This is a genomic window from Janthinobacterium agaricidamnosum NBRC 102515 = DSM 9628, from assembly GCF_000723165.1.
Taxonomy (GTDB): Bacteria; Pseudomonadota; Gammaproteobacteria; order Burkholderiales; family Burkholderiaceae_D; genus Janthinobacterium; species Janthinobacterium agaricidamnosum.
In genome coordinates, this window is the sequence record NZ_HG322949.1 from 5,637,000 (window position 1) to 5,694,670 (window position 57,671).

The following is a 57,671-nucleotide window of genomic DNA, read 5'->3' on the forward strand; positions in this document are numbered from 1 at the left end:
GCAGCACGGCGACCCGCAAGCCTTGCGGCGGCTGCCGCCCGGCCAGCAGGATCGCGGCGCCGCTGTCATCGAGCATGAATTGCAGGCGCTCGACCGGATAAGTCGGCTCCAGCGGCAGATAGGCGCTGCCGGACTTGAGCACGGCCAGCAAGCCGACCACCGTGTCCATGCTACGCTCGGCCAGCAGCGCCACCGGCCGGTCCGGAGCGGCGCCGAGTTCGCGCAGGCGGTGCGCCAGCCGGTTGGTCCGCGTTTCCAGCTCGAGATAACTGAGGCGCTGATCACCTTGCGCCAAGGCCACCGCGTGCGGCGTGCGGGCGACCTGCTGTTCGAACAATTGGTGTACGCACAAGTGGCGCGGATAGTCCTGGTGCGTGGCGTTCCAGTCGTACAGCAGACGCTGCCGCTCGGCCGCATCGAGCAGCGCCAGGCTCGCCACCGGCCGGTCGGCGGCGTCGGCCGCCGTCATCGCTTCCAGCAAGCGCCGCAGGTAGCCCGCGTAGCGCTGCACGGTTGGCCGGTCGAACAGCGCGGTCGCATATTCCAGCTCGCCGGTGATGCGCCCGTCCGACTCTTGCAGCACCAGCGTCAAGTCGAACTTGACACGCCGCGCGCCGTCCTGCTTGCGCGGCCGCACTTCCAGGCCGGGCAGCGCCAGCGCCTGCTGCGGCGTATTCTGCCACACCAGCATCACCTGGAACAGCGCACTGTGGGCCAGGCTGCGCTCGGGCTTGAGTAATTCCACCACGTGTTCAAACGGAATATCCTGATGCCGCTGCGCCGCCAGCGTCTGGAGTTTGATGCGCTCCAGCCATTCACCGAGCCGGGGCGCGCCGGACAAGTCCAGCCGCAACGCCAGCGTATTGGCGAAAAATCCGATCAAGCCCTCGGTTTCCAGCTGTCCGCGGTTGGCCACCGAAGTGCCGGTGACGATGTCGTCCCGCCCCGACAGGCGCGCCAGCAGCGCGGCCCAGCCGGCCAGCAGCGTCATGTACAGCGTGGCGCCGTGACGCCGGCTCAACGCCTTCAGCGCCGCTGTCAACGGCGCGTCCAATTCCAGCGCCAGCGACGCACCCTGATGATCCTGGCGTGCCGGCCTGGCCCGGTCGGCCGGCAGATCCAGCAGCGCCGGCGCCCCCGCCAGCGTTTGCCGCCAGTAATTACCCAGCCGCTCCAGCAATGCGCCGTCGAGCCACTGGCGCTGCCATACCGCATAGTCGGCATATTGCAGCGGCAACGGCGGCAGCGGGTCCGCTTCGCCGCGCGCGAACGTGGCATATAAACGTCCCAGTTCATCGGCCAGCACCGCCGCCGACCAGCCATCGGAAGCGATGTGGTGCATCGTGATCAGCAGCGTGTGAACCTGCTCGGCTTCGCGTATCAACTTGGCGCGTATCAGCGGTCCGCGCTCCAGGTCGAATGGCAAGGCCGCCTCTGCGCCGGCCAGGCGCAGCGCTTCAGCCTGTATTTCACCCGGTATGTCAGCTTGAATAGCGCCGTCGCCGCACAAATCGACGACCTCCAGCGCAAAACCGCTGCCGCCGGCCGGCAGCACGCGCTGTTCGACTTCGCCGTCGCGCGCGACGAATACCGTGCGCAAGGTTTCATGCCGCTCGACGATGCGCGCCAGGGCCCGCGCCAGGGCCTGCCGGTCCAGCGCGCCCGACAATTCCAGATTGAACGGCAAGTGATATGCCTCGCTCGCGCCTTCGAGCTGCGCGACGAACCATAACCGCTGCTGCGCGAACGACAGCGGCAATGGCCGGTCGCGCGACGCCGCGACCATCGGCGGCAACTGCGCCGACGCCGCATAATGCTGCAAGCGCCCGGCGATCGCGGCGACCGACGGGGCTTCGAACAGGTCGCCGATCGACAGCTCGACGCCCAGCGCCTTGCGGATGCGCGCCACCAGCCGCGCCGCCAGCAGCGAGTGGCCGCCCAGCTCAAAGAAATGGTCATCGAGCGACACCTGCTGCAAGCCCAGCACCTCGGCGAACAGTGCCGTCAACAATTGTTCTTGCGGGGTGCGCGCCGCACGCCCCTTGCCGGCAACGAATTGCGGCGCCGGCAACGCCTTGCGGTCGAGTTTGCCATTCTGCATCAGCGGCAAGCGCTCCAGCAGCACGATGGCTGACGGCACCATATATTCGGGCAAGTCGGCGGCCAGCGCCTGGCGCAGCGCGGCCGAGTTGATGCGCAGCGGCGTATTGCCGAGCGCCGCCGGCCGCTGCAGCGGTTGCGTTGGCGGCTGGCGGAATACGCCCGACGGCACGCCGTCGCCGCCGGCCGCCGGCCACAGCACCACTTCCAGCGTGCCGTCACCACCCCAGGTCACCGCGCAGCGGTAAGAAACGTCCTGTGCCAGTGCATGAAAATCGTCGACCAATGGAATGCCGCCCAAGTCCGCCTGGTGCAAGCCTGCTTGCAAGGCGCCGATATCGGCATCATCGGCGGACATCGCGCGCCAGGCCCGCAATTCCGGCTCCAGGACGGCATGCGGCACGCCGGCCAGCCGCAGCGGGCCGGCCGGCATGCGGCCCAGATGCGCGCGCAACTGCGCCAGGTCCGCGATTTGCGTACCCCATTGCAGCACCGGCGCAGCGTCCAGCGCCACCGTCGCCAGCGGTCCCTTGCGCAATACCACGTCATAGCGGTAGCGGCTCAATTCATTGGCGTAGCCGCCCCGCTTGAGTTCGATCTCGGCCGTGGCCAGACCAGCAAGCCGCGCCAGCAGGCCGGCAAAAAATTCCGGCGCCAGTAACAATTCCTGCTCCGTTTCCAGCGCCCGCTCGATCTGCCATCGCACAGCGTCGCGTCCCGCGCCGCTCTCCGCCTTGTGCAACTGCACCGCATTGGCGAAACACGGCAGCAAATGCAGGTTGCGCACGTCGCCGATGAACAGCGCGCCGCCCGGCGCCAGCCGCTCGAACGCCTGTCCGATGACGTGCAGCAGGTAAGCCACGCTGGGGAAATACTGGATCACCGAATTGATCACGATGGTGTCGAAGAACCCCATCGGCACATCGTCCCACACGTGGGCCGGCAGCGCCATCAACTTGACCCGGCTGCGCCACTCACCCTGCTCGCGCAACTGGCGGTCCAGCGTGTCGATGGTGGCGCTGGAAAAATCGGTGGCCCAATACGCGTCGCAGTCGGGCGCCAGCGGCGCCAGCAGCAAGCCGCTGCCGACGCCGATTTCCAGCACCCGGCGCGGCTGTAATTGGCGAATCCGTTGCACCGTCGCCTCGCGCCACGCGCGCATCTGCGCCAGCGCAATCGGCGCGCCGTCGTAACTGCTGGTCCAGCCGTCGAAATTCTGACCAAACACGGTGCCGTGCGTTTCGCGATAAAACGATTCATACACCTGCTGCCATTGCTCGACGTGTCCGATATCCCGGGCAATATCGTCATCCTGTCCGCCCGCCGCCGGCACCACATAGGCCACCAGCCGCTGCTCGCCAGGCTGGTCTTCGCGCACCAGCACCACCGCCTGCGCCACGCCGGACTGGCGTGCCAGCGCCGCCTCGATCTCGCCCGGCTCGATGCGAAAACCGCGGATCTTGACCTGCTGGTCGGCGCGGCCGAGAAACTCCGGCACGCCGTCCGCCCTCCAGCGCGCCAGGTCGCCGGTACGGTACATGCGCCCGCCCGGCGGACCGTACGGGCAAGCGGGAAAACGTTCAGCCGTCAATTCCGGCCGATTCAAGTAGCCGCGCGCCAGGCCGGCGCCGGCGATATACAATTCGCCGGCGACGCCGGCGGCAACCGGCTGCAGCGCCGCATCGAGCACATACATGCGGATATTCCGGATCGGCCGCCCCATCGGCATAAAAGGCGCGTCCGAGACAAGGTTGTCGGTACACGTCCACGCCGTCACCTCGACCGCCGCTTCGGTCGGCCCGTACAGATTATGCAAGGCGATGCCGTAGATAGCGTGGAAACGCCGCACCAATTCCGTGCTCAGCGCCTCGCCGCTGCAAAATACCCGCCGTAGACGGCTATCGGCTGCCGACAGCATATTGTCCTGCAAAAAGCTTTGCAGCATCGATGGCACAAAATGCACGCTGGTGATGCGCTCGCGCACAATCACCTCGGCCAGATAGGCCGAATCCCGGTGTCCGCCCGGCCTGGCCAGCACCAGCGTGGCGCCGCTGATCAGCGGCGCGAAAAATTCCGGCACCGACACGTCGAAACCGATCGGCGTTTTTTGTAAAAAGCGTTCGCTGGCGTCGATGCCGTATTCATCCACCATCCACAGCAGCCGGTTGATGATGGCGCTGCCCTCGACCACCACGCCTTTTGGCCGGCCGGTCGAGCCGGACGTGTACAGCACATAGGCCGGATGTTTGCCGGTCAGCGCAGTACTGCGCTGATGATCGAGCGGATTGCCGTCGGGCTGGCGCTCCAGCAGCGCGGCCATCTCCTCGCCGTCGAGCATGATCAGCGCGACGCTGCCGGCCAGCCTGTGCCGCACCGCCAGTTCCGGGCCGGTGATAATCGCGCGTGGCGTGGCGTCCTCCAGCATAAAATGCAGGCGGCCGGTCGGATAATCAGGATCGAGCGGTAGATAAGCGGCGCCGGCTTTCAAAATCGCCAGCAGCGTCACCATCATGCCGATGGAACGCTCCAGGCACAGGGCGACGCACTGTTCCGGGCCGATGCCCAGGCCAATCAAATGATGGGCCAGCCGGTTGGCGCGCACATTGAGCTGGGCGTAACTGAGGCTGCTATCCTCGAACACCAGCGCAATCGCGTCCGGCGTGGCCGCCGCCTGCGCCTCGAACAGGGCCGCCAGCGTGGTATCCGGCACCGGGTGGGCGCTATCGTTCCATTCGACCAGGATGCGCTGCCGCTCTGCCGGCGTCAGTATCTCGATGGCGGCGATCTGTTCCTGCGGCGCCGCCGTCATCGCGGCCAGCACGGACAGCAGGCGCGCCCACAGCAGCTCGACGTCGGAACGGTCGAACAGGTCGCAGGCATACTCGATGACGCCATCGATGCCGTCGGCGTTTTCAGTCAGGTTCAGCAGCAAGTCGAATTTGGCGGTATCGGTCTCCATCCACTGTGCACGGCCGCCAAGGCCGGCCAGCGTCGCATCGGCCTGGGCATTGTTTTGCAGCGCCAGCGCGACCTGGAACAGCGGATGGTGGTTTTGCGCGCGCGTCGGATTGAGCATATCGACCAGGCGGTCGAACGGCAAATCCTGATGCGCATACGCAGCCAGGCAACGCTCGCGCACCCGGACGATCAGCTCGCTGACCCGCGGATTGCCGGACAGGTCGGTGCGCAACACCAGCATGTTGACAAAAAATCCGACCAGGTCCTCCAGCGCGCTATCGCCGCGGCCGGCGATCGGACTGCCGATGGCGACATCGTCGCCGCCGCCCAGCTTGCCCAGCAACAGCGCAAAAGCCGCCTGCAACACCATGAACAGCGTCGCGTCATTGCTGCGTGCCAGGATATTCAGCTTGTCACGCAATGGGGCAGGAATATGGACCGGCAAATTGTCGCCACGATAAGAAGAAACCGCCGGACGCGGACGCGAAGCCGGCATCGTGATGCATTCAGGCATGCCGGCCAGCGCCTGGCGCCAGTAATGGCCTTGGCGGCCGAACAAACTATGCGCATCGTCCTCATCGCCCAGCAACGTGCGCTGCCATTGCGCATAGTCGGCATATTGCACCGGCAGCGGCATGAATGCCGGCGCCTGTCCGGCCAGGCGCGCCGCATACGCCTGCGCCAGGTCGCGCATCAGCGGCTTCAGCGACCAGCCATCCGAGGCGATGTGATGCGTCAGGATCAGCAGCACATGGCGTTCCGGCGCCAGCCGGAACAAGGTGGCGCGGATCGGAATCTGGCTGTCCGGCAACATAGGCGCAGCTATGCTTTGCCGCAATTTTCGCTGCAACGTTGCTTCGCTTGCATCATGCACTTCGAGCGCCAGCCGCGCCCTGCTGTCATCGGCGGCTAAAATCAATTGATAGGGCATGTCGCCGTTATCGGGAAAGATTGTGCGCAGGCTTTCATGCCGGGCAATGATGTCGTTCAAGGCCAGCTCCAGCGCAACCATATTCAATGCGCCTTCGAGGCGCAGCGAAAAAGGCACGTGATAGGTGGCGCTCGGCCCTTCCAGGCGGTACAAAAACCACAGCCGCTGCTGCGCGAACGACAGCGGCAGCGGCCGGTCGCGCGGCGCCGCCGTCATCGCCGGCAACTGCGCGCCTGCGCCATAGTGCTGCAAGCGCGCGGCCACCGCGGCCACCGACGGCGCCTCGAACAAATCGCCGATCGACAGCGCGACGCCCAGCGCCTTGCGGATGCGCGCCACCAGCCGCGCCGCCAGCAGCGAATGGCCGCCCAGCTCGAAAAAATGGTCGTCGATCGATACCTGCGGCAAGCCCAGCACCTCGGCGAACAGCGTCGCCAGCAGCAGCTCCTGCGGATTGCGCGCCACACGCCCCTTGCCCGAAACAAATTGCGGCGCCGGTAAGGCCTTGCGGTCGAGCTTGCCATTCGGCATCAGCGGCAAACGCTCCAGCAATACAATCGACGAGGGCACCATATATTCCGGTAAATCGCCCGCCAGCGCCTGGCGCAGCCCGGCCGCGTTGACGCGCAGCGGCGTATTGCTGTGCGCCGCTGCGCGCCGCGTCCCTTGTCCCTGGCGGAACAATCCCGACGGCGCCGCATCGCCATCGCCGGCCACAGGCCACAGCAGCACTTCCAGCCGGCCGTCGCCGGCACCGCTCCACGTCACCGCGCAGCGGTAGCCGAGCGCCTGCGCCAACGCATCGAAGTCGTCGGCCAGCACACCATCGGCGGCAGCGCCCAAGCTCGCCTGCAAGGCGCCCATATCGGCATCGTCCGCCTGCAGCGCGCGCCAGGCCAGCCATTCCCGCTCCAGCGCCACATGCGGCACATCGCTCAGCCGCAGCGCAGCGCCCGGCGTGCCGCATAGATGCGCGCGCAATTGCGCCAGATCGGCAACCTGCGTCCCCCATTGCAGCACCGGCGCATCGCCCAGCGCCACCGTGCGCACCGGCCCCTTGCGCAATACCACGTCATAGCGGTAGCGGCTCAATTCATTGGCGTAGCCGCCGCGCTTGACTTCGATCTCCGCCGTCGCCACGCCGGCCAGCCGCGCCGGCAAGCCGGCAAAAAACTCCGGCGCCAGCAGCAACTCATTTTCCGTCTCCAGCGTACGCCCGATCTGCCACTGCACATCCTCGCGGCTGGCGCCGACTGGCGCCTTGTGCAATTGCACCGCGCTGGCGAAACACGGCAGCAGGTGCAGGTTGCGCACGTCGCCGATGAACAGCGCACCGCCCGGCGCCAGCCGCTCGAACGCCTGTTCTATAACGTGCAGCAGGTAAGCGGCGCTGGGGAAATACTGGATCACCGAATTGATGACGATGGTGTCGAAGAAGCCTGCCGGTATGTCGTCCCACACGTGGGCCGGCCGCGCCATCAGCTTGACCCGCCCGGCCCAATCGCCCTGCTCGCGCAGCTGGCGGCCCAGCGTGTCGATGGTGGCGCTGGAAAAATCGCAGGCCCAATATGCGTCGCAATCGGGCGCCAGCGGCGCCAGCAGCAAGCCGCTGCCGACCCCGATTTCCAGCACTCGGCGCGGCTGCAATTGGCGAATCCGTTGCACCGTCGCCTCGCGCCACGCGCGCATCTGCGCCAGCGCAATCGGCGCGCCGTCGTAACTGCTGGTCCAGCCGTCGAAATTCTCGCCGAATGCGCCGGCGCCGGCCGCGCCATAAAACGATTCATACACTTGCTGCCATTGCTCGACGTGCGCAATGTCGCGGCCGATATCGTCATCCTGGCCGCCCGCCTGCGCCACCACATAGGCGACCAGCCGCTGCTCGCCAGGCTGGTCTTCGCGCACCAGCACCACCGCCTGCGCCACGCCGGACTGGCGCGCCAGCGCCGCCTCGATCTCGCCCGGCTCGATGCGAAAACCGCGGATCTTGACTTGCTGGTCGGCCCGGCCGCGATGTTGCAGCACGCCGTCGGCGCGCCAGCTGGCCAGGTCGCCGCTGCGGTACATGCGGCTGCCCGGCGCCTCGAATGGGCAAGCGATAAACCGCTCTTGCGTCAACTCCGGCCGGTTCCAATACCCGCTCGCCAGGCCGGCGCCGGCGATATACAGCTCGCCAGTGACACCGGCCGGCACCGGCTGCAAATGGGCGTCGAGCACATACATCCGGGTATTCCAGATCGGCTTGCCGATCGGTACGTGCGCACTGGCGCCGCCCTCTTCCTCTGCCCGGAACAGCTGCGACGCCGATTGTATCGTCGCCTCGGTCGGGCCATACAGATTCACCACCGTCGCCCGGCACAAGTTTTCAACCCGCGCCGCCAGCGCAGCCGGCAATGCTTCGCCGCCGCTGAACAATGCGCGCAGCCGGCACGCCGGCAAACGCGCGGGATCGCGCAAGTGTTCTTGCAAGGCGTCCAGCACCGCATCGAGCATCGACGGCACGAACTGGGCCACCGTGATGCCGGCGTCCAGCATCGCGGCAGCCAACAAGCCCATGTCTTGCAGCGTCGCCGACGCCAGCACCTGCAGGCGGGCGCCGCAAATCAGCGGCAGCCAGATTTCCCACACGGCGGCGTCGAAACTGACCGAGGTGCGGCCCAGCATGCGGTCTTCGGCAGTGAACGGATATTGCGCCTTCATCCACAGCATATGGTTGACCAGCGCGCCGTGCGGCACCAGCACGCCCTTCGGCTGGCCCGTGGAACCGGAGGTGTAGATGACATACGCAGGATGCGCGCCTTGCGGCGCCTGCGCCAGGTCCGCGGCAAGCGGATTGCGCTGCGCCGCTGCGGCCAGCGCGGTATTGAGCTTCTCGCTGCCGAGCGCGATCAGGCGGTCGCCATCGTTGAACAGGCCGCCTGCGGCCAGGTCTGCGCCGCTGATCACCGCGCAAGCCTGGACATCGTCCAGCATCCAGCGCAAGCGCGCGGCCGGATAGGCGGGATCGAGCGGCACATAGGCCGCACCGGTCTTGACGATCGCCAGCAGCGTCACCACCATGTCCAGCGAACGCGGCAGGCACAGCGCCACACGCTGTTCAGGGCCGACGCCCAGGCCGATCAAATAATGGGCCAGCCGGTTGGCGCGCACGTTGAGCTGGGCGTAACTGAGGCTGCTATCCTCGAACACCAGCGCAATCGCGTCCGGCGTGGCCGCCGCCTGCGCCTCGAACAGGGCCGCCAGCGTGGTATCCGGCAGCGCATGGCCGCTGTCGTTCCAGTCAGACAGGAGTTGCTGGCGCTCGTACGGCGCCAGGATATCGATGGCGCCGATGCGCGCCTGCGGCGCCGCCGTCATTGCTTGCAACACGCGCAGCAGACGCGCCCACAACAGCTCGGCGTCGGCCTGATCGAACAGCTCGCTGGCATATTCGATGATGCCGCCGATACCGTCGGCGTGTTCGGCCAGGTTCAGCACCAGGTCGCAACGGGCGGCGCCGTCGTGCGCAAAGGATTGCGGATGCTGTGGCGTATTCCATGCCAGCGCCACCTGAAACAGCGGATGGCAGGGATACGCGTGCACAGGAGCAAGCAATTGCAGCAGCTGCTCGAACGATGGCTGCGGATGCGCGTCAGCGGCCAGCCAATATTTGCGCACGCGCCCGATCAGCGCGCTGGCTGACGGATCGTCCGACAGGTCGGCACGCAGCACCTGCGGATGGTGCGTCGCGCCAGAGGGTACGCCGGCAACCGCACTACCGATGGCGATATCGTCGCCGGCGCCCAGTTTGCCGAGCAATACGACAAAACCGGCTTGCAATACCATTAACAGCGTAGCCTCGCTGGCGCGCGCCAGCGCATGCAACTCCTGCTGTAAGGGCGCTGCTATCCGCACCGTCACCTGCTGATAACGATAGGAAGAAACAGCCAGACGCGGCCGCGCAGTCGGCAGCGTGATGCAAGCAGGCAGGCCGGCCAGTGTCTGTTGCCAAAAAATTTGCTGCTCTGACAAGGATGCCTCGGACGGAGAATCAGCGCCATGCTGTCGCCTCGTGAGGGATGTCTGCTGCTGTATCTGGCCAGAACTCCCCGCAACACCTTCTTTGTTCGCTGCATTGCCTGTCATGACTTTTCCTTTCGTCTACAAAAAATAGACTGGTTCAATTGAAGTCAAAAGACTATACATAAAATACAAAGTTTCATATGTAACTTATTGTTTCAAAGAAACATTAATAAATCAAATTCAAAATAAATCATGAATGTCATATACATCAAATAAATAATGCAATACAGCTAAAAAATAAAAGTAAACACGGCTCAGCACCTATCTCCGGAAATTATTGTGAATTGATGAAGGACAGGAGCGGATGCGCTGCCAGGGAAGGCCGCCGAGGGAAGGCCGCCGAGGGGGGGCCGCCGAAGACGCTCGTGGCGACGCAGTGCGAGCACAGCGGGCAACACCGCAGAGCGCCGCTTATGGCAGTCCGAAATCACAATAATTTATGCGGGGTTAGCGCGCTGTTAGGTAAGTCGGCAGTGGCGTGACGGTTTCGGCATGCAGGCATCAGCAGAAACCCAGCTTTCCCGATGAACGTGTACAGACAGGCATGAAGACGGGCGCCGCTCGGTTACACTATGGGCTGAATCCTTTTTGCCCGTCCCAGCCCATGCCGCGTTACTCTGCCCTCGCTTTGCTATTGCCACTATCGTTGATGCTGTCCGCCTGCGGCGAACAATACACCGCATCCGAGCTGTACCTGGCGGCCACGCCCGAATGCAAGAGCTGGGTCGAGGGGTCGCGTTTTGAATTACCACGCGGCATCAGCGTGCAAGCGACGCCGCCGCTGGCATTAAAGGATGGCGGGGTCGAGATCGTGCTGATTTACACGCTGCCGCGCGGCACCCGGGCCGACTTCACGGCGCTGGGTTTCCAGCTGACGCAGCCGCACGGCGCGCCTATCGTCAACGGCAAGATCGTCACCATTTACCAGCGCGGCAGCGAAAGCCGGCCGGAAATCGTCGACGTGGTCGACCAGTTGCCGATCCGCCTGGCGGCGGTCGGCAACAGCGCCGACACCCAGACCCGCATCCGCCTGCAATTCCCCGGCCAGTTGCCGCCGCGCTTCGACTTGCAGCCGCCGGACCTGGTCATCGCCGAAAAACGCTACCCGGTGCGCACCTACACTTACCGCTATTTCGGCGAACGCAACAGCTACGGCATGTGCCGTTGAGCGCTTCAAGCCAATCGCAAACCGGCACGAATGGCGGCCGGACAAAGCGCCGCTGTTTCGCCAGAGACAAGCATAAAAAACAGACATAAAAAAAGGCAGCCCGAAGGCTGCCTCTTGCATGCTGCATGCAACGTCAAGCTTAATGCTTGCCGCGCAGTTTCTGGATCGCCGCCAATTGCGCGATGGCGCTGGCCAGTTCGGCTTGCGCCTGGGCGTAGTCGATACCGGTGCCTTTATCGTGCAGGGTTTCTTCCGCTTGTTTCTTGGCTGCCAACGCTTTGGCTTCATCCAGGTCGTGACCGCGGATCGCGGTATCGGCCAGGACGGTCACGGCGTTCGGCTGCACTTCCAGCAAGCCGCCGGCGACGAAGACGAACTCTTCTTCAGCCTGGCCGACTACCTTGATGCGGACCGCGCCCGGACGGATGCGGGTGATCAGCGGCGTATGCTTCGGGTAGATACCCAGCTCGCCCTGTTCGCCCGGCAACGCGACGAATTCCGCCTCGCCTGAAAAAATCAGTTCTTCAGCGGAAACCACGTCAACGTGAATTGTGTGTGCCATGTGTGTCCTATCGGGTTGAAGAACCCCGCCCTAAGTAAGAGCGGGGTTAGGCCCAAACTTAATGTCAGTTAAGTTTCTTGGCTTTTTCGATTGCTTCTTCGATCGTGCCGACCATGTAGAACGCTTGTTCCGGCAGGTGATCGAGTTCGCCCGACGCGATCATCTTGAAGCCTTTGATCGTGTCTTTCAGCGAAACGTATTTACCCGGCGCGCCGGTAAATACTTCAGCGACGTGGAATGGCTGCGACAGGAAACGCTGCATCTTACGTGCGCGCGCGACCAGCAGTTTGTCTTCCGGCGCCAGCTCGTCCATGCCCAGAATCGCGATAATGTCGCGCAATTCCTTGTAGCGTTGCAGCGTGCCTTGCACGGCGCGGGCGGTGTCGTAGTGCTCTTGACCGACCACCAGCGGGTCCAATTGACGCGAAGTCGAATCGAGTGGATCGACCGCAGGGTAGATACCCAGCGAAGCGATGTCACGCGACAGGGCAACGGTCGAATCCAAGTGGGCGAAGGTGGTGGCCGGCGATGGATCGGTGTAATCATCCGCTGGAACGTAGACGGCCTGGATCGAGGTGATCGAACCGGTCTTGGTCGACGTGATACGCTCTTGCAGGCGGCCCATTTCTTCAGCCAGCGTCGGCTGGTAACCCACTGCCGACGGCATACGACCCAGCAGCGCGGAGACTTCGGTACCGGCCAGCGTGAAGCGGTAGATGTTGTCCACGAAGAACAACACGTCCTTGCCTTCGTCACGGAACGATTCAGCGATCGTCAGGCCGGTCAGCGCCACGCGCAGACGGTTGCCCGGCGGTTCATTCATCTGGCCGTAGACCATCGCCACTTTGGAATTCTCCGGGTTTTCCAGGTCAACCACTTTCGCGTCAGCCATCTCGTGGTAGAAGTCGTTACCTTCACGCGTACGCTCGCCGACACCGGCGAATACCGACACGCCGCTGTGCGCTTTCGCGATGTTGTTGATCAATTCCATCATGTTGACGGTCTTGCCCACACCCGCGCCGCCGAACAGGCCGACTTTACCGCCTTTGGCGAACGGGCACACCAGGTCGATCACCTTGATGCCGGTTTCCAGCAACTCTTGCGATGGCGACAGTTCGTCGTATGCAGGAGCGGTGCGGTGGATCGACGCGATCTGTTCGTGCGATACCGGACCGCATTCGTCGATCGGGTTACCCAGCACGTCCATGATGCGGCCGAGGGTTGCTTTACCAACTGGCACCATGATAGGTTTGCCGGTGTTTTGAATCATCATGCCACGGCGCAGACCGTCGGACGAGCCCAGCGCAATGGTACGGACTATGCCGTCGCCCAACTGCTGTTGCACTTCCAGGGTCAATTCCGAGCCTGCCATTTTCAAGGCATCAAATACCTTAGGCATCGCGTTGCGGGGAAACTCAACGTCCACCACAGCGCCGATACACTGAACGATTTTGCCATCAGCCATGTTCGTTCCTTCAAATATAGTTAAATTCGTTTAAACCGCAGCCGCACCGGCGACGATTTCGGAGAGTTCTTTGGTAATCGCAGCTTGACGGGTTTTGTTGTAGACCAGCTTCAATTCGCCGATCACACTACCCGCGTTGTCGCTTGCAGCCTTCATCGCCACCATCCGCGCCGATTGCTCGGAAGCCAGATTTTCAGCGACTGCCTGGTACACCAGCGCTTCTACATAGCGCTCCAGCAATTCATCGATGACCGTTTGTGCATCCGGCTCATAAATGTAATCCCACGCGTGGGCACCTTTATCCGCCTGCATCTTGTCGGCCGTCAGCGGCAGCAATTGCTCCACTACCGGCTCTTGCTTCATCGTGTTGATGAACTTGGTGTAACACAGGTAAACTGCGTCAAGCTTGCCTGCCTGAAACTCTTCGAGCATGACCTTGACCGGTCCGATCAGTTTGTCCAGGTGCGGCGTATCGCCGATCTGAATCGCATGCGCGATGACCTTGGCGCCGATCCGGTTCAAAAAGCCCAAACCCTTGTTACCGATGGCGACTGTCTCGATCCGGTTGCCGGCGGTTTCCAGCTCGCGCGTCTTGCTCGTCACCTGACGCAAGATGTTGGTGTTCAAGCCACCGCACAAACCCTTGTCGGTCGTGACGATGATGAAACCCGCTGCCTTGGCCTCCGTGCCCTGCGCTGCTGCCAGGAACGGGTGCGTGTATTCCGGATTGGCGGTCGCCAGATTGGCGGCGATGTTCCGAATCTTGTCACTGTAGGGGCGCGCGGCCCGCATCCGGTCTTGCGCCTTGCGCATTTTGGATGCGGCGACCATTTCCATCGCCTTGGTGATCTTCTTCGTATTCTCTACGCTCTTGATCTTGCCACGTATCTCTTTGCTTGATGCCATGAGTCCTTACTCCTTGTACGCGTCCAGCCCGCACCCTGCAAGCAGGGAACGGGCCGGGCCGCTTAATATGCGCCCGATTTTTTGAAATCAGCAACCGCGGCCGACAAGGCAGCTTCGCCGTCTTTGTCGAGTTGCTTGGTTTCTTCGATCTTGGCCAGCAAGGCAGCTTGCTTGGTCTTCATGTAAGCATGGACACCGGCTTCGAACGACAGCACTTGCTTGACAGGCACGTCGTCCATGAAACCTTTGTTGACCGAGAACAGCGACACAGCCATCAGCGAGATCGGCAGTGGAGCGTACTGGGCTTGCTTCAGCAATTCCGTCACGCGCGCGCCGCGGTCCAGCTGTTTGCGGGTCGAGGCGTCCAGGTCGGAAGCGAACTGCGCGAACGCAGCCAGTTCACGGTACTGCGCCAAGTCGGTACGGATACCGCCGGACAGGTTTTTGATGACCTTGGTCTGGGCGGCGCCACCGACGCGCGATACCGAAATACCGGCGTTAATCGCAGGACGGATACCGGCGTTGAACAACGAAGTTTCCAGGAAGATTTGGCCGTCGGTGATCGAAATCACGTTGGTCGGCACGAATGCGGACACGTCGCCTGCCTGGGTTTCGATGATCGGCAAGGCGGTCAGCGAACCGGTCTTGCCTTTGACGGCGCCATCGGTGAACTTCTCGACGTAGTCGGCGTTCACGCGGGCTGCGCGTTCCAGCAAGCGGCTGTGCAGGTAGAACACGTCGCCTGGGTACGCTTCACGGCCTGGTGGGCGGCGCAGCAGCAAGGAGATTTGACGGTAAGCAACAGCTTGTTTCGACAGGTCGTCGTACACGATCAGTGCGTCTTCGCCGCGGTCGCGGAAGAATTCGCCCATCGCGCAGCCGGAGTAAGCCGAGATGTATTGCATGGCGGCCGATTCGGAAGCCGAAGCGGCGACGACGATGGTGTATTCCATCGCGCCATGTTTTTCCAGCGAGCGCACGATGTTCTTGATCGACGAGGCTTTTTGGCCAATCGCGACGTAGATACACTTCATGCCCTGGCCTTTTTGATTGATGATCGTGTCGATCGCCACAGCCGATTTACCGGTCTGGCGGTCGCCGATGATCAATTCGCGTTGGCCGCGGCCGATCGGCACCATCGCATCGATCGACTTCAGACCGGTTTGCATCGGTTGCGATACGGATTCACGGGCGATCACGCCCGGTGCGATTTTTTCGATCGGTGCGGTCAGTTTCGCGTCGATCGCGCCTTTGCCGTCGATCGGCTGGCCCAGCGCGTTGACCACGCGGCCCAGCAGTTCAGGACCGACCGGGACTTCCAGGATGCGGCCGGTGCACTTGACCGTGTCGCCTTCCGAGATGTGCTCGTAAGCACCCAGGATCACGGAACCGACCGAGTCGCGTTCCAGGTTCATTGCCAGGCCAAAGGTGTTGCCAGGAAATTCCAGCATCTCGCCTTGCATCACGTCCGACAAACCGTGGATGCGGCAGATACCGTCGGCGACGGAAATAACCGTGCCTTGATTACGCACTTCAGCGCCGCCGTCAAGACCTTGGATCCGGCTCTTGATCAACTCGCTGATTTCAGATGGGTTGAGTTGCATACTAACTCCTAAAAGTGTTTCTCTCAGCTTGCGCGAGGGGGTAAGGTTCTGCCTAAGCCAGTCGGATTACGACACCAGCGCATCGCGCATCTGTTGCAACTTGGCGCGCACCGAGGTGTCGAGCACTTCATCGCCAACGACCACGCGCACGCCACCGATCAGTGAGGGATCCACTGTGACGGCAGGGTTGAGCTTACGGCTGAATTTCTTTTCCAGCGTTGCGACCAGTTCTGCCACTTGCGTGCCGCTCAGTTCGAATGCGCTGGTAATTTCGGCGTCAGCCGCACCTTCCAGGCTGTTTTTCAACAGGTGGAATTGCGCGCCGATTTCAGGCAACAAACTGACACGGCCATTTTCAACCAGCATCGCGACGAAGTGCTTCACTTCCTCGTTGAGCGGCGATTTCAGCAGTGACAACAGGGTGGCGGCCACGTCGCTTTCCGAAGCTTTCGGATTGCGTGCAAACGCCTGCACCTCGGGGTGGCTGCCGACTTGTGCCAATTCGGACACGATATCGGACCACGCCGCGAGGTTATACGATTCCTTACCAGCTTGGGCTACGCGGAACAAAGCTTCCGCGTAGGGACGGGCGACGGTTGCGAGTTCTGCCATGATTACAGCTCGACAGCCAGGCGTTGCAACAGATCGGCGTGGGCCGATGCGGTTACTTCGCGCTTCAGAATTTGCTCGGCGCCCTTGACAGCCAGGTCAGCCACCTGAGCGCGCAGTTCTTCGCGTGCTTTCGCCAGTTGCTGTTCGGCGTCCGCTTTAGCTTGCGCAATGATGCGCGCTGCTTCGGCTTGTGCATTTTGCTTGATCTCGTCAGCCACCAGTTGGGCGCGCTTTTCAGCGTCCGCAACACGTTGCGACGCTTCTTCGCGTGCACCGGTCAATGCTTCTTGAGCGCGCTTTTCAGCGATTGCCATCGAAGCCTGACCCTGATCGGCCGCAGCCAATCCATCCGCGATTCTCTTGGCACGCTCATCCAGCGCTGTGTTCAGCGCTGGAAATACGAACTTCATCGAAAACCAGACCAACACCGCGAAGGTGATCATCTGGCCGATGAGCGACATATTGATGTCCATACCTTGCTCCTAACTAAAAGTTTCTCCTAGGGTTGGAGCGAATTAATGAGCAGCCAGAACAGCGGTCAGGAACGGGTTAGCAAACGTGTACAGCAGAGCAACACCAACGCCAATCATCGAAATCGCATCCAGCAGACCGGCAATAACGAACAGTTTCGTTTGCAGTTGTGGCATCAGTTCAGGTTGACGGGCCGACGCTTCCAGGAATTTGCCGCCCAAAATGGCGAAACCCAGTGCGGTACCGATAGCGGCCAGGCCGATGATGATTGCTGCTGCCAGAACGGTCATGCTTTGTACTTGTGCGATCAGAGCTTGCATAAAAAATTCTCCTAAGATTAAAAACGAAAGATACTAAAAAAACAAAATATAAAGTCGATGATTAATGCTTCTCAACCGCGAGGCTCAGATACACCACCGTCAACGCCATAAACACAAAAGCTTGCAAAGTTACAATCAAGATATGGAAAATTGCCCATGGACCACCCAACGCCCACTGTGCCCACCAAGGCAACAACGCGATCAAGATGAAAATCAGTTCGCCGGCATACATATTGCCGAACAGTCGCAACGACAGCGAAATCAGTTTTGCAAGCAATTCAACCATTTGCAGCAAGAAATTGACTGGCGCCAAGGCGATCGTGCCGACCAGGCCGCTGGCGTGGAAGGGCGCGGTAAACAATTCTTTGATCCAGCCGCCCAGGCCCTTGGCCTTGATCGAGAAGGCGATCACGCACAGCACCACCGAGAACGACATCGCAAAGGTGTGGTTGACGTCGGCGGTCGGCACCACGCGCAGCTTGTGCACGCCGAACCAGCTCAATACTTTTGGCAAAAGGTCAACCGGCAGGAAGTCCATCGCGTTGAGCAGCCAGACCCAGACGAAAATGGTGATGGCCAGCGGAGCAATGATCTTGCTTTTCGCGTGGAAGGCCCCATTAATAGTATCGTTGACCATTTCCATGATCATTTCGACGAAGTTTTGCAGTTTGCCCGGCACGCCGGCGGTCGCGCGACGCGACGCGATGTAGAAAACCAACAGGAAAACCAGGCCCAGCAACGCAGAAACCCAGAACGTATCCAGATTCAGGGTGCCGGCGTCGTTACGCAGGTGGGCCAGATGGTGCGCGATGTATTCGGTGGAATTTGCCGGGGCAGCATGGCCCGCTTCAACAGCGTGTTCTATGGTCATAATGAATTTAGATTTGTCGTCCCAAGGCATACGCCCTGAAACCAATGATTAAACAGCGAGCAATGAAAACCAATATGCTAAGGTTGACACGGCGAAACCCAAGATCAGCCATAACCAGGCGGCCGACTGAAACAGCACCAGTGCCACAATAAACAGCACTACTGTGATAAATATTTTTACCATTTCGGCGCGCAAATGCGCCCGAAACGCTTTATTGGCGTCGGAAGATCCCCTGGCGACGAGCATCGCATACACCAGGCTGCCGGTGACCGCGATGGCGCCGCCGCAAGCGGCAGACCAACCCTGCGTGGCGCCGCCGGCCAAGCTCGCGATAATGGCGAAAATGACAGCGATTCCTAGCTGTAGGGCAACTACTTGATAGACTGGCTTGGCAATACTTTGCTTTGAATCACTCACTTACCAAGTTCCCAGAAAAATCCAACCACGCAAAGACACGGGATTATAGTTGGCTTTGATGTTATGAGTCAAACATGGTGCACCGCAGCAGGGCAAATGCTGTAGGAAACAGACGCTTTAGCGGCTATTCACAGGCATTTGCACCAACAGCGTGCATAAGAAATAACGCTTTATATTATTAAAAACGCGGGTAGGTGCGCGCTGTCATTTATTGGCCGCGCAGACGTGCCAATAAACCATCGAGCACATCCAGGTCGGCAAAATCGATCACCATCTGGCCGCGTCCCTTGCTGCCCATCTTGAATACCACCGGGGTCGCCAGCGCATCGGACAGTTCTTCTTCCAGGCGGCTAATGTCGCCGGATTTTTCCTTGACCCGTGCTTCGACTGGATTAGACTGCTCTTCCAGCGTCCGGTTCACCAGTTTTTCAGTCTCGCGTACCGAAAGACGTTTTGCCACCACCAGGTTGGCCAGCGTGATCTGGGTCGCGCCATCGACCGCCAGCAACGCGCGGGCATGGCCCATGTCGATATCGCCGGCCATCAGCATGGTTTGCAGCGGACTGGCCAAATTCATCAGGCGCAACAAATTCGACACCGCGCTGCGCGAACGGCCGACCGCGTTGGCCGCCTGTTCATGGGTAAAGCCGAAATCGGTGATCAGGCGGTGGATGCCTTGCGCCTCTTCCAGCGGATTCAAGTCTTCGCGCTGGATGTTTTCAATCAGCGCCATCGCGGCGGCGGTCTGGTCGTCGACATCGCGCACCAATACCGGCACGTGGTCCAGGCCCGCCAGTTGCGACGCGCGGAAACGTCGCTCCCCGGCGATGATTTCGTATTTAATAACACCGGTCAAGGTGTCCTGGCCGATGGCGCGCACCAGGATCGGCTGCATCAAGCCTTGCGCCTTGATCGACGCCGCCAGTTCATTCAGCGCGCCCTCGTCCATCCGGGTGCGCGGCTGATATTTACCGGCTTGCAATTGTGACACCGGCAATTCGCTGGGCGCCCCCTGTGCCGGGGTGTCCATGTCGCCGCCGCCGCCGAGCAGTGCGTCGAGGCCGCGTCCCAGCCCTTTAAGTTTTTTAGTGGCCATGCTGTCCTAATAATTCTGTCAATATTTCTTAAATAGTATTCCGACGTCCGGATATCACATCTTCTTGATGCGCTCGACCATTTCGGCGCCAAAGGCGATATACGCCTGGGCGCCCTTGGAACCCGGATCGAAGGTCACGCCCGGCACGCCATACGATGGCGCTTCGGCCAGGCGCACGTTGCGCGGGATAATGGTATTGAATACCTTGTCACCGAAATGCTGTTCCAGCTGCGCCGATACCTGTTGCGATAATGTCATGCGCGGATCGAACATCACGCGCAGCAAGCCGATGATCTTCAAGTCCGGGTTCAAATTGGCGTGCACTTTTTTAATCGTGTTGACCAGGTCGGACAATCCTTCCAGCGCGTAATACTCGCACTGCATCGGGATGATCACGCCATGCGCGGCGCACAAGCCGTTCAGGGTCAGCATCGATAATGCCGGCGGGCAATCCACCAAAATGAAATCGTACTCGGCGTCGACTTCGGCCAGCGCATCCTTCAGGCGGCGCTCGCGGTTATCCAGCTGCACCATCTCGACTTCGGCGCCGGCCAGTTCGCGGTTCGACGGCAGCACGTCGAAGCGGCCCGCCTCGGAACGCTGGCGCGCGGTCTTGACGTCGGATTCGCCCAGCATCACTTCATAGGTCGACGCGGTCAGGCCGGCCTTGTTGATGCCGGCGCCCATCGTGGCGTTACCTTGTGGATCGAGGTCGACCAGCAGCACGCGCTGGTTCAGCTTGGCCAGTCCGGCGGAGAGATTGACGCTGGTGGTGGTTTTACCCACGCCGCCCTTTTGGTTTGCAACGCAAAAAATTTTGGCCATGTATCTTCTTGTTTAAATCAAAGTAGGCCGCCCCGGCTTTTCGCCAAAACGGTTTATATTATTTATTTTATTTATATTGTATATATGATTTATATCGTTTATTCTATTTATACGATATAAATCGTTTATACCATATATACTGTTTATATGATTTATTTACGATCTTGTCATAAATACCAGATGACGCTCTGCATTCAGTCCCGGCACCTGGATCGCCCTCAATTCGCTCACTTTCCACTCCGCCGGCAGTCGCTCGCGCTCGTCCGGGGGGGCCACGCCCTTCAAGGCGATAAATTGCCCGCCCTCAGCCAGCACATGGCCCGACCAGTTGACGAAGTCGGACAGGTCGGCAAACGCGCGCGAAGTGATCACGTCGAATTTCCGCTGCACTTCCAGCTGCTCGACCCGCTTGGTATACACCGTCACGTTGGCCAGTTCCAGTTCCGCCTTCACTTGCGTCAAAAACGCGGTCTTCTTGTGCACCGTGTCGATCATCGACACCTTCATGTCGGGCCGCGCAATGGCCAGCACCACGCCCGGCAAGCCGCCGCCGGCGCCGACGTCCAGCACATTGGCGGCGCCGGCAAACGCCGGCACCGCGGCCAGCGAATCGAGCACATGCTGGGTCACCATCAGCATCGGATCGCGCACCGACGTCAGGTTGTACACGGCGTTCCACTTGAACAGCAGCGCCAGGTAATCCAGCAGTTTTTCAGTCTGCGCAGGCGTCAAACCAAGCTCCAGCTCGGCCACGCCCTGATTTAAAACTTGCGCCAGTGCGGCACGGTCAAACAACTTCATTGAACAACCTCATCCTTCGTTTCGTCCTTGTTATCGAGTAATGGGGCGCCCGCAGCGCCGCCAAAACCACGCTTTTTCAGGTGCACCAGCAGCAGTGAAATCGCGGCCGGGGTGACCCCGGAAATACGCGACGCCTGGCCCAGCGTTTCCGGACGCTGCTTGTCGAGCTTCTGGCGTACTTCGACCGACAGCGCGCTGATGTCCAGGTAGTTGAAACCCTGCGGCAAGGCCAGGTTTTCATAGTGCTCGTGACGCTCGATTTCCTTGCTCTGGCGCTCGATGTAGCCGGCGTATTTGAGCTGGATTTCGACCTGCTCGCGCACCGCCGCATCGTCGACGCCGGGCCCGGCCAGCGGCTGGCCTTCGATGCCGGTCATGCTCATCAAGGTGTCGTAGGCGACGTTCGGACGGCGCAGCAAGTCCGCCAGCGAGTATTCGCGTTCGATCGCCTGGCCGACGATGCGCTCCGATTCGGCCGCCGCCAGGATGCGCGGATTGACCCACGTGGAACGCAAACGCTCCAGTTCAAGCGCCACGGCTTCGCGTTTTTTCTCGAAACTTTGCCATTGCGCATCGCCGACGCAGCCCAGCGCGCGGCCGATTTCGGTCAGGCGCATGTCGGCGTTGTCTTCGCGCAGGCTGAGGCGGTATTCGGCGCGGCTGGTGAACATGCGGTACGGTTCCTGCACACCCTGGGTGATCAGATCGTCGACCAGCACGCCCAGATAGGCCTCGGAGCGGCCTGGCACCCAGGCATCCTTGTCCTGCGTCAGCAAGGCGGCATTCAAGCCCGCCAGCATGCCTTGCGCGGCCGCTTCTTCGTAACCGGTGGTGCCGTTGATCTGGCCGGCGAAGAACAGGCCGGCCACGGCCTTGGTTTCCAGCGACGCCTTCAAGCCGCGCGGGTCGAAATAATCGTATTCGATGGCGTAGCCGGGACGCAGGATATGGGCGTTTTCCAGGCCCTTCATCGAGTGCACCAGGTCGATTTGCACGTCGAACGGCAAGCTGGTCGAGATGCCGTTCGGGTAGAATTCGTGGGTCGTCAAGCCTTCCGGTTCGAGGAAAATCTGGTGCGATTCCTTGCCGGCGAAGCGGTGGATCTTGTCTTCGATCGACGGGCAATAACGCGGGCCGACGCCTTCGATGACGCCGGTGTACATCGGGCTGCGGTCGAGGCCGGCGCGGATGATGTCATGCGTCTGGCTGTTGGTATGCGTGACCCAGCACGGCACCTGTCGCGGGTGCATCGCGGTGTTGCCCATCACGGAAAAAACCGGCACCGGATCAAGATCGCCCGGCTGTTCCTGCATCACTGAGAAATCGATGCTGCGGCCGTCGATGCGCGGCGGCGTGCCGGTCTTCAGGCGGCCTTGCGGCAGCTTCAATTCCTTCAGGCGGGCCGACAAGGAAATCGCCGGCGGATCGCCGGCGCGGCCGGCCGAGTAGTGATTCAGACCGACGTGAATTTTTCCGTCGAGGAAAGTTCCTGCGGTCAACACTACCGCGCGCGCCAGGAATTTGATGCCGATCTGGGTGACGGCGCCGACCACGCGGTCGCCCTCCACCATCAAATCGTCGACCGCCTGCTGGAACAGCCACAGATTGGGCTGGTTTTCCAGGCGGGTACGGATCGCGGCCTTGTACAGGATACGGTCGGCCTGGGCGCGGGTGGCGCGCACGGCAGGGCCTTTGGACGAGTTCAAGATACGGAACTGGATTCCGGACTCATCGGTGGCGATGGCCATCGCGCCGCCCATGGCGTCGACCTCTTTGACCAGATGGCCTTTGCCGATGCCGCCGATGGAGGGATTGCACGACATCTGGCCCAGCGTCTCGATATTATGCGTCAACAAGAGCGTCTTCTGCCCCATACGGGCTGAAGCAAGGGCCGCCTCGGTGCCGGCGTGACCGCCACCGACAACGATGACGTCGAATTCTGTAGGAAATAACATGGTAATGTGGGTAAAAAGCGAGGATATGAAGCCAGATTATAGAGTCTTTTAGCGCTGCGGACTCTTTACTGCTCAATTTTTGTTCACATGATGTTCCACGTGGAACACACGTCGTGCAGGACGACTGATGCTGAGGCTGTTCCACGTGGAACATTCCTGCCTGTTGCTGCTCTAATATTCCGCACGTTTCACATCAAATCGCAACAGCCGAGCTAGCCGCGATGCAGCAAACAGGTTTGCTGGATACCAATCGTTCATGATAATTACACCACTACATTATTGTGCCCACGCAACTAAGACAATAACGCCCTCTGCTAAGCTGAATTGACTTACTGCCAAACGGGGATACCCAGATGATTCCAATCTCACCTGAACAGTTGTCGGTTTCACAGAAAAATCCCGGCATGATCGTCTGCGCCGAATGCCGCAACAGCACGCCCCCGGATTTTGACTTTGAATACGCCTACCAGCCCATCGTCAGCATGCGCACCCGTTCGATCTACGCCCACGAAGCGCTGGTGCGCGGGCCCCGGGGAGAGACGGCCGGCTCGATCCTGGCCAAGGTCAACGACGATAACCGCTACCGCTTCGACCAGGCTTGCCGGGTCAAGGCGGTGGCGGGCGCAGCCAGGCTGGGCATGCAGGAATTTCTCTCAATTAACTTCCTGCCGAATGCAGTGATTCGCCCGGAGGTTTGCATCCGCAGCACCTTCGAAGCGGCAAGGATCTACAACTTTCCGACCAACCGCATCATCTTCGAAGTGACCGAAGGCGAGCAGGTAAAAGACCGTGCGCACCTCGTCAATATTTTCCGTCAGTACAACGGCCTCGGTTTCCAGACCGCGATCGACGATTTTGGCGCCGGTTATGCGGGACTGAATTTGCTGGCCGAGTACCAGCCCAGCATCGTCAAGATCGACATGGACCTGGTGCGCGATATCGATAGCAAGCCGGCGCGCCAGATCATCGTCAGGGCCATCACCAGCATGTGCCGTGAACTCGGTATCAGGGTGCTGGCGGAAGGCATCGAAACGCGCGGCGAACGCGACTTCCTGCATGCGTCCGGCGTGGAGCTGATGCAGGGCTACTGGTTTTGCAAACCGATCTTCCAGGGCCTGGGCAAGATACGCAGCGAAGCGTGGAGTTAAACAAGCTCGCAACTTCGACGACAATAAAAAAGCGGGCCACGTGAAACACGTGGCCCGCTCTGTTTTACAGCTCGCTCATTAGTTCGGCACATCGACCACCGTTCCGGTCACCACGATCGCATTACCGGCCGCTACCGCCGTGGCGATCGGCGGCACGTTGGCGATGGTGATGGGAGTCGACGCATCGGCCCGCGTCACGGTGCGCACCACTTGCGACGGCGGCAGCGGCTGGCTGTTTTTCAGGTGCGCGTACATGGCGTCCAGCGCATGGTTGAAATACACGTGCAGCGGCACGATCACGGTCGGCAAGGAGCTGGTGAAGGAATCGAAGTGATTGGCGTTGGTCACTTCGATATACCGCAGCTGGCTGGCACTGCCCTCGGCGGCCGCGTTCAGGCCCAGGTAGGCGCGCGACGCGTCGTTGACCGGGATCAGCGTATCGGCCCGGCCATGCACGATGATGGCCGGCTTGCCGCGCAAATTGGCGCTCGCCTGCGCGTCCCGGATGCCATCGCGCACGCGCCGGCTTTGTTCGGCCTGCAGCGGCGCCAGCGCCCCGCCGCTGACCGCATCGATACCGGTCGCCAGGCCGCGCAGGCACAGGAAACCGTCGAGCGACTGGTCGGCCAGCGCCGTCGAAGGCGAGATGCCGAAGGTGTAGGCCCTGGCGCCGCCGACCGAGTTTTCATACACCACGCTGCCGATGATGCCGCTCTGCGCCGCGAAGCTGGACGCTTTTTGTTCCTGCGTAAAAGGAATCGGCACGCCGCTGCCGGTATCGGTCTGGGCAAAGCTGAAGCCGCACACCTTGTCGGTCACCGGGAATTTGCCGTAGGCGTTGGCATAGGTGGCCGCGATCAAGATATTGGTGCCGGCATGCGCGGCTTGCAAGGGATCGGAATCGGCCAGCCAGCCATAGGCTTTCAACTTGATAGCCGCGTTGGCTTGCTGCGCCGCCAAGTCGGCGCCCGACAACAAGCCCTTGCCGACCAGCGCACTGCAACGGCCGGCACTGCCGGCGATGCACGGTTGATACAGCGCGGCATAGGTCGCATAGTCGAACAGCGGTTTGCCCGGAAGATTGACCACCGCCCCGCCCTGCCGCACCGTGTAAGCGGTCTGGCTGTCCGGCTGCACTTGCGGTTCGCTGACGGCGATACCGCTGATCAAGCCCCGGCTATCTTGCTCGGCGGCGCGCAAGGCCGAGCCGCCGCCATTCGAAATGCTGGAGGCGATGGTGATGGTATTGCTGGCCGTGAAACGCCGCAGATGGTGGCTGCCGTCGCGCGCCAGCGCGCCGTAGCGTTCGTTGAGCACATAGAAGCCGAACTCGATCGATTGCAAGGTGAACCTGCCCCAATCCTTTTCCGGGTTCTGTTGCGAGTGTGCATGCTTGAAAGCGATGCGGTAGGGCGCCGACGCGCTGAAGGCGGCCCGCTCGGCATCGCCGAGCTGCGGCGCAAAATTGGCATTCTTGCCAGCCGCGACGCGGTCGCGGCGCACGCCGTCTTGCAGGTTGACGCTGTCGTCCTCGAAGACATACAAGCCGATGCCGCTGCCCTTGTCGGCGTACACCACCGCGCAATGGTTTTTCAAGCCCCATTCGCCGGAACTGCCGATCGCGCCATAGATGCCGCGCGAACCGCTCGACGTGCCGGTGACGATGCACGGGCTGGCCGGATCGAAGCTGTTTGGCACCTGCACCATCAGCGTCACGTTGCGCTGTCCGGTGCCATCGTCGCTATAGGCCAGGTATTCGCTGCCGGCAATCTTGCCCTCCCCGCTGCCGACATTCCCCTTGGCATCGACGTTAGGGCCGTACAAGGTGCCGTAACCGCTGTTGGCGGCGATATCGAGCACCGCCCGGTAGTTGGAGTAGATCGCGTTGCGGCGCAGCTCAGAAGCCGTAGGATTCGCCGGATCGGCATAGACCGGGGTGGCGCCGGCCAGCCCGGTCTTGCCGAGGCCGGCGGTCAGTAAATCATTCGTCGTGCCGTCGTAATCGGTGCGCGTGATCGGCCCCAGGTAATCGGGCACCTGATTGATGTGTTCCGGCCCGTGCGTGCTGCCGCAGCCGGCCAGCAGCGAGCACAGCAAACCCGCACCCGCGATGCGCTTTCCATGTTTCATGTGATCTCCTCGTGGTTGATGTACCTGATACTAGAACTCTTGCCACGAGTAATTATTGGCGTAGGCCAAACATCGGTGTCGCCACCATGAAAAACGCCGGACAGTGTCCGGCGCCAGGGTGAGATCAGGGTAGTCAGTGCTCAGGCTGGTTTTCTGGCGCCGCCGTAGCGGGCGACGATTTCGCCGACGATGCCGCGCCGGAACAATAGCACGCAGGCAACGAAGATCAGGCCGGTCACCATGCTGACCGATTCGCCGAGCGTATGGAACCACTCGATGCCGGTCTGCGTCGCGACAAAGGTGCCGAAGTCGCCCAGCTTGTTTTCCAGCGTGATGATGATCAGCGCGCCGAGGATGGGCCCGGCCAGCGTGCCCATGCCGCCGACCAGGGTCATCAGCACCACCAGGCCGGACATGGTCCAGTGCACGTCGGTCAGCGTTTCGAAACCCAGTACCAGCGTCTTGGTGGCGCCGGCCAGCGCGGCCAGCGACGCCGACAGCACGATCACCGCCAGCTTGTATTTATCGACGTCGTAACCGAGCGAAATGGCGCGCGGTTCGTTTTCCTTGATGGCTTTCAAGATCTGGCCGAACGGCGAATGCACGGTGCGCACGATCAGCGCGAAGCCGCCGACCGCGATGGCCAGCACCACGTAATACATGGTCATGTCATTCGACAAGTCGACGGAGCCCAATAATGTTCCACGTGGAACGCCCTGCAAGCCATCTTCGCCGCCGGTGAACGGCAAGCGCAACGCCAAAAAGTACACCATCTGCGCCAGCGCCAGCGTGATCATCGTGAAGTAGATGCCCTGGCGGCGAATCGCGATGCCGCCCATCAGCAAGCCCAGCACGGCGCCGACCAGGACACCGGCCAGCAAGCCCAGCTCGGTCGGCCAGCCCAGCGTCCTCAGCGCATAACCGGACACGTAGCCGGCCGCACCGAAAAACGCCGCGTGGCCGAACGATAGCAAGCCGGTGTAGCCGATCAACAAATTGAAGGCGCATGCAAACAGCGAAAAGCACAGCAACTTCATCATCAGCACCGGATAACCGAAAAATGGCGCGGCCAGCGCAATCGCCAGTGCCACACCATAGCCTATGTTTTTATTCATCTTGAAACTCCCATACTGTGTGCGGCTGACGGTAGCGTCCATTATTTCTCCTTGCCGAACAGGCCGGCCGGACGCAACAGCAGCACGATCACCATCACGACGAATACCACGGTGGCCGACCCTTCCGGATAAAATACGCGGGTCAAGCCCTCGATGACGCCCAGCCCGAGCCCGGTCAGGATCGAGCCCATGATGGAACCCATGCCGCCGATCACCACCACGGCGAACACGACGATGATCAGGTTCGAGCCCATCAGCGGCGATACCTGGATGATCGGCGCCGCCAGCACGCCGGCAAAGCCCGCCAGCGCCACGCCGAAGCCGTAGGTCAGCGTGACCATCAGCGGCACGTTGATGCCGAACGCTTCGACCAGTTTCGGATTTTCGGTGCCGGCCCGCAGGTAGGAGCCGAGCTTGGTTTTTTCGATGACGAACCAGGTCGCCAGGCAAATGCCGAGCGACGCGACCACCACCCAGGCACGGTAATTCGGCAAGATCATGAAGCCGAGGTCGGTTGCGCCGGCCAGCGATTCCGGCACCGCGTAAGGCTGGCCGGACACGCCGTAAAAGGAGCGGAACACGCCTTCGGCGATCAGCGTGATGCCGAAGGTCAGCAGCAAGCCATATAAATGATCGAGCTTGTACAGCCAGCGCAGCATGGTTTTTTCAATCACGATGCCGAGCAGGCCGATCAGCAGCGGCGCGACGATCAGCATCACCCAATAATTGATGCCGAAATAAGTCAGTCCCATCCATGCAAAAAAAGCGCCGATCATGTACATCGCGCCGTGGGAGAAATTGATCACATTGAGCAAGCCGAAGATGACCGCCAGACCGAGCGACAACATGGCATAAAACGAGCCGTTGACGAGACCGAGCAATAGCTGGCTCATCATCGCTTGTAATGGAACGCCGAAAATTTCCATGGCATCACAGTATAAAAGTCACCGGACCAGCCGGCGAGGGATCGAGGGACAGGCGCAGCCAGCGCCAGCGACGTGGCGCGGCTGCGCAAGGTGAGGAAGCTAAATTATTTCCACAACGAACACTTGGATTCGGCCTTGGTCAGATAAGCCTGGGCGCCGGGCACGGTGGCGACGACTTTGTAATAGTCCCAGGGCGCTTTCGATTCGGAGGGCTTTTTGACTTCCATCAAATACATATCGTGTACCATGCGGCCATCCGGGCGGATCTCGCCATCCTTGGTGAACATGTCGTTGATCCTGGTCTTTTTGAGGTAGGCCATGACCTTGTCGGTATCGTCGGTGCCGAGCGCCTTGACGGCTTTCAGGTAATTCGCCGCCGCCGAATAATCGGCCGCCTGCAGCATCGACGGCTCTTTTTTCATCTTGTCGAAATAACGTTTCGACCAGGCCCGGGTTTCCGGATTCAAGTCCCAATACCAGCCATCGGTCAGATACATACCCTGGGTCAGGTTCAAGCCCAGCGAATGGATGTCGTTGATAAAGATCAGCAAACCGGCCAGCCGCATATTCTTGGTCAGGCCGAATTCATTGGCCGCCTTGATGCTGTTGATGGCGTCGCCGCCGGCATTGGCCAGGCCGAGGATTTGCGCTTTCGATGCCTGCGCCTGCAGCAGGAAGGAGGAAAAATCGGACGCCGACAGTGGATGCTTGACGCTGCCCAGCACCTTGCCGCCCGCCTTTTGCACCACTTCCGCCGTATCTTTTTCAAGCGAGTGGCCGAAGGCGTAATCGGCGGTCATGAAGTACCAGTTCCTGCCGCCCTGCTTGACGATGGTGCCGCCGGTGCCGCGCGCCAGCGCCACCGTGTCGTAGGCGTAATGCACGGTGTACGGCGTGCATTCCTCATTGGTCAGGCGCGACGAACCGGCGCCGATCGCGATGAAGATTTTTTTCTTTTCCGCGGCCACTTTGGCCATCGCCAGGCTGGCGCCGGAATTGGTGCCGCCGATCAGCAAATCGACGCCTTGCTGGTCGAACCATTCACGCGCCTTGGAGGCGGCGATGTCGGCCTTGTTTTGATGGTCGGCCGAAATGAATTCCACTTTCTTGCCCGCCAGAACCACCCCGGCGTCGGCGATCGCCATCTTGATCGCCTCCGCTCCGCCCTGCCCGTCGACATCCGAATACACGCCGGACATGTCGGTGATGAAACCGATTTTAATCGTGTCGCCCGATACCTGGGCTTGCGCCGCGGCGCCCCATCCCAGCATGCACAGGGCCGATGCCGCGATGGCGATAGCGTTACATTTCATATTGTCTCCGTTGATGATGGTGGGTCTGTACGGTAGGGAAATACGATGCTTCAAACCAATCGAACCACTGTCGCTACACGCCCAGCAATTCGGTCAGCACGGGCATCTTGGCGTCGAGTTCGGACGCCGCAAACGTCTCGACGATCTGGCCATGCTCCATCACATAAAACCGGTCCGCCAACGGCGCGGCAAACCGGAAATTCTGCTCCACCATGACGATGGTGTAGCCCTTCGCTTTCAAGGTCGTGATCATGCGCGCCAGGCCCTGCACGATGACCGGCGCCAGCCCTTCCGAGATTTCATCGAGCAGCAGCAGCCGCGCGCCGGTGCGCAAGATCCGCGCCACCGCCAGCATCTGCTGTTCGCCGCCGGACAAACGCGTGCCCTGGCTATGCCTGCGCTCTTGCAGGTTGGGGAACATGGCGTAGATTTCATCGACCGCCATGCCCTTGCCGACGCCGTCCAGCACTGGCGGCAACATCAGGTTTTCCTCGGTCGACAACGATGAAAAAATGCCGCGCTCTTCAGGACAATAGCCGATGCCGAGATGGGCGATTTTGTGCGTCGCCAAACCTATCGCTTCGGCGCCGTTGACTTTGATCGACCCCTTGCGCGCGCCGGTCAGGCCCATGATGGCGCGCAAGGTCGTGGTGCGGCCGGCGCCATTGCGGCCCAGCAAAGTGACGACTTCGCCCTGCTCCACCTTGAAGTTCACGTCATGCAAGATATGCGATTCGCCGTACCAGGTATGCAGCCTGGAGATTTCCAGTGCGGCCGTCATCAATGCGCTCCTTCCAGCTCGGTCTGGGTGGTCCCCATATACGCTTCCATCACTTGCGGGTTGCGCGACACGTCGGCGTAATTGCCTTCGGCCAGCATCGCGCCGCGCTGCAAGACGGAAATCTTGTCGCAGATGCCGGACACCACATTCATATTGTGTTCGACCATCAAGATCGTGCGTCCGGCCGACACTTTCTTGATCAGCTCGGTAACCCGGTGCACGTCTTCGTGGCCCATGCCCTGGGTCGGTTCATCGAGCAGCATCAGTTCCGGTTCCATCGCCAGCGTGGTGGCGATTTCCAGCGCGCGCTTGCGGCCGTAAGGCATGTCGACCGTGATGGTATCGGCGAACTCGCTCAGGTCGACCTCGGCCAGCAAGGCCATTGCGCGGTCGTTGAGCTGGTTCAAGGAGCGTTCGCTTTGCCAGAAATGGAACGACGTGCCGAGCTGGCGCTGCAAGCCGATGCGCACATTTTGCAGCACCGATAAATGGGGAAAGACGGCGGAAATCTGGAATGAACGGATCACGCCCATGCGCGCGATGTGTGCCGGTCTGGCGGCGGTGATGTCACGTCCATTGAACAGGATATGACCGGAGCTGGGTACCAAAAACTTGGTCAGCAAATTAAAACAGGTGGTCTTACCGGCGCCATTCGGGCCGATCAGCGCATGGATATGGCCCCGCTCTACTTGCAAATTCACGTCATTAACGGCGGTAAACCCCTTGAATTCCTTGGTCAAATTCTTTGTTTCTAAGATTACGTTTGACATCGTGTCTCCTAGTCGTGCCTGGATAGCACTTGGTTTTTTTATATTACATAGTTTGCTTTTTAATCACAATACCGTACAACTACCACCCGCCGCGGCCGCTACATCCTTGCTACTTCCACGCGGCATGGATCATCAGCGCCGCTTTTTCGGCAATCATCACGGTCGGCGAGTTGGTGTTGCCGGATGTAATAAACGGCATCACCGATGCATCGACGACACGCAAGCCAGCAACGCCGATCACCCGCAGCTGGCTGTCGACAACTGCCGACTTATCCCCAGCCTGGCCCATCCTGCAGGTGCCGACCGGATGAAAAATCGTCGTGCCGATAGCGGACGCGGCTTGGGCCAACTCCCCTTCAGTACGGTACTGCAAACCGGGCTTGAATTCTTCCGGTTCGAATTGATGCAGCGCAGGTGCGGCGACAATAGTGCGCGTCAATGTCAGCGCGGCGGCGGCAACCTTGCGGTCTTCGGGCGTGTTCAGATAGTTCGGCGTGATCCTGGGCGGCGCATACGCATCGCCGCTGCCGATGCGCACATGGCCGCGCGAGGTCGGCCGCAGATTGCATACGCTGGCGGTGAATGCCGGGAATGCATGCAGCGGATCGCCGAATTTTTCCAGCGATAAGGGTTGTACATGATATTGCAGGTTCGGCGTGGCCTGGCCCGCATCGGACCTGGCGAACGCGCCCAGCTGCGACGGCGCCATCGACATCGGGCCGCTCTGGAACAGCGCATATTCGAGGCCGATTTTCATCTTGCCGTACCAATTGCCCGCCATCGCATTCAAGGTCTTGACCCCCTTCACCTTGAACACCATGCGCAGTTGCAAATGGTCTTGCAAATTGTCGCCGACACCCGCCGCATCGAGCAGCGGCGCGATGCCATATTGCCGCAACAAGCCGGCCGGGCCGATGCCCGACAATTGCAAGATCTGCGGCGAGCCGACCGCGCCGGCGGTCAGCAAGGTTTCACGTGTCGCCAGCGCGCGCCAGGTCGAACCGCCGCCGGTAAAGACCACGCCGCCGCAACGCGGCCCGTGTTCGGTCTGCTCGATGAGCAAACGTTCCACGTGGCAGCCGGTCATGATGGTCAGGTTCGGCCGGCGCGACGCCGGTTTCAAGAATGCCTTGGCGGTATTCCAGCGGATGCCGCGCCGTTGATTGACCTCGAAATAGCCGCAGCCGGCATTGTCGCCGCGATTAAAATCACTGCTGTTGGGAATCCCGCTTTGCGCCGCCGCGTCACGGAACGCATCCAGGATTTGCCACGACAAGCGCTGTTTTTCGACCCGCCATTCGCCGCCGCCGCCGTGAAATTCGGACGCGCCGGCGTAATGGTCCTCACTCTTTTTAAACAAGGGCAAGACCTGCTGCCAGGACCACGACGGATCGCCGGTCAGCTCGGCCCAGCGGTCGTAATCGCCAGCCTGGCCGCGCATGTAAATCATGCCGTTGATCGAGGAACTGCCGCCCAGTACCTTACCGCGCGGATAGATCAAACTGCGCCCGCCAAGGCCGTTATCCACTTCGGTCCGGTACAGCCAGTCGGTGCGCGGATTGCCGATGCAATGCAAATAGCCGACCGGGATGTGTATCCACACATAATCATCCTTGCCGCCGGCCTCGACCAGCAGCACCGTGGCGTTCTTGTCGCGGGTCAGCCGGTTGGCCAGCACGCAACCGGCCGTGCCGCCGCCAACAATAATGTAGTCGAATGTTCCTGCCGATTCCAATGACTGCTCCTTTCGGTAAACGATGAGCGGTCATGGCGCGGATGTCTCTACCCCGCGCTCTGCATTTCCGCCACCAGAGTCTGTATCAATTGCGCGGCTGGCATGCCACGAGCAAGATTAACACCTGTTCCGGCCCATAGTGACATTAATTCAATATCGGCTTCCTTGGCGGCAAGCGCGCGTATGCTGCCGGTCAACGCGTTTTGCACGGGATAAGCGGGCACTTGCGACTCCACCGGCAACATCACACGCATGAAACGGTTTTCCACGCCGCGTGCATAACGGCCTGAAAAACCGCGCGTCAGCCGTGTCACATGGCTTACTGGCGACAATAAATGCCGTTTATAAGCGGGATGGATGCCGGATTCGTCGGTGACCAGGAAGGCCGTGCCCATTTGTACCGCGGCGGCGCCGATGGCCAGCATGCGGGCGATATCGGCACCGTCCATGATGGCGCCGGCGGCGATCACCGGGATCGTCAATGCCGCCACCACTTGCGGTAATAATTGCTCGATGGTCAGCGTCGCCTCGGTTTGCGGCCCGAGAAACGTACCGCGATGGCCACCGGATTGCACGCCGGACGCCACCACCGCATCGGCGCCTATCGCTTGCCAGGCCAGCGCCTCGTCGACGGTGGTGATGGTGCCGATGACAAAAATACCGGCCGCATGCAAACGTTTCACGTGGTCGGCGCTCAAGATATCGAAGGTAAAACTGGCGGCGGCCGGATGCGCGTCCAGCAACGCGTCGAATTGCGACTCGAAATCTTCGCACCACGTCGATGGCAGCGGCAATGCCGGCCAGCCGAGCGCCGACCAGACCGGTTGCAGCAATTGCGCGGCGTGTTCAATCTGCGCCGCCGATGGCTGCGGTGTGTGCTGCACGAATAAATTCACCAGGAAAGGCCGCTGCGTCAGCGACCGTATCCGCGCAATCTGCTCGCGGATCGCTTGCGCCGGCAACAGCGATGCGGCGAAAGAACCAAGTCCGCCGGCGTTCGATACGGCGGCGACCAGCTCCGGCGTGGAAGCGCCGCCAGCCATCGGCCCCTGGATGATCGGATACTCGAAAAGTGCTTGCAAGTCCATTGTGTGGCTCTCCTCTGTGAACTGCAAGATTACCAGAACACTCAAAAAGAAACCGGATACGCAGCTGAAAGGGGTATTTCTGCTGTGGATAAACCTATGGATATCCACAGGTGCGGTTTGTGAGTAAACGAAAAATTTTTTTGGGCAACTTTTTTTGTCCAGAAACAGTTCCCAGCTCATACAAGCGTTACCCAGCGTTTGTACGGGCGCCAAGTCCTTGATGTTGTGGAAAAATAAGTACTTATCCACAGCAAAGTACCACTGTTAACCATTACTACTATTCTTATATTCAACTTCTTAGAATAAAACGGGACCGGCTCAAAAAAAATCGCGGCCGCGCACCAGTCCCTGACGACTGTCGGCAAAAAATCGTCAACCTGCAAAACCAAGGAAGAACACCTGAGCCACGCCGCATAGTATTTTTTGAAGACTCACTTTTGCGGACGCCACTTGGCCAGCCAGTCGCTATTGCCCAGCCAAGGATGGTCTGCAGCATGGTTTAGGGAAGATAAAACGGACTGGCAGCCCAAAAAGTGGATATTTTGGCTGCTTTTTGGGGCCGGCTGTGGACAAGTCACTTGATATCCACAAGATGAGTTGTGCGTAAACCGGCAGTTATCCCCGGAGCCGGATTTTATACAGATTTGCTCCTGCACTGATACAGCGATTATTCACGCTTTTTTTTGACGCTAAACGCATGATTCTTATGATAAATAGGGGCTTATCCACAGAAATTTCCGCGTTTACTACTACTACTATTTTTTTATATAGATCTATTGTAAACGACGACAAAACGCGCAAGACCGGCGATTTCTCGAAAAAAGTCAAAAACCATCCCCAACGGCGTTTTGCAATATGACGTCAACAAAACGCCGACGCCAACAACCAGGCTTGGCTGATCAAAAAAAATCGACCATGCCAAGCTCTGCTTTGCTGAACATCGGCCGAACAGCTGTCCACGGCACCGTGAAAATCGCCGCAACAGCATGAAAAAACGATTTTTTGAAGACCGTCTGTGGATAAGCTATTGCATATCCACAGGATGAGATGTGAGGAAACCGCCTGTTTGTGCACAAGTTCTTTTTTATCCCAAACTCATCCTGTCTGGATACAATGTTTATGCAAGCGGTTTTGTGGAGGCCAAGTGGATGATTTTTTTGAAGTTAACCGACTTATCCACAGAAAAATGCGGGTTTACTATCACTACTATTTTTTTATATACATCTTTATTTAAAACAGCTATACAGCGCAAAACGGTGGATAGCTCGCCCAGTACGGCTAAAAACGTGTCTATAACAGCAAAAAACAGGCGATCAGATCGATGAATTCGAGTAAAACTATCCGTTTAGGCATCATTAGTGCGCTGAATGAAGAACAACAAGGGCTGGTAGAGGCCATGGAAAGCCCCCACAAGCTGTCGCACGGCATGCGCGACTACACCCAGGGCACGTTGTGGGGAATCGACGCTGTGTGCGTTCTATCGCGTATAGGCAAGGTTGCAGCGGCAATGACCGCAAGCATTCTTGTGGAAAAGTTCGGAGTTACCCACATTGTTTTTACCGGCGTTGCCGGCAGCGCCGATAGCGGCGTGCGAGTGGGCGATATCGTGGTCGGCGAATCGCTGGTCCAGCACGATATGGACGCCACGCCGCTGTTTCCCCGTTTCGAAGTGCCGCTGACGGGCTTGTCGCGGTTCTTGTCCGATAGCACGATGAGCGAACAATTGTCCGTTTCATGCCGGGATTTCCTGGAATCGGACTTTCACGACGCCATCAGTGTTACCGAAGCGAAAGAATTTGGCATTACCCGGCCCCAGTCGCACCGTGGCCAGATCGGCAGCGGCGATCAATTCATCAGCAGCCGCATCCATCTGGGCCAGTTGAAGGAGGCGTTGCCCGATTTGCTGGCGGTGGAAATGGAAGGCGCCGCGGTGGCGCAAGTGTGTTTTGAGCTGGGCATCCCGTTTACCGTGATGCGGACGATTTCGGATAACGCGAATGAAGCGGCGGCGCTCGACTTCATGCGGTTTGTGCAGGCGGTGGCGTCGCGTTATGCGTTTTTCGTTGTAAAACGCCTGTGCGCACGCTTGACAGCGCAATGTTGATGAGCGCATAAAAAAAGGCGCCGAAGCGCCTGTGGATGATTGCCGCCTTATCCACAGGCGCCAGCGGAGTTGTCCGCCGGCGCCTGGTTTGGCAGCGCTGTTGAAGCGATCGGCCCTACACGCTCAGCGTCATCAGGCTGGCGTTGCCGCCGGCTGCAGTCGTATTCACGCACAGAGCCCGCTCAGCGACCAAACGCCACAAAGGTATGACACCCTCCTCGGTGGTCTCGATCGTGGTCACCAAGGCCCCATTGCGGGCCGCCAGCAGCGGTTTGACCTGCTTGGACAGTACCGGCTCGACCAATGCCACCTGGAATGGGTAATCGCTGGCTTCCAGCGAGTTGATCACCTGTATACGTTCCGACAATACCGCCGGCAAGTCGGCCGGGATCAGTGTCGGCAATTGGGCCAGCACGATGGCGCTGTTGCCGGTCGCAACAATCGCCGCCAATTGGTTCAGCAGCACGTCGGCGCTGGCCGCCACGCACAGCACTGGACCGCGCGCGGCAAAACTGAGCGTGTTGCGCTCGCCGGTCGGGCCTGGCAAGGCGATGCTGCTGCCCAGCAAGGTGGTGCGCGCATAGTCATCGGCCAGCGTGGCCAGCTTGTGCTTGCCCTGCGTATTGGCCCAGGCCGTCAACGCGTCCAGCGCCGGCGACGCCTGGCGCTGGTGTTGCGCAGCGGTGAACGGGTTGCGCTGCAAGCGTTTCAGGTACAGCGGACCGCCCGCTTTCGGACCGGTGCCCGATTTGCCTTCGCCGCCGAACGGCTGCACCCCGACCACCGCGCCGACGATGTTGCGGTTGACGTAGATATTGCCGACGTGGGCGCGCGCCGTGATGAAATCGATGGTTTCATCGATGCGTGAATGGATGCCCAGCGTCAAGCCGTAACCGCTGGCATTGATCGAATCGATCAATTGCGGCAAGTCGGCGCGCTGGTAGCGGATCACGTGCAATACCGGGCCGAATACTTCCTGCGTCAATTCGGACAGCGATGTGATTTCCAGCACGGTCGGCGCGACAAAGGTGCCGCTGACTGGCGGCAAGTCGAGCGAAAAATGGCTGATCGCGGTGGTCTTCAATTTGTTGATGTGGGCCAGCAAGTTGCGCTGCGCTTCGCTGTCGATGACCGGACCGATATCGGTCACCAGGCGGTCAGGATTACCGACGCGCAATTCCTGCATCGCGCCCTTCAGCATCTTGATGGTTTTATCGGCGATATCCTGTTGCAGGAACAAGACGCGCAGCGCCGAGCAACGCTGGCCGGCACTGTCGAACGCCGACGAGATCGCGTCCTGCACCACTTGTTCCGGCAATGCCGACGAATCGACGATCAAGGCGTTCTGGCCGCCGGTTTCGGCGATCAGCGCAATATCGCACGCTTCATCGACCGAGCGCCTGGCCAGCGTGCGGTTGATCAATTGCGCCACTTCGGTCGAGCCGGTGAAAATCACGCCCTTGACGCGCTGGTCGTTGCACAGGCCGGCGCCGACGGTTTCGCCACGGCCCGGCAAGAATTGCAGCGCGCCGCTCGGCACGCCCGCCTGATGCAGCAATTCCACGGCGCGATGGGCGATCAATGGCGTTTGCTCGGCCGGCTTGGCCAGCACCACGTTGCCGGCGGCCAAGGCGGCGGCAATCTGGCCGGTGAAAATCGCCAGCGGGAAATTCCACGGGCTGATGCAGGTAATCGGACCCAGCGCCAGCGTGTTGGGCGTGTGTTCGACTTGCGCCGCGTAATAGCGCAGGAAGTCGACCGCTTCACGGACTTCGGCGATCGCGTTCGGTAAAGACTTGCCCGCTTCGCGGATCGCCAGCGCGATCAACTCGATGCGGTGCGTTTCATACAGGTCGGCCGCGCGTTTCAGGGCCGCCGCGCGCAGCGATGGTTCGGTGGTTTGCCAGTCCATCGCATACGCGCTGGCGCTGGCCAGCGCCGCTTCGACGTCGGCGATGCCCGCTTCCGCGACCTTGCCGACCATGTCGTCGTGGCGCGCCGGATTGCTGATGATTTGCTGGTGCGGATCGAGGCTGACCGGACCGTCGATCAACGGTCCGGCGTGCCACGTGCGTGCTTCGACCAGCGTCGCGGATATGTCGCGCAGCACATCTTCATTGGCCAGGTCGAGGCCGGCGGAATTCTTGCGTTCGGCGCCAAACATGTCGAGCGGCAAAGCAATCCCCGGATGCGGCTGACCGCCTTGTTCGCGGGCCAGTTCCAGCGGGTCCTTGATCAGCGTTTCGATGGCAATGTTTTCATCGACGATCTGGTTGACGAACGAGGAGTTGGCGCCGTTTTCGAGCAGGCGGCGCACCAGGTAGGCGAGCAGGGTTTCATGCGAACCGACCGGCGCGTAAATGCGGCAAGGCTTGTCCAGGTTGGCCGGGCCGACCACCTGGTCGTACAAGGTTTCGCCCATGCCGTGCAGGCATTGGAATTCGTAATCGTCGATGCCGTCGCGCTTGGCCCAGGTGTAAATGGTCGACAGGGTGTGCGCGTTGTGGGTGGCGAATTGCGGATAAATCACCGCGCTGGCAGCCAGCAATTTTTGCGCGCACAGCAGGTAGGACACGTCGGTGTACACCTTGCGGGTGTACACCGGATAAGCGCTCAAGCCGTCGACCTGGGCGCGTTTGATTTCCGAATCCCAATAGGCGCCCTTGACCAGCCGCACCATGAATTTGCGGCCGCTGCGCCTGGCCAGGTCGATCAGGTAATCGATGGCGAACGGGCAGCGTTTTTGGTAAGCCTGCACCACGTAGCCGATGCCGTCGAAACCTGCCAGTTCCGGATCGAAGGCCAGCGCTTCCATCAAGTCGAGCGACAATTCCAGGCGGTCGCTTTCCTCGGCGTCGATGTTCAGGCCGATATTGTATTTTTTCGCCAGCAGCAGCAGCGATTTCAGGCGCGGCAGCAATTCCGCCATCACGCGGGCCCGCTGGGCACGGCTGTAGCGCGCATGCAGCGCCGACAATTTGACCGAGATCCCCGGTCCCTGCTGGATGCCGCGGCCATTCGACGCGCGGCCGATGGCGTGGATCGCCATTTCGTACGACACATAATAATTCGACGCATCCGCTTCGGTCAGCGCCGCTTCACCCAGCATGTCGTAGGAATAGCGGTAGCCGCGGGTTTCATTGTCGCGGCTGTTTTTCAGCGCTTCCTCGATCGTCTGGCCGGTGACGAACTGGTTGCCGAGCATGCGCATGGCCAGGTCGACGCCTTTGCGTATCAGCGGTTCGCCGCCCTTGGCGATCAGTTTCGACAGCGCCGAGCCGAGGCCGCGTTCGCTGCTGGTGCTGACAAGCTTGCCGGTAATCAACAAACCCCAGGTCGCCGCGTTGACGAACAGCGACGGCGATTCGCCCAGGTGCTTGCGCCAGTCGCCCTTGCTGATCTTGTCGGCGATCAGGCGGTCGGCGGTTTGACTGTCGGGAATACGCAACAAGGCTTCAGCCAGGCACATCAGCGCCACGCCCTCTTCCGACGACAGCGAGAATTCGTGCATCAATGCATCGACGCCAGAGGCGCGGGTACGTTTTGCGCGTACCGCGGACACCAGCCGGTGCGCCAGCGCCTGGGCTTCGGCCTTGCTGGCGGCGCTGCCTTGCCTGATCTGTTCCAGCAGCCATTGGACGGCGCTGGCTTCGTCGCGGCGGTAGGCGGCCGTGACGGCGGCGCGCTGGGGACTGGGGTCGCGCAGGATTTCGGCTTGCAGGGTGGCGAAGGGCGTCGAGGAGGTTGCCGGTGGGGCCGCAGGATGCATGAAAGACTCTTTACAAGGAAAAATTTAAAACCGGATTTTGTGCAAAACACTGTCAAAAACGCAGGGTCGCCAGCATAAAAAACGGATAGTCGGATGATTCGATTGTAAAGTGGTTTCTTAAGGATTAATTCTGGTAATACGCAGTACTAGCCATAGATAGTTTTTAATGCGACAATTTAACCAAATATAATTAATTAGGGGTGGCCTGGTATGCTCGACAAGATCAGCAAGAAAATCTTAATGGAATTGCAGAGCGATGGACGCATCAGCAATGTGGAACTGGCGGCGCGCGTCAACCTGTCGCCTGCGGCTTGCCTGGAACGCGTGCGCAAGCTGCATGAATCCGGCTATATCATGGGCTACACCGCCCAGCTGAATCCGCAACTGCTGGACGTTTCGCTGCTGGTATTCATCGAAGTGGTATTGGATCGCACCACGCCGGAAGTATTCGACGCCTTCAAGCATAGCGTACAAATCATTCCGGAGGTACTGGAATGTCATATGGTGGCCGGCGGTTTCGATTATCTGGTCAAGGCGCGCGTCAAGGATATGGCCGCTTACCGCGAATTCCTCGGTAAAACCCTGTTGCAAAAAGGCGTGCGCGAAACCCACACCTATGCGGTGATGGAAGAAGTGAAGAACACGACGAAACTTCCCATCAAGTAGGCACAGGCTGTCCCGCACGAAACCTCAATGACGCTGGACTTCGATCAGTTCGATCTCGAACAGCTTGGGCCACAGTTTGCCCGTCACAAACAAACGCTTGCCGCGGCTGTCCCAGGCAATGCCGTTGAGCACGGCGTCAGGATTGTCGGTGCCGCGCTGCCCGGGCGGCAGCAAGCCCGTCAGGTCGATCCAGCCGACCACCGCGCCGCTGGCAGGATCGATGCGGGCGATCACGTCGGCGCCCCATATGTTGGCAAACAGCTGGCCGTCGACCATTTCCAGCTCATTCAGGCTGGCGATCGGCTTGCCCTCGGCCTTGACTTCGACGCGGCGCACCTCGGCCAGGGTGTGCGGATCCAGCACCCGGATGAAGGCGCTGCCGTCGCTCATGTAAACGGAGTCACGGTCGCTGGCCAGGCCCCAGCCTTCTCCCGGGTAGTGGAACTTGCGCTTGAGCTTGAATGTCTTCTGGTCGAACACATAACCGACTTGCGAGGTCCAGGTCAGGCCGATGATGTCATTGCCCACATCGGTGATGCCTTCGCCAAAGACATCCTTGTCCAGCATCGTTCGCTGCACCACCCTGCCGCTGCTCAAGTCCACCTTGCGCAGCGACGATTGCCCATTCTGGCCCGTGCTTTCATACAAGTGGCCATCCTTGAACAGCAAGCCCTGCGTGAACGCCTGGGGATCGTGCGGATAGGTGTTCTTGACGAAGTAGCGATACACGGGGATGGCCGCCTGGGCGTAAGCCATCTCGCTGATCAGGCCGACGCTGCACAACAGGCCCAGCAGCAAAGATGCTGCATGGCGCTTCCAATTGACTTTCCCGGTGTTGTTCATCTATCTGTGGTGGTTGAAAGTGGAGAGGCGCTTATTTATTGTAAGCAGAGAAGCAGGCGGCGCGCATGCATCGTTATTCGACGTGGCCCTTGGGCGCAATCCCGCCGCCGGCCGCCGTCGCCTGGCGCAGGGTCACCGTATTCATGCCTTCCAGGTGCGCGCGCAGCCATTTGTGGGCCGGGCTGCGGGCGTCGCGTTCATGCCACAGCATGTCCAGGTGAACCGCGGGCAAGGTGAACGGCAATTCCTTGTACAGCAGCGCATCGGTCATGCCGGTCGACGCGATCAAATGGCGCGGCAGCACGGTGATCAAGTCCGAGTTCGCCACCACCCTGCCGGCCGTAAAGAATTGGTTCACGGTCAGCAAGATGCGCCGTTCGCGGTGGATTTGCGCCAGCGCTTCATCGACCAGGCCGTGGGCGCGTCCGGAAAAGCTGACCAGCAAGTGGTTGGCCGCGCAATAGTTATCCAGCGTCAACGTCACCTTGGCCAGCGGATGCTGCTTGCGCATCACGCACACGTATTTGCCGGAGTACAAGCGTTCATGGCGGATCGGCGAACCGGTTTCACTCGACAATTGCGCCGCCACGCCAGGGAAGAAACCGACCGCCAGGTCTATGTCGCCGCGCAACAGCATCGGCCGCGGTTCGCGGGTGGTCAGCGGCACCATGCGCACATTGACGCCGGGCGCTTCGCTCTCGATCGAGCGCATCAGCGACGGCAGCCAAAAGGCGGCGGTCGCGTCGGCCATTGCCATGCGGAAGGTCGCATGGGCTTTCGACACATCGAATGTTTCCGGCGTGACGGCCGCTTCCAGGCTGGCCAGCGCCGAGCGCACCGATGGCCACAGGGCTTCGGCGCGCGGGGTCGGCTTGACGCCGTAGGCGGTGCGGATCAGCAATTCATCGCCCAGGCTTTCGCGCAGGCGCTTGATGGCGTTCGACACGGCGGGCTGGGTCATCGCCAGGTGGCCGGCGGCGCGGGTCAGGTTTTGCTCGGTCATCACGGCGTCGAATACACGCAGCAAGTTCAAGTCCAGCGTCAAAAAACTCATGGTCGGCCCAGGATAGAGTGATTACAAAAGATGGTTAAGTAATATGGCCGTGTTATTCACGGTCTGCTTCATTTTAGTAAATATTACGCTATTACATTCATGTTTCATATAAACGGTATCAGCAACTGAAATTAGATTTATATGTTGCACTGCACTATAGTACCGTCAACGATTCTATAATGCACTGGAAATTCATGTCTACCTTCATCTCCGCCTTCCATGCCAGCGCCTTGCCGCTGCAGGCAGTCTCGCCGGCCGGCGTCATCGAAGTCGTGCTGGGCAGCGCTGCCCTGCTGGCCTTCGTTTTGCTGTTCAGGCCGCTGTTGGTGGGCATTGCGCGGGCGTTGGTGCTGGTGGTAAAACCAAAATTGAGCAGGGAACAACGGCTGGCCAAGATGCAGATGCGCGATGCGTAAATGCTCAGCCGCATGTTGAACAAGATGGATGCGTCGGCCCCGAGGCTATCCGCTGAATTGCGCGCGCTGGCGGCGCGCGCGTAAAGGACAGGCACCAATTTGCTGCGCTTGCAGCATACGTAAAAACCCGTAAAAGCCGCTGACTCAGCGGCTTTTTTTATGTCTCCGGATCGCCGAGCAGCTTTTGCCGCAGCGCGCTATCGGCCGGATGCTTGCCCAGCCATATCTTCAGCACCACGTTGTAGAAGGCGAGGTCCGGGATCACATGGCCGACCAGTTTCCCGTTCAGCTCGCATAACGTGCCGCTGCCGGGTATCCAGTCCAGCGCGATCGTATCGCCTTTTTTCAGGCCCGGAAACATGGCGAACAATTCGCCGAATTGCATGGTCTGGCTCAGTACGCTGGTTTGCTCGGCCTTGTCGGCATTGTTGCTCAAGCCTTGCATGAACGCGTCGCCAAAGTCTTCCGAGCTGACGTCGCGCAGCATGACGATGGCCAGCCGGCGCGGACCCGGCAGCGGCAGGATCTCGGCCAGCGTGGTTTTCTTTTCCGGCAGATACAAGCCGACCGCATACACCTTGAAAATCGCCTTGTAGCGGATGCCGGCGCCGTTCAGCTTCAATTCCTTGCCGGCCAGCTGCAGTGTTTCATCGAACTTGACACCCGAGGCTTCCAGCGCGATGGCGGGGGCGCTGCACACCAGGCAGGCGGCCGCCAGCCATCCCAATATCTTTCTGCGATGCGTCATAGGTCAGTGCTCCGTAGGGAAATCAGGCCGCGGCCGTGAGCTGCCGCGATTGCAGTGTAGAACAATTCGGGAAGTCGTGCGGGGAGCATGCGCCAGCCGTGCCGGCGCGGTAGCGCAGGGAAATCAGGCGGGGCGTTCGGCTTGCAGGCGTTCGTACTTGGCTTGCAGTTCGGCCGGGGTTTCGCGCCAGGCCGGATTGAACGGGATGCAGCTGACCGGGCACACCTGCTGGCATTGCGGCTCACTGAAGTGGCCGACGCATTCGGTGCATTTGTTCGGATCGATTTCGTAAATTTCAGGACCCATATAGATCGCGTCGTTCGGGCACTCGGGCTCGCACACGTCGCAATTGATACAGTCGTCGGTAATCAGTAATGCCATGGTCGGACTCGCAACTTATTCGGCCTGGTCCGCCAGCGATGCAAGTTTCTTTTGCAGCCAACGGTCCACCGAGGGGAACACAAATTTGGAAACATCGCCGCCCAGCGCCGAGATTTCGCGCACGATGGTGCCCGAAATAAACTGGTACTGGTCGGACGGCGTCAAGAACATGGTTTCCACGTCCGGCAGCAAATAACGGTTCATGCCGGCCATCTGGAATTCATATTCGAAATCGGACACCGCGCGCAAACCGCGCACGATGACGCGCGCATCGTGGTTGCGCACAAAATCCTTCAACAGGCCGGAAAAACTTTCCACCTGCACGTTCGGGTAATGCCCCAACACTTCATTGGCGATTTCCAGGCGCTCATCCAGCGAAAAAAACGGTTTTTTGTTCTTGCTGTCGGCAACACCGACGATCAGCTTGTCAAACAGACCGGATGCGCGGCGCACCAAATCTTCATGACCACGCGTCAGCGGATCGAATGTTCCTGGATAAACTGCTACAACCATTGCGGCTCCCTAGAGATGCACCAATATAGAACGCGCATTATGCCTCAAAATCGGCTTTTGCCCCGCGATGGGGCTTGCTTTTGCTCAATAAACAGGCATCTTCAGGGGCAATTTCAACGATTCACGCGGTTTTGTTGTAAGTGAGCAAATGGTAGAACACCGTCCCCGCTTTGTCGGCGCGGATCACTTCCCATGGGATCATCCAATCCGGTTTTTGTTCCCCGGCGGCTTCATCGAACACCATCGTCAAGCCGGATTCGGCGTAGATCAAGCCGCCTTCTTTCAGCAGCGATGCGCAGACCGGCAAGATGCGCGACAAAAAGTCTTGCTGGTAAGGCGGATCGAGGAAGATGACATCGAAACGCTGGCCGCGCGCGGCCATGCCTTGCGCCACGGCCAAGGCGTCGCCGCGCACCAGCTGCACCTGGTCGGCGCGCAGCCTGGTCTTGATCTCATCGAGCTGGCGTATCACCGGCGTGTGGGTGTCGACCATGGTGACCGATGCCGCGCCGCGGCTGGCCGCTTCGAAACCGAGCGCGCCGCTGCCGGCGAACAAGTCCAGGCATTGCGCATCGGCCCACTCGCCGTCGCGCAAATGGTTGATCCAGTTAAACACGGTTTCGCGCACGCGGTCCGGCGTCGGACGCAAGCCGAGCGCGTCGAGCACCGGCAAGATGCTGCGTTTCCAGACGCCGCCGATGATGCGCACCTGATTGGCTGGAGGTGGACGATGGACCGGGACCTTGGCGGGTTTTTTATTCGATTTTTGCATGGAAAACTCAGGGATATATTGGCGGCCACTATAGCATATGGCCTCCCCGCCCCTGCCGGTGCCGGCGCTGCTTACTTCATGTCCGCCGCCAGCGCATTAAAGTCGTCGATCCAGCCCTGCATGCGCTTGATCGCGTGGGCTTTCTGGGCCGGCGTGGCGATCTTGATGACGGTCAGCACCAGATTCGCCGTCGCTTCATTGGTGGTATCGAAAAAGGCCTTGCGCTCGGAATGGTCGAGGCGATTAAAACTGTCCTGTATCAAGTTGTGGATCAAGGCGATGGTGGCGTCCTTGTTCAACTTTTCGCGCTGCACCTTTTGCACCAGGTTGACGATATTGCGCTGCCGCCTGATGCGTTCGTCGAGCCAGATCTCATTGTCCAGCGGACGCGCGTCGGACGCCTTGCGGATACTGTCTTGCTGTTCCCTGCTGAAATTGCCGAACCATAATTCGAATTGCTCCATCGCTTTATCGAAACGGTATTGCTGGCGCTTGTCCTGGTCGCCGCGCAGGTATTTTTTGCGGTAATCGTCGTTATTCGACGCGAACTTTTTTTCCATCTGTGCAATCTGTTCCGGACGCAGCGCCATCGCCAGGTCGGCCAGTTCCGGTTGCGCCTTGAGCAGCAGCGCCTCGGTGCGTTGCTTGATGTCGCTGTAATCGGCCAGCAAATCGGCTTGCGTGACATTGCCCTGCAACTGGCGCTGGGCATGGCTCAGCACTTGCACATAATCCTTCAACTGGGTCTTGCGGTGCCACGCGAAGAAATTGTCGATATCTTTCTTGACCCAGCCTTTTTGATCCGAATCGATATCCACGTAAGCGTTCAGCCACCAGTACAGTATCGTGTCACCATGGTTGTAGGTCAGGCGCAAGGAACTGCAAGCGGCGAGCAGCGCCAGCAATGAGACCAGTAACAACAGGCGTATCCGGGGGAGGCAGAGGGCATGCGTGTTAAACTTTTCCATATTCTCAACTTATAAAATCACGGTCTATGAATGTTGTCATCCTCGCCGCCGGCATGGGAAAGCGCATGCAATCGGCGCTGCCCAAAGTGTTACATCCCCTGGCAGGCAAGCCGCTGCTGTCGCACGTGATCGATACGGCGCGTGGTCTGGCGCCGTCTAAATTATGCGTTATTTACGGACATGGGGGCGCAGCGGTGCTGAAGTTGCTTGAAAAGCAGAATACCGCGCAAGCCGTCCAGATCGACGCGGCGCTGCAAGAACAGCAGCTGGGTACCGGTCATGCCGTGATGCAAGCCCTGCCCTTGCTGGATGAATCCGTGCCGACGCTGATCCTGTACGGCGACGTGCCGCTGACCAGCGCCGCCGCATTGCACCGGCTGGTGGTCGCGGCCGGCAGCGACAAGCTGGGCATCCTGACCGTGGAACAAGACAACCCTTTCGGCCTGGGCCGCATGGTGCGTGAAAACGGCCAGATCGTGCGTATCGTCGAAGAAAAAGACGCCAGCGACGCGGAACGGGCGATCAAGGAAATCAATAGCGGCATCATGTCGGTGCCGACCTCGCAGTTGAAAAAATGGCTGGCGGCCTTGTCGAACAACAATGCCCAAGGCGAGTATTACCTGACCGATATCGTGGCCCAGGCGGTGGCCGATGGCGTGCCGGTGGTCTCGGCGCAACCGGCGGCGCAGTGGGAAGTGGCGGGCGTCAACAGCAAGGTGCAGCTGGCCGAACTGGAACGCATCCATCAAAACAATATCGCGCAAGGCTTGCTGGAACGCGGCGTCACCCTGCTCGACCCGGCGCGCATCGACGTGCGCGGCGAATTGATTTGCGGACGCGACGTCACCATCGATGTCGGTTGCGTATTCGAGGGACTGGTCGAACTGGCCGACGGCGTCAGCGTCGGCGCGCACAGCGTCATCGTCAACGCCAGCATCGCGGCCGGCGCCGTGATCAAGCCGTTTTGCCATATCGAAGACGCAGTGGTCGGCCCCGCTTCGATCATCGGACCGTACGCCCGTTTGCGTCCCGGCACCGTACTGGCCGAAGACGTTCACGTCGGCAACTTCGTTGAAATCAAGAATAGCCAGGTGGCCGCGCACAGCAAGGCCAACCACCTGGCCTACATCGGCGACGCGACCATCGGCTCGCGCGTCAACGTCGGCGCCGGCACCATCACCTGCAACTACGATGGCGTCAACAAATTCCGCACCGTGATCGAAGACGACGCCTTCATCGGCAGCGACAGCCAGCTGGTGGCGCCGGTCACGGTCGGCAAAGGGGCCACCCTGGGCGCCGGCACCACGCTGACCAAGGATGCGCCAGCCGGCAAGCTGACCATTTCGCGCGCCAAGCAAATTACCATCGACAGCTGGAAGCGTCCGGAAAAGATCAAGAAGTAAGCTTTTCAATTTCCGCAGCGCATTCCTTACTGCCGCCGCGCCCGTTTGGGCCGGCGGCTTTTTTTATGCGAGTCTGTGGATAAAATTGTGGATAAGCCGGAACAACTTTTCCGGGGGGCGTGTATCCATGCGCCGATCTTAAGTAATTGTCACTAGATGGGCTGTGAATAAATCTGTGCAGAAGTATGCTGATAAGCATGGGGCAAGTACTGTAAAACCGGTGCAAAAGTCGGGATAAGTTTTGTCGCTATCGATTTTTTTGCGCATATTTTCAGCACTAAAGGTCGATAGTGATTCAAGCATTGCAGGGTCTTGACGCAGCCTGTGAATAAGCTTGTGGGTAAGCTGTTTATTGCTTGGTGATAATTTCTAAGGCATTGTTTTTGATGGTTATTTTTTGTAATTTCCTGCTTTGTTGGTAGGGTGGTGTGTGGATAAACTTGTTGGTAACAGTGGTGATAAGCGCTGAACAAGTGATGGATAAGACTGTATAACTTGGCATGCGAAGGCATGTCTTACTTGAGTTCTCATGATTTGTAACTACAATAAGGTAGTAACAAAAGGAGCTGCGATTGTTTTCATGGGATGATGCGAAGAATGAAAGTAATCTGCGCAAGCATGGAGTCAGCTTTGACGTTGCCAAACTTGTGTTTGAGGATCCCTTGCACCGCACTCGACAAGATCGCATTGAAAACGGTGAGCAACGATGGCAGACGATAGGGGTGGTACATGGCGTTGTCATGCTGTTGGTGGCGCATACATGGTATGTCGGTGAAAGTTGCATAGAGCATATACGGATCATTTCTGCGCGACGCGCTACCAAGTTGGAAAGGAAAATATATGAGCAAAGTAGCTGATCCCTTGCTGCGAGAGTTGGCGTTACTGGCGAATAAAGCGGAAAGCGATATTGATTTCTCAGACATCCCGGCTACCACGGAGCAAGACTGGGAAGGCTCTGTGCGCGGAAAGTTCTATCGTCCGCTCAAGCAGCAACTGACGGTACGAATCGATGCGGATGTGCTTGAGTGGCTAAAAAGCCAGGGCAAGGGATATCAAAGCCGTTTGAACGATATCTTACGCGCTGCGATGCTCGACAAGCTGCGTCTCAAATAAAGCCTCACGCCCGCTTGTGGATAAGCGTGTGAATAAGCCTGTATAAGTTGCCGCATCGCTTGCCGCTCCACTTGCTACACCGCGATGCGGGTCTCGAACTTGCTGCGGAAAGTCGAAAAATAACTCTTCACATTGCGCACATTGACATGTGCGGCGAACAGGCGGTGCGCCAGCGCGTGGTAGGCCGGCATGTCCGTCACTTGCACGATCAACACAAAATCCGGCCCCGGCGCCACCCGGTAGCATTGCAGCACCGCCGCATCGGCGGCGACATGGCGCTCGAACTCTTCCATCCGCTCGGCCGCCTGCACATCCAGCGTGATCTCGACGATGGCCGTCAGGCGCGGCCCGACCTTCTCCGGCGCAACGATGGCCACCTGGCGCTCGATGACGCCAGTTTCGGTCAGATGCTTGACGCGGCGCAAACATGTTGGCGGCGACACATGAACTTCTTGCGCCAGTTCACTGTTGGTTTGTGATGCATCAACTTGCAGCGCATTCAAGATGCGACGATCAACTTCATCCAGTGCAACAACAGTGTTTGTCATGATTTAATGATTTAAGAAAGAAAATCAGTTTAAGTGAAATAATATTTCATGTGAAAATACGTATGAAATATTATTTCAAATAATCGTAGATTTAGAAAGCTTATTTCACAAACTCTGCATTAGCATGGCGTTCATACTTTTTTTCTAACTAGAGGCTCCCATGTGCGGCATCGTCGGCGCAGTAGCGCAACGTAACATCACTCCCATCCTGGTCGAAGGCTTAAAACGCCTGGAATACCGCGGCTACGATTCGTGCGGCGTGGCGCTGCATACGGATGGCCGCCTGCAGCGTTCGCGCAGCACCTCGCGCGTGGCCGACTTGGAAAAGCAGATCGACGGCGCCGCGCTGAGCGGCTTTACCGGCATCGCCCACACCCGCTGGGCGACCCACGGCGCGCCGCTGTCGCACAATGCCCATCCGCACTTTTCGCCGAACGACGACAGCGCCCGCATCGCCCTGGTGCACAACGGCATCATCGAAAACCACGACGAATTGCGCGCCGAACTGAGCGCCCTCGGTTATGTCTTCCTGAGCCAGACCGACACCGAAGTGATCGCCCACCTGGTCGACCACATGTACAACGGCGACTTGTTCGACACCGTGCAGCACGCCGTCAAACGCCTGACCGGCGCCTACGCCATCGCCGTCTTCTGCCGCGACGAACCGCACCGAGTGGTAGCCGCGCGCCAAGGCTCGCCACTGATCGTCGGCCTCGGCAAAGGCGAAAACTTCGTCGCCTCCGACGCGATGGCGCTGGCCGGCACCACCGACCAGATCATCTACCTGGAAGAAGGCGACGTGGTCGACCTGCAACTGTCGCGCTGCTGGATCGTCGACGTCGACGGCAAGTCCGTCGAGCGCGAAGTCAAGACCGTGCACGCGCACACCGGCGCGGCCGAACTGGGCCCGTACCGCCACTACATGCAAAAAGAAATCTTCGAACAGCCGCGCGTCATCGGCGACACGCTCGAAGGCGTCACCGGCATCATGCCGGAACTGTTTGGCGACGGCGCCTACAAAGTCTTCAAACAGATCGACCGCGTGCTGATCCTGGCGTGCGGCACCAGTTCCTACGCCGGCATGACCGCCAAATACTGGATCGAATCGGTCGCCAAGATTCCGTGCAGCGTCGAAGTGGCCAGCGAATACCGCTACCGCGACAGCGTGCCGCACCCGAACACCCTGGTCGTGACGATTTCGCAAAGCGGCGAAACCGCCGACACCTTAGCCGCGCTGAAACATGCGCGCAGCCTCGGCATGCAGCACACGCTGACCATCTGCAACGTCGCCACCAGCGCCATGGTGCGCGAGTGTTCGCTGGCTTACATCACCCGCGCCGGCGTGGAAGTCGGCGTGGCGTCGACCAAGGCCTTCACCACCCAGCTGGCCGCCCTGTTCCTGCTGACGCTGACGCTGGCGCAAGTGAACGGCTTGCTGAGCGACGAAGAAGAAGCGGCGCACCTGAAAGCGATGCGCCACTTGCCGGTGGCGATCGCCTCGGTGCTGGCGCTGGAACCGCAAATCATGGCTTGGTCGGAAGATTTCGCGCGCAAGGAAAACGCCCTCTTCCTGGGCCGCGGCATGCATTATCCGATCGCGCTGGAAGGCGCGCTGAAGCTGAAAGAAATTTCCTACATCCACGCCGAAGCGTATCCGGCCGGCGAATTGAAACACGGCCCGCTGGCGCTGGTCACCGAAGAAATGCCGGTCGTCACCATCGCACCGAACGACACGCTGATTGAAAAGCTGAAATCGAACATGCAGGAAGTGCGCGCCCGCGGCGGCCAGCTGTTCGTCTTCGCCGACGTCGATTCGCGCATCACCTCCGGCGAAGGCTTGCACGTGATCCGCCTGCCGGAACACTACGGCCTGCTGTCACCGATTCTGCACGTGGTGGCGCTGCAATTGCTGGCGTATCACACGGCGCTGGCGCGGGGGACGGATGTGGATAAACCGAGGAATTTGGCGAAGTCGGTGACGGTGGAGTGATTTAAATTCTCGCATCAATCGAATTGATGCGAAAGTTAACTTGAAAATTTAAAACATATCAGATATATTTGCATCATGAAAATTGATGCAAATATTTCTCCTATTATTGATCTGCTTCACCTGCAAGGTGGCTATTCTTTCCGCGGTTCCATTGAAGGAGCTGTGGATGGGAATGCGCTAGCTGTGCAGATGAAGGATGTCAATCCCGAGCGTGGTGTGAATTGGTCCGGCGTGCTCCGCACCAATTTGAACACGCATAGATTGCCAGCCTGGTTGAAAGAAGACGATATTCTTCTTGTTTCCAAAGGCGCGCGTTTTTACGCGGTCTGTCTGGATCGCCCGCCCCATCCTGCTGTTTGCAGCCCGCATTTTTTTCATCTGCAGGTGAAGTCAACAGCGACGCTTATGCCAGCATTTGTTGCCTGGCAAATCAATCAACCTCCATTTCAGCGACAACTGTTACAGGCTGCCGAGGGTAGCAGTCAACTCAGCATACGTCGTCCACTGCTGGAGGCACTCACGCTGAGCATTCCATCGTTGCATGTCCAACAAAGCATCGTCGCGCTGGCTGAACTTGCGCGCCAGGAACGCCAGATACTTAAACAGCTTATTCGCAACCGCGAACAACAAATCAATGCACTTGCTGACGGTCTGATTCCGGCGGCAACCTAATATTTGCAGGAAAATCCATGAACGATCTGAATATGAAAATGACCTCCGTTAGCCAGGACGAAATTAATGCTGCAGTCTGGAGCGCGTGTGACACATTCCGTGGCACGGTGGATCCTAGTATCTATAAAGACTTTGTTTTGACCATGCTATTTCTTAAGTATGTGTCTGATGTTTGGCAAGATCACTACGACAACTACAAAAAGCAATATGGTGATCATCCTGAACTGATCGAAGAAATGCTCAAGAACGAGCGTTTTGTCTTGCCAGCCAGTGCCAGTTTCTACTCGCTGCACAGCTTGCGTCACAGTGCCGGTAACGGCGAACGTATCGATAAGGCATTACACGCTATTGAAGATGCGAATTTGACCAAGCTGCGCGATGTTTTTCAAGACATCAGCTTCAATTCCAACAAGCTGGGCGAAGAGCAGCAAAAAAATGACATCCTGCGTCATCTGCTGGAAGATTTTGCAAAGCCCGCATTGGATTTACGGCCTAGCCGAGTCGGCACTCTTGATGTTATTGGTAACGCTTATGAATTCCTGATCAAGAATTTTGCTTCGACCAGTGGCAAAAAGGCTGGCGAGTTCTATACCCCACCGGAAGTATCTTCATTGATGGCGCGTCTGATGGCGCCGCAGGAGGGCGATGAAATCTGCGACCCTACTTGTGGTTCAGGTTCCTTGCTGATGAAGTGCGGCCGATTGATCCGCGAGAACACGGGTTCACGCAAATATGCGCTATATGGACAAGAGGCGATAGGCAGTACATGGGCTTTGGCCAAGATGAATATGTTACTCCATGGTGAAGATAATCATCGCATCGAATGGGGCGATACCATACGCAACCCGAAGCTGCTCGACAGCGCAGCCAACCTCAAACACTTTGACATTGTTGTCGCCAATCCTCCTTTTAGTCTGGAGAAGTGGGGCCATGAAGGCGCCGATACCGACAAATTCAGCCGCTTCCGCCGTGGCGTGCCGCCGCGTACCAAGGGCGACTATGCATTCATTTTGCATATGGTGGAAACCATGAAGCCTGGTAGTGGACGCATGGCTGTGGTAGTGCCGCATGGCGTATTGTTCCGTGGTGCGGCGGAGGGCCGTATCCGCCAGAGACTGATTGAAGAGAATCTGCTCGACGTGGTCATTGGTCTGCCCGAAAAACTGTTCTACGGCACGGGCATTCCTGCTGCGGTGTTGGTGCTGCGTAAAAACAAGAGCGACGACAAGGTGTTGTTCATTGATGCCAGCCGTGATTTTGAGGCCGGCAAGAATCAGAATTTCTTGCGTGAGAGCGACTTGCAACGCATCTTGAACACTGCATTCACACGGCAGGGGGCAGATAAGTACGCGTACTTGGCGACCCCTGCCGAGATCGCCGAAAACGATTTCAACCTGAATATTCCGCGCTATGTCGATACTTTCGAGGAAGAGGTGGAGATCGATCTGATGGCTGTGCGCAAGGAGCGCGAGCAACTCAAGGCAGAACTTCAAGTGTTGGAAGCACAGATGGCGGTGTACTTGAAGGAGTTGGGTTATGAGTGATACCGGTAAGTCAGCTATCGACCAAGGTGAGCTGGTTCTGTACACGTCCGAGGATGGCAGCGCGACGTTCTTCTTGCGGGCGCAGGGCGGTACAGTATGGCTGACGCAAGTGGAGTTGGCGGAACTATTCCAAAGTTCTGTGCCAAACGTCAACATTCATATCAAGAACATCCTTGAAGAAGGCGAGCTGCAAGCTGAGGGAACTATTAAGGAAGACTTAATAGTTCGAATCGAGGGTGCGCGACAGGTGAAGCGCCCGGTCAAACTGTACAACCTGGACATGATTCTGGCCATCGGTTACCGGGTCAAGTCTCCACGAGGAACTCAGTTCCGCCAGTGGGCAACGACGCATTTGCGCGAATACCTGGTCAAAGGTTTCGTCATGGACGACGCCCGGATGAAAGATCCGGTGGGCTGGGATTATTTTGACGAACTGCTCGAACGTATCCGTGAGATACGGACGTCCGAGAAGCGTTTTTACCAAAAAGTACGCGACCTGTTTGCATTGTCGGTGGACTACAACGTTGACGGCGGCGCAGTAGGGCATTTTTTTGCCGAAGTACAAAACAAAATGCTGTACGCCGTTACCCAACAGACAGCCGCCGAACTGATTGTCACTCGCGCCGATCCTGGCCAGCCGAATATGGCGTTGACCGCATGGAAGGCGGAGCGTATTCGTAAAACGGATGTCATCGTCGCCAAGAATTACCTCAAAGCAGAAGAAATCGATCACCTGAATCGCATGGTCACAGCCTTCCTGGAGTTTGCCGAACTGCGCATCCGGCAGCGCAAGCAGTTGACAATGGCCGACTGGCGCCAATACGTGGATAACTTTATTCAGTTTAACGAAAGCCCCTTGCTGAAAGGAGCTGGACGTATAAGCCATGAGGCAATGCTCAAGATCGCCTATGAGCGCTATGGGGAGTTTGATGGACAGCGGCGCAAGGCTGAGGCCATTGACGCTGACAGTGTGGATATGAAAGAGTTGGAACAGGTGGAAAAGCAGTTGAATAAGAAAGGGGGGGCGTGATGCTTCCTAACGATTGGAAACTAGCCCCCCTAAGCTCACTAGCCAGCGTCGAGCGTGGAAAATTTTCCGTGCGCCCACGTAATGATCCGAGATACTTCGGTGGCGACGTACCATTCGTCCAAACAGGAGATGTTACAAATGCAGGAATGTTTCTTAGGTCGTACAGCCAGACACTAAATGGGAAAGGTGTTTTAGTTAGCAGAGTCTTTGAGCGGGACACGATCTTGCTAACTATCGCTGCGAATATCGGTGCAACGGCAATTACAGTCTTTCCCGTTGCGTGTCCAGACAGTGTTGTTGGAATCAAGCCATATTCGGATAAGGCCGATGTACTGTGGCTCAAATATGCCCTAGTTTGTCGGCAAAAAGATCTTGATGCCCAAGCCAGTCAAAATGCTCAGAAGAACATCAACTTAGAAGTTCTCAGGCCTTTGAAGCTCGATGTGCCACCCTTAGCCGAGCAGCGGCGAATAGGCAATATTCTTGCCTGCTGGGATAAAGCCATCGCTACATCCGAGCAGTTGCTTACCAACAGTCGAAAAAAAATGCAATCCCTGCGTCACCATTTGTTGCTCAAGCCCGTATTGCAAGCTCGTTGGCCAATGTTACCCATCAGCGAAATTTCTAACCGAGTACAGCAACGAATTGATTCTGACGAGGTGCTGCCTGTTTTGATGATCTCTTCAGCTTGTGGTTTTGTTAGGCAAGACGAGAAATATAGCCGTTTCATGGCGGGTAAGAGTTTGGATAACTACGTACTACTTCGAGAGGGCGAGTTTGCCTACAACAAGGGAAATTCGAAACGCTATGAATTCGGCTGTGTCTATCCTCTCAAGTCTGAAGAACGGGGTTTGGTTCCCCATGTTTACGTTTGCTTTCGTTTGAATCCGCCTTGCGTTCTAGGCTTTTTTGAACAACTCTTTGCCGCCGACTTCTTGCATGACCAACTCGGTGCCTTAGTGAATACCGGTGTGAGGAACAATGGTTTACTCAATATAAGGCCACACGACTTTTTAGCGTGCGAAGTGCCAGTCCCCTCAATAGAAGAGCAGATGCGTATCGCTGAGACCTTGGCAACTGCAACTAAATGGATTGAAACGCAAGAAATTGCTCTTGACCTTCTGAAGCAGGAAAAAACTGCCCTCATGACACAACTCTTAACAGGGAAACGACGCGTTGCTTTGCCTGATTCCGAAACAGCGGGGCAGCCATGAACACGACCCCTAACGCCAAAGAGCAATACAGCGCCCACATTCCCGCCTTGCATCTACTGTGTAACCTTGGTTGGAACTTCATCAAGACAGCGCAAGCTTTGGCAATGCGCGGCAGCACGCGGGAAGTGTTGCTCAAGGGACGGCTGATTGAGGTATTGCAAACGCGCCGTTATGAGTACAAGGGCGAGTGGTATCCGCTTTCCGCTCTTGGCATCGATCAAGTTGTGCGGGAGTTGTCGGCGTTGAGCCTTGCCGACGGACTGATGCCTGCGAATGAACGCTTGTATGGCAAGCTGGCCTTGGGCATTACGGTCACGGAATTTATGCCTGACGGTAAAAAGCATCAGCCCACGATACATGTGGTGGACTGGAGCGATTTCACGCTCAATCGCTGGGATGTGACAGAAGAGCTGGAAGTGCTGTCTGCCCAAGGTACGCATACCCGGATACCGGATCTGGTGTGCTATGTGAATGGTATTCCTCTGGTGGTGATCGAAGCGAAGCGTGCCGAGTCCGCAGGTAGTCATCCGGCCAAGTCGATGGTGCAGGAAGGTATCAGCCAGCATTTGCGCAACCAGCGGCAAGATGAAATTCCCAAACTGTTCTCTTACGCGCAATTGCTGCTTTCCATCAGCCAAACGGAAGGGCGTTACGGCACCACGCACACGGCGGCAAAGTTTTGGGCCAAATGGCGTGAAGAAGAATTCGATGAGACATATATTTGCTCCTTGAAAAATATCGCCTTGTCCCCGGATACCCGCTCAGCCATGTTTGAAGGTAAACCAGTCGCTTTGGCAGACTACTTTGATGCATTATGGTCACATACCATGCAAGCTAGCGAGCAGGATCGATTGCTGGTTAGTCTCTTGACGCCGCAACGCTTGCTGGATTTTTTGCGTGGTTTTGTATTGTTCGACCGTAAGGTCGGCAAGATTGTCGCGCGCTATCAGCAGTTTTTCGGTATTCGCGCATTGTTGGCGCGTATCAGCCAGCGACGTCCTGATGGTGGGCGTGAGGGGGGCGTGGTATGGCACACCACAGGTTCAGGCAAGAGCTTTACCATGGTGTTCTTGACCAAGTCCCTGCTATTGGTGAAGTCGTTGCAAGAGTGCCGCGTGGTGGTGGTGACGGACCGGATTGATCTGGAAAGCCAGCTGTCTCGCAACTTTATGTCGGGTGGTGCATTTGGCTCATCGATGGCCACGCAAAAAGATGGTGAAAAAAGCCGCAGCTTGTCCGGCCGTGACCTTGCCAAGCGTATTGGTAGTGGCACCGAACGTATTACCTTTACTTTGATCCACAAGTTCAATACCGCTTCCAAGCTGGCCGAGTGCCGCAATGATACGCCCGACTTGATTGTGCTGGTTGACGAGGGGCATCGTAGCCATGGTGGTGAAACGCATGAGCGCATGAAGCAGGCTTTGCCCAGGGCTTCCTACATTGCTTTTACGGGTACGCCTTTGTTGAAAGACGAAAAGACCGCCAATAAGTTTGGCCCTATCGTTCATGCCTACACCATGCAGCGCGCGGTAGAAGATGAAACTGTGGCGCCCTTGTTATATGAGGAACGCAAGCCTGGATTGGATATCAATGAAGAGGCGGTTAGCCGTTGGTTTGAAAAAATAACCGTAAATCTTAGTGATGCTCAGCGCACGGACCTGAAGCGTAAATTTGCCAAAAAGAAAGCTATTTATGGTGCGCTCAATCGCATTGAACTGATTGCATGGGACATTGCCAGCCATTTCAGTGAAAACATCAAGAGTCTGGGCATGGGGTTGAAAGGGCAAGTCGCC

At 58.9% G+C, this 57,671-nt stretch carries 45 protein-coding genes (2 of these 45 cut by a window edge); 14 read left to right on the forward strand and 31 right to left on the reverse strand.

Annotated features, from left to right (window positions below):
- A protein-coding gene (locus tag GJA_RS24400; RefSeq protein WP_167541145.1) for a non-ribosomal peptide synthetase crosses the window boundary here: on the reverse strand, nt 1–10,000 show its 5' portion. The gene continues 5,273 nt to the left of window position 1, outside the view; only the first 10,000 of its 15,273 coding nucleotides appear in the window; it begins with the start codon at nt 9,998–10,000; its stop codon lies off the left edge, out of view.
- A 700-nt stretch (nt 10,001–10,700) separates the two neighbouring features.
- Here GJA_RS24400 and GJA_RS24405 point away from each other — a divergent pair.
- Nucleotides 10,701–11,219 carry a hypothetical protein gene (locus tag GJA_RS24405; RefSeq protein WP_242404692.1) on the forward strand — a complete coding sequence of 173 codons (519 nt, stop codon included), beginning with the start codon at nt 10,701–10,703 and terminating at the stop codon, nt 11,217–11,219.
- 139 nt (nt 11,220–11,358) lie between these two features.
- Here GJA_RS24405 and GJA_RS24410 read toward each other — a convergent pair whose 3' ends face one another.
- From GJA_RS24410 to mnmG, 13 genes are all read right to left on the reverse strand, one after another.
- Nucleotides 11,359–11,781 carry a F0F1 ATP synthase subunit epsilon gene (locus GJA_RS24410; protein ID WP_038497618.1) on the reverse strand — a complete coding sequence of 141 codons (423 nt, stop codon included), beginning with the start codon at nt 11,779–11,781 and terminating at the stop codon, nt 11,359–11,361.
- A 64-nt stretch (nt 11,782–11,845) separates the two neighbouring features.
- Complete coding sequence (atpD, locus tag GJA_RS24415; protein WP_038497619.1) at nt 11,846–13,246, reverse strand: F0F1 ATP synthase subunit beta; 1,401 nt, start codon at nt 13,244–13,246, stop codon at nt 11,846–11,848.
- Nucleotides 13,247–13,276: 30 nt separating this feature from the next.
- Complete coding sequence (gene atpG, locus GJA_RS24420) at nt 13,277–14,152, reverse strand: F0F1 ATP synthase subunit gamma (protein WP_038497620.1); 876 nt, start codon at nt 14,150–14,152, stop codon at nt 13,277–13,279.
- A gap of 62 nt (nt 14,153–14,214) precedes the next feature.
- Nucleotides 14,215–15,756, reverse strand: coding sequence for a F0F1 ATP synthase subunit alpha (gene atpA, locus GJA_RS24425; protein WP_038497621.1), 1,542 nt, complete (start codon nt 15,754–15,756; stop codon nt 14,215–14,217).
- A gap of 66 nt (nt 15,757–15,822) precedes the next feature.
- Nucleotides 15,823–16,368: a F0F1 ATP synthase subunit delta gene (locus GJA_RS24430; protein ID WP_038497622.1), complete on the reverse strand. Its 546-nt coding sequence runs from the start codon at nt 16,366–16,368 to the stop codon at nt 15,823–15,825.
- A gap of 2 nt (nt 16,369–16,370) precedes the next feature.
- Nucleotides 16,371–16,841: a F0F1 ATP synthase subunit B gene (locus tag GJA_RS24435; RefSeq protein WP_038497623.1), complete on the reverse strand. Its 471-nt coding sequence runs from the start codon at nt 16,839–16,841 to the stop codon at nt 16,371–16,373.
- Between the two features lie 42 nt (nt 16,842–16,883).
- Nucleotides 16,884–17,159, reverse strand: coding sequence for a F0F1 ATP synthase subunit C (gene atpE, locus GJA_RS24440; protein WP_038497624.1), 276 nt, complete (start codon nt 17,157–17,159; stop codon nt 16,884–16,886).
- A gap of 61 nt (nt 17,160–17,220) precedes the next feature.
- Nucleotides 17,221–18,030, reverse strand: coding sequence for a F0F1 ATP synthase subunit A (atpB, locus tag GJA_RS24445; RefSeq protein ID WP_051781498.1), 810 nt, complete (start codon nt 18,028–18,030; stop codon nt 17,221–17,223).
- A 48-nt stretch (nt 18,031–18,078) separates the two neighbouring features.
- Complete coding sequence (locus tag GJA_RS24450) at nt 18,079–18,447, reverse strand: ATP synthase subunit I (RefSeq protein WP_038497625.1); 369 nt, start codon at nt 18,445–18,447, stop codon at nt 18,079–18,081.
- 208 nt (nt 18,448–18,655) lie between these two features.
- Nucleotides 18,656–19,543, reverse strand: a complete 888-nt coding sequence (locus GJA_RS24455; protein ID WP_038497626.1) for a ParB/RepB/Spo0J family partition protein — start codon at nt 19,541–19,543, stop codon at nt 18,656–18,658.
- Nucleotides 19,544–19,597: 54 nt separating this feature from the next.
- Nucleotides 19,598–20,368, reverse strand: coding sequence for a ParA family protein (locus tag GJA_RS24460; RefSeq protein WP_038497627.1), 771 nt, complete (start codon nt 20,366–20,368; stop codon nt 19,598–19,600).
- Nucleotides 20,369–20,524: 156 nt separating this feature from the next.
- Nucleotides 20,525–21,169: a 16S rRNA (guanine(527)-N(7))-methyltransferase RsmG gene (gene rsmG / locus GJA_RS24465; protein WP_038497628.1), complete on the reverse strand. Its 645-nt coding sequence runs from the start codon at nt 21,167–21,169 to the stop codon at nt 20,525–20,527.
- Nucleotides 21,166–23,124 (reverse strand): tRNA uridine-5-carboxymethylaminomethyl(34) synthesis enzyme MnmG, encoded by a 1,959-nt coding sequence (gene mnmG / locus GJA_RS24470; protein WP_038497629.1) that lies wholly within the window; start codon nt 23,122–23,124, stop codon nt 21,166–21,168. Before mnmG ends, rsmG begins: the two co-directional genes overlap by 4 nt.
- Before the next feature lie 353 nt (nt 23,125–23,477).
- On the opposite strand from mnmG, the gene GJA_RS24475 reads away from it, so the two are divergent.
- Complete coding sequence (locus GJA_RS24475) at nt 23,478–24,272, forward strand: EAL domain-containing protein (RefSeq protein ID WP_081905559.1); 795 nt, start codon at nt 23,478–23,480, stop codon at nt 24,270–24,272.
- A 78-nt stretch (nt 24,273–24,350) separates the two neighbouring features.
- Here the strand turns inward: GJA_RS24475 and GJA_RS24480 are convergent, their stop codons facing one another.
- The 8 genes from GJA_RS24480 to GJA_RS24515 all read right to left on the reverse strand — a co-directional run bounded on the left by GJA_RS24480 (nt 24,351) and on the right by GJA_RS24515 (nt 34,130).
- The gene (locus tag GJA_RS24480) at nt 24,351–26,402 is read right to left on the reverse strand and encodes a 3-hydroxybutyrate oligomer hydrolase family protein (RefSeq protein ID WP_038497631.1); all 2,052 of its coding nucleotides are present in this window, start codon (nt 26,400–26,402) and stop codon (nt 24,351–24,353) included.
- 140 nt (nt 26,403–26,542) lie between these two features.
- Nucleotides 26,543–27,517 carry a branched-chain amino acid ABC transporter permease gene (locus GJA_RS24485; RefSeq protein ID WP_038501021.1) on the reverse strand — a complete coding sequence of 325 codons (975 nt, stop codon included), beginning with the start codon at nt 27,515–27,517 and terminating at the stop codon, nt 26,543–26,545.
- Between the two features lie 41 nt (nt 27,518–27,558).
- Entirely contained in the window at nt 27,559–28,443 is an 885-nt protein-coding gene (locus GJA_RS24490) for a branched-chain amino acid ABC transporter permease (RefSeq protein ID WP_038497632.1), read from the reverse strand.
- Between the two features lie 104 nt (nt 28,444–28,547).
- Nucleotides 28,548–29,756 carry an ABC transporter substrate-binding protein gene (locus GJA_RS24495; RefSeq protein WP_038497633.1) on the reverse strand — a complete coding sequence of 403 codons (1,209 nt, stop codon included), beginning with the start codon at nt 29,754–29,756 and terminating at the stop codon, nt 28,548–28,550.
- Between the two features lie 73 nt (nt 29,757–29,829).
- Nucleotides 29,830–30,537, reverse strand: a complete 708-nt coding sequence (locus tag GJA_RS24500) for an ABC transporter ATP-binding protein (RefSeq protein ID WP_038497634.1) — start codon at nt 30,535–30,537, stop codon at nt 29,830–29,832.
- Entirely contained in the window at nt 30,537–31,307 is a 771-nt protein-coding gene (locus GJA_RS24505; protein ID WP_038497635.1) for an ABC transporter ATP-binding protein, read from the reverse strand. Before GJA_RS24505 ends, GJA_RS24500 begins: the two co-directional genes overlap by 1 nt.
- Before the next feature lie 109 nt (nt 31,308–31,416).
- Nucleotides 31,417–33,042, reverse strand: a complete 1,626-nt coding sequence (locus GJA_RS24510; protein WP_038497636.1) for a GMC family oxidoreductase — start codon at nt 33,040–33,042, stop codon at nt 31,417–31,419.
- Nucleotides 33,043–33,089: 47 nt separating this feature from the next.
- Nucleotides 33,090–34,130: an NAD(P)H-dependent flavin oxidoreductase gene (locus tag GJA_RS24515; RefSeq protein ID WP_038497637.1), complete on the reverse strand. Its 1,041-nt coding sequence runs from the start codon at nt 34,128–34,130 to the stop codon at nt 33,090–33,092.
- 1,396 nt (nt 34,131–35,526) lie between these two features.
- Here GJA_RS24515 and GJA_RS24520 point away from each other — a divergent pair.
- Complete coding sequence (locus tag GJA_RS24520; protein WP_439951385.1) at nt 35,527–36,234, forward strand: 5'-methylthioadenosine/adenosylhomocysteine nucleosidase; 708 nt, start codon at nt 35,527–35,529, stop codon at nt 36,232–36,234.
- A 115-nt stretch (nt 36,235–36,349) separates the two neighbouring features.
- Here the strand turns inward: GJA_RS24520 and putA are convergent, their stop codons facing one another.
- Nucleotides 36,350–40,003, reverse strand: a complete 3,654-nt coding sequence (gene putA / locus GJA_RS24525) for a trifunctional transcriptional regulator/proline dehydrogenase/L-glutamate gamma-semialdehyde dehydrogenase (protein ID WP_038497639.1) — start codon at nt 40,001–40,003, stop codon at nt 36,350–36,352.
- A 210-nt stretch (nt 40,004–40,213) separates the two neighbouring features.
- On the opposite strand from putA, the gene GJA_RS24530 reads away from it, so the two are divergent.
- Nucleotides 40,214–40,669: an Lrp/AsnC ligand binding domain-containing protein gene (locus GJA_RS24530; protein WP_010393827.1), complete on the forward strand. Its 456-nt coding sequence runs from the start codon at nt 40,214–40,216 to the stop codon at nt 40,667–40,669.
- Nucleotides 40,670–40,693: 24 nt separating this feature from the next.
- Here GJA_RS24530 and GJA_RS24535 read toward each other — a convergent pair whose 3' ends face one another.
- Both GJA_RS24535 and GJA_RS24540 read right to left on the reverse strand, forming a co-directional pair.
- The gene (locus tag GJA_RS24535) at nt 40,694–41,512 is read right to left on the reverse strand and encodes a glutaminyl-peptide cyclotransferase (protein WP_081905560.1); all 819 of its coding nucleotides are present in this window, start codon (nt 41,510–41,512) and stop codon (nt 40,694–40,696) included.
- 73 nt (nt 41,513–41,585) lie between these two features.
- Nucleotides 41,586–42,566, reverse strand: coding sequence for a LysR family transcriptional regulator (locus GJA_RS24540; protein ID WP_038497641.1), 981 nt, complete (start codon nt 42,564–42,566; stop codon nt 41,586–41,588).
- Nucleotides 42,567–42,760: 194 nt separating this feature from the next.
- Here GJA_RS24540 and GJA_RS24545 point away from each other — a divergent pair, with 194 nt between their 5' ends.
- On the forward strand, nt 42,761–42,982 hold the full coding sequence (locus tag GJA_RS24545) for a hypothetical protein (RefSeq protein ID WP_242404622.1): 222 nt from the start codon (nt 42,761–42,763) through the stop codon (nt 42,980–42,982).
- Nucleotides 42,983–43,139: 157 nt separating this feature from the next.
- Here the strand turns inward: GJA_RS24545 and GJA_RS24550 are convergent, their stop codons facing one another.
- The 5 genes from GJA_RS24550 to GJA_RS24570 form a co-directional block, all read right to left on the reverse strand.
- A complete protein-coding gene (locus GJA_RS24550) occupies nt 43,140–43,730 on the reverse strand; it encodes a chalcone isomerase family protein (RefSeq protein ID WP_038497642.1) in 591 nt (196 codons plus the stop codon).
- A 123-nt stretch (nt 43,731–43,853) separates the two neighbouring features.
- The gene (locus tag GJA_RS24555; protein ID WP_038497643.1) at nt 43,854–44,111 is read right to left on the reverse strand and encodes a YfhL family 4Fe-4S dicluster ferredoxin; all 258 of its coding nucleotides are present in this window, start codon (nt 44,109–44,111) and stop codon (nt 43,854–43,856) included.
- Nucleotides 44,112–44,126: 15 nt separating this feature from the next.
- The gene (coaD, locus tag GJA_RS24560; protein WP_038497644.1) at nt 44,127–44,624 is read right to left on the reverse strand and encodes a pantetheine-phosphate adenylyltransferase; all 498 of its coding nucleotides are present in this window, start codon (nt 44,622–44,624) and stop codon (nt 44,127–44,129) included.
- Between the two features lie 121 nt (nt 44,625–44,745).
- Nucleotides 44,746–45,396, reverse strand: coding sequence for a 16S rRNA (guanine(966)-N(2))-methyltransferase RsmD (gene rsmD, locus GJA_RS24565; protein WP_038497645.1), 651 nt, complete (start codon nt 45,394–45,396; stop codon nt 44,746–44,748).
- 71 nt (nt 45,397–45,467) lie between these two features.
- Nucleotides 45,468–46,316 carry a DUF6279 family lipoprotein gene (locus GJA_RS24570; RefSeq protein ID WP_339325672.1) on the reverse strand — a complete coding sequence of 283 codons (849 nt, stop codon included), beginning with the start codon at nt 46,314–46,316 and terminating at the stop codon, nt 45,468–45,470.
- Between the two features lie 74 nt (nt 46,317–46,390).
- On the opposite strand from GJA_RS24570, the gene glmU reads away from it, so the two are divergent.
- From glmU to GJA_RS24585, 3 genes are all read left to right on the forward strand, one after another.
- Nucleotides 46,391–47,767, forward strand: coding sequence for a bifunctional UDP-N-acetylglucosamine diphosphorylase/glucosamine-1-phosphate N-acetyltransferase GlmU (glmU, locus tag GJA_RS24575; RefSeq protein WP_038497647.1), 1,377 nt, complete (start codon nt 46,391–46,393; stop codon nt 47,765–47,767).
- Nucleotides 47,768–48,339: 572 nt separating this feature from the next.
- Nucleotides 48,340–48,624, forward strand: coding sequence for a BrnT family toxin (locus tag GJA_RS26940; protein ID WP_369689969.1), 285 nt, complete (start codon nt 48,340–48,342; stop codon nt 48,622–48,624).
- On the forward strand, nt 48,608–48,880 hold the full coding sequence (locus GJA_RS24585) for a BrnA antitoxin family protein (protein WP_038497649.1): 273 nt from the start codon (nt 48,608–48,610) through the stop codon (nt 48,878–48,880). Before GJA_RS26940 ends, GJA_RS24585 begins: the two co-directional genes overlap by 17 nt.
- 74 nt (nt 48,881–48,954) lie before the next feature.
- On the opposite strand, the gene GJA_RS24590 is transcribed toward GJA_RS24585, so the two are convergent.
- Nucleotides 48,955–49,428, reverse strand: coding sequence for an Lrp/AsnC family transcriptional regulator (locus tag GJA_RS24590; RefSeq protein ID WP_038497650.1), 474 nt, complete (start codon nt 49,426–49,428; stop codon nt 48,955–48,957).
- 160 nt (nt 49,429–49,588) lie between these two features.
- On the opposite strand from GJA_RS24590, the gene glmS reads away from it, so the two are divergent.
- The 6 genes from glmS to GJA_RS24620 form a co-directional block, all read left to right on the forward strand.
- Nucleotides 49,589–51,418, forward strand: coding sequence for a glutamine--fructose-6-phosphate transaminase (isomerizing) (glmS, locus tag GJA_RS24595; protein WP_038497651.1), 1,830 nt, complete (start codon nt 49,589–49,591; stop codon nt 51,416–51,418).
- Nucleotides 51,419–51,493: 75 nt separating this feature from the next.
- Nucleotides 51,494–52,090, forward strand: coding sequence for a restriction endonuclease subunit S (locus GJA_RS26945; protein WP_081905562.1), 597 nt, complete (start codon nt 51,494–51,496; stop codon nt 52,088–52,090).
- Nucleotides 52,091–52,107: 17 nt separating this feature from the next.
- On the forward strand, nt 52,108–53,634 hold the full coding sequence (locus tag GJA_RS24605; protein ID WP_242404623.1) for a type I restriction-modification system subunit M: 1,527 nt from the start codon (nt 52,108–52,110) through the stop codon (nt 53,632–53,634).
- Nucleotides 53,627–54,664, forward strand: coding sequence for a virulence RhuM family protein (locus tag GJA_RS24610; protein WP_038497653.1), 1,038 nt, complete (start codon nt 53,627–53,629; stop codon nt 54,662–54,664). Before GJA_RS24605 ends, GJA_RS24610 begins: the two co-directional genes overlap by 8 nt.
- Nucleotides 54,664–55,878 (forward strand): restriction endonuclease subunit S, encoded by a 1,215-nt coding sequence (locus GJA_RS24615; RefSeq protein ID WP_038497654.1) that lies wholly within the window; start codon nt 54,664–54,666, stop codon nt 55,876–55,878. Before GJA_RS24610 ends, GJA_RS24615 begins: the two co-directional genes overlap by 1 nt.
- A protein-coding gene (locus tag GJA_RS24620; RefSeq protein ID WP_038497655.1) for a type I restriction endonuclease subunit R crosses the window boundary here: on the forward strand, nt 55,875–57,671 show its 5' portion. The gene runs 1,509 nt beyond the window's last position; only the first 1,797 of its 3,306 coding nucleotides appear in the window; its start codon is at nt 55,875–55,877; its stop codon lies beyond the right edge, outside the window. Before GJA_RS24615 ends, GJA_RS24620 begins: the two co-directional genes overlap by 4 nt.

Excerpts from the sequence above, each read along its gene's own strand:
- GJA_RS24405 (WP_242404692.1), top strand. The coding sequence starts at position 10,701 with ATGCTGTCCGCCTGCGGCGAACAATACACCGCATCCGAGCTGTACCTG.
- GJA_RS24410 (WP_038497618.1), bottom strand. The coding sequence starts at position 11,781 with ATGGCACACACAATTCACGTTGACGTGGTTTCCGCTGAAGAACTGATT.
- atpD (WP_038497619.1), bottom strand. The coding sequence starts at position 13,246 with ATGGCTGATGGCAAAATCGTTCAGTGTATCGGCGCTGTGGTGGACGTT.
- atpG (WP_038497620.1), bottom strand. The coding sequence starts at position 14,152 with ATGGCATCAAGCAAAGAGATACGTGGCAAGATCAAGAGCGTAGAGAAT.
- atpA (WP_038497621.1), bottom strand. The coding sequence starts at position 15,756 with ATGCAACTCAACCCATCTGAAATCAGCGAGTTGATCAAGAGCCGGATC.
- GJA_RS24430 (WP_038497622.1), bottom strand. The coding sequence starts at position 16,368 with ATGGCAGAACTCGCAACCGTCGCCCGTCCCTACGCGGAAGCTTTGTTC.
- GJA_RS24435 (WP_038497623.1), bottom strand. The coding sequence starts at position 16,841 with ATGGACATCAATATGTCGCTCATCGGCCAGATGATCACCTTCGCGGTG.
- atpE (WP_038497624.1), bottom strand. The coding sequence starts at position 17,159 with ATGCAAGCTCTGATCGCACAAGTACAAAGCATGACCGTTCTGGCAGCA.
- atpB (WP_051781498.1), bottom strand. The coding sequence starts at position 18,030 with ATGACCATAGAACACGCTGTTGAAGCGGGCCATGCTGCCCCGGCAAAT.
- GJA_RS24455 (WP_038497626.1), bottom strand. The coding sequence starts at position 19,543 with ATGGCCACTAAAAAACTTAAAGGGCTGGGACGCGGCCTCGACGCACTG.
- GJA_RS24460 (WP_038497627.1), bottom strand. The coding sequence starts at position 20,368 with ATGGCCAAAATTTTTTGCGTTGCAAACCAAAAGGGCGGCGTGGGTAAA.
- rsmG (WP_038497628.1), bottom strand. The coding sequence starts at position 21,169 with ATGAAGTTGTTTGACCGTGCCGCACTGGCGCAAGTTTTAAATCAGGGC.
- mnmG (WP_038497629.1), bottom strand. The coding sequence starts at position 23,124 with ATGTTATTTCCTACAGAATTCGACGTCATCGTTGTCGGTGGCGGTCAC.
- GJA_RS24475 (WP_081905559.1), top strand. The coding sequence starts at position 23,478 with ATGATTCCAATCTCACCTGAACAGTTGTCGGTTTCACAGAAAAATCCC.
- GJA_RS24480 (WP_038497631.1), bottom strand. The coding sequence starts at position 26,402 with ATGAAACATGGAAAGCGCATCGCGGGTGCGGGTTTGCTGTGCTCGCTG.
- GJA_RS24485 (WP_038501021.1), bottom strand. The coding sequence starts at position 27,517 with ATGAATAAAAACATAGGCTATGGTGTGGCACTGGCGATTGCGCTGGCC.
- GJA_RS24490 (WP_038497632.1), bottom strand. The coding sequence starts at position 28,443 with ATGGAAATTTTCGGCGTTCCATTACAAGCGATGATGAGCCAGCTATTG.
- GJA_RS24495 (WP_038497633.1), bottom strand. The coding sequence starts at position 29,756 with ATGAAATGTAACGCTATCGCCATCGCGGCATCGGCCCTGTGCATGCTG.
- GJA_RS24500 (WP_038497634.1), bottom strand. The coding sequence starts at position 30,537 with ATGACGGCCGCACTGGAAATCTCCAGGCTGCATACCTGGTACGGCGAA.
- GJA_RS24505 (WP_038497635.1), bottom strand. The coding sequence starts at position 31,307 with ATGTCAAACGTAATCTTAGAAACAAAGAATTTGACCAAGGAATTCAAG.
- GJA_RS24515 (WP_038497637.1), bottom strand. The coding sequence starts at position 34,130 with ATGGACTTGCAAGCACTTTTCGAGTATCCGATCATCCAGGGGCCGATG.
- GJA_RS24520 (WP_439951385.1), top strand. The coding sequence starts at position 35,527 with ATGGAAAGCCCCCACAAGCTGTCGCACGGCATGCGCGACTACACCCAG.
- putA (WP_038497639.1), bottom strand. The coding sequence starts at position 40,003 with ATGCATCCTGCGGCCCCACCGGCAACCTCCTCGACGCCCTTCGCCACC.
- GJA_RS24530 (WP_010393827.1), top strand. The coding sequence starts at position 40,214 with ATGCTCGACAAGATCAGCAAGAAAATCTTAATGGAATTGCAGAGCGAT.
- GJA_RS24535 (WP_081905560.1), bottom strand. The coding sequence starts at position 41,512 with ATGAACAACACCGGGAAAGTCAATTGGAAGCGCCATGCAGCATCTTTG.
- GJA_RS24540 (WP_038497641.1), bottom strand. The coding sequence starts at position 42,566 with ATGAGTTTTTTGACGCTGGACTTGAACTTGCTGCGTGTATTCGACGCC.
- GJA_RS24545 (WP_242404622.1), top strand. The coding sequence starts at position 42,761 with ATGTCTACCTTCATCTCCGCCTTCCATGCCAGCGCCTTGCCGCTGCAG.
- GJA_RS24550 (WP_038497642.1), bottom strand. The coding sequence starts at position 43,730 with ATGACGCATCGCAGAAAGATATTGGGATGGCTGGCGGCCGCCTGCCTG.
- GJA_RS24555 (WP_038497643.1), bottom strand. The coding sequence starts at position 44,111 with ATGGCATTACTGATTACCGACGACTGTATCAATTGCGACGTGTGCGAG.
- coaD (WP_038497644.1), bottom strand. The coding sequence starts at position 44,624 with ATGGTTGTAGCAGTTTATCCAGGAACATTCGATCCGCTGACGCGTGGT.
- rsmD (WP_038497645.1), bottom strand. The coding sequence starts at position 45,396 with ATGCAAAAATCGAATAAAAAACCCGCCAAGGTCCCGGTCCATCGTCCA.
- glmU (WP_038497647.1), top strand. The coding sequence starts at position 46,391 with ATGAATGTTGTCATCCTCGCCGCCGGCATGGGAAAGCGCATGCAATCG.
- GJA_RS24585 (WP_038497649.1), top strand. The coding sequence starts at position 48,608 with ATGAGCAAAGTAGCTGATCCCTTGCTGCGAGAGTTGGCGTTACTGGCG.
- GJA_RS24590 (WP_038497650.1), bottom strand. The coding sequence starts at position 49,428 with ATGACAAACACTGTTGTTGCACTGGATGAAGTTGATCGTCGCATCTTG.
- glmS (WP_038497651.1), top strand. The coding sequence starts at position 49,589 with ATGTGCGGCATCGTCGGCGCAGTAGCGCAACGTAACATCACTCCCATC.
- GJA_RS26945 (WP_081905562.1), top strand. The coding sequence starts at position 51,494 with ATGAAAATTGATGCAAATATTTCTCCTATTATTGATCTGCTTCACCTG.
- GJA_RS24605 (WP_242404623.1), top strand. The coding sequence starts at position 52,108 with ATGAACGATCTGAATATGAAAATGACCTCCGTTAGCCAGGACGAAATT.
- GJA_RS24610 (WP_038497653.1), top strand. The coding sequence starts at position 53,627 with ATGAGTGATACCGGTAAGTCAGCTATCGACCAAGGTGAGCTGGTTCTG.
- GJA_RS24615 (WP_038497654.1), top strand. The coding sequence starts at position 54,664 with ATGCTTCCTAACGATTGGAAACTAGCCCCCCTAAGCTCACTAGCCAGC.